Origin of the sequence: Myxococcus virescens (genome assembly GCF_900101905.1) — a bacterium.
GTDB lineage: Bacteria > Myxococcota > Myxococcia > Myxococcales > Myxococcaceae > Myxococcus > Myxococcus virescens.
This window is the reverse complement of sequence record NZ_FNAJ01000011.1, coordinates 1-57,671: the sequence shown is the minus strand read 5'-3', so window position 1 is coordinate 57,671 and position 57,671 is coordinate 1. Positions and strand designations below refer to the sequence as shown.

At 68.8% G+C, this 57,671-nt stretch carries 32 protein-coding genes and 1 riboswitch; of the genes, 17 read left to right on the top strand and 15 right to left on the bottom strand.

Annotated features, from left to right (window positions below):
• Positions 1-87 precede the first annotated feature (87 nt).
• Complete coding sequence (locus BLU09_RS26850; RefSeq protein ID WP_090492445.1) at positions 88-729, top strand: cysteine hydrolase family protein; 642 nt, start codon at positions 88-90, stop codon at positions 727-729.
• Positions 730-765: 36 nt separating this feature from the next.
• On the opposite strand, the gene BLU09_RS26845 is transcribed toward BLU09_RS26850, so the two are convergent.
• From BLU09_RS26845 to sugE, 4 genes are all read right to left on the bottom strand, one after another.
• Positions 766-2,298, bottom strand: a complete 1,533-nt coding sequence (locus tag BLU09_RS26845) for a methyl-accepting chemotaxis protein (RefSeq protein WP_090492443.1) — start codon at positions 2,296-2,298, stop codon at positions 766-768.
• A 200-nt stretch (positions 2,299-2,498) separates the two neighbouring features.
• A complete protein-coding gene (locus tag BLU09_RS26840) occupies positions 2,499-3,200 on the bottom strand; it encodes a hypothetical protein (protein WP_244172060.1) in 702 nt (233 codons plus the stop codon).
• A 174-nt stretch (positions 3,201-3,374) separates the two neighbouring features.
• The gene (locus tag BLU09_RS26835) at positions 3,375-4,574 is read right to left on the bottom strand and encodes an MBL fold metallo-hydrolase (protein ID WP_090492441.1); all 1,200 of its coding nucleotides are present in this window, start codon (positions 4,572-4,574) and stop codon (positions 3,375-3,377) included.
• Between the two features lie 60 nt (positions 4,575-4,634).
• Entirely contained in the window at positions 4,635-4,955 is a 321-nt protein-coding gene (gene sugE / locus BLU09_RS26830) for a quaternary ammonium compound efflux SMR transporter SugE (RefSeq protein ID WP_011553683.1), read from the bottom strand.
• A 17-nt stretch (positions 4,956-4,972) separates the two neighbouring features.
• A riboswitch (guanidine-III (ykkC-III) riboswitch) is annotated at positions 4,973-5,036 on the bottom strand.
• 207 nt (positions 5,037-5,243) lie between these two features.
• Here sugE and BLU09_RS26825 point away from each other — a divergent pair.
• Complete coding sequence (locus BLU09_RS26825) at positions 5,244-5,861, top strand: hypothetical protein (protein WP_244172059.1); 618 nt, start codon at positions 5,244-5,246, stop codon at positions 5,859-5,861.
• Between the two features lie 41 nt (positions 5,862-5,902).
• Here BLU09_RS26825 and BLU09_RS26820 read toward each other — a convergent pair whose 3' ends face one another.
• A complete protein-coding gene (locus BLU09_RS26820) occupies positions 5,903-7,045 on the bottom strand; it encodes a hypothetical protein (RefSeq protein WP_244172058.1) in 1,143 nt (380 codons plus the stop codon).
• A 194-nt stretch (positions 7,046-7,239) separates the two neighbouring features.
• Here BLU09_RS26820 and BLU09_RS26815 point away from each other — a divergent pair, with 194 nt between their 5' ends.
• Both BLU09_RS26815 and BLU09_RS26810 read left to right on the top strand, forming a co-directional pair.
• Entirely contained in the window at positions 7,240-8,244 is a 1,005-nt protein-coding gene (locus BLU09_RS26815; protein WP_090492436.1) for a formylglycine-generating enzyme family protein, read from the top strand.
• Between the two features lie 133 nt (positions 8,245-8,377).
• The gene (locus BLU09_RS26810) at positions 8,378-9,268 is read left to right on the top strand and encodes a GNAT family N-acetyltransferase (RefSeq protein ID WP_090492434.1); all 891 of its coding nucleotides are present in this window, start codon (positions 8,378-8,380) and stop codon (positions 9,266-9,268) included.
• Positions 9,269-9,319: 51 nt separating this feature from the next.
• Here BLU09_RS26810 and BLU09_RS26805 read toward each other — a convergent pair whose 3' ends face one another.
• Positions 9,320-9,919, bottom strand: a complete 600-nt coding sequence (locus BLU09_RS26805) for a YdeI/OmpD-associated family protein (RefSeq protein ID WP_244172056.1) — start codon at positions 9,917-9,919, stop codon at positions 9,320-9,322.
• Positions 9,906-10,334: a VOC family protein gene (locus BLU09_RS26800; protein ID WP_090492431.1), complete on the bottom strand. Its 429-nt coding sequence runs from the start codon at positions 10,332-10,334 to the stop codon at positions 9,906-9,908. The genes BLU09_RS26805 and BLU09_RS26800 overlap by 14 nt, the downstream gene beginning before the upstream one ends.
• 78 nt (positions 10,335-10,412) lie before the next feature.
• On the opposite strand from BLU09_RS26800, the gene BLU09_RS26795 reads away from it, so the two are divergent.
• Entirely contained in the window at positions 10,413-11,132 is a 720-nt protein-coding gene (locus BLU09_RS26795) for a helix-turn-helix transcriptional regulator (RefSeq protein WP_090492429.1), read from the top strand.
• Positions 11,133-11,205: 73 nt separating this feature from the next.
• On the opposite strand, the gene BLU09_RS38375 is transcribed toward BLU09_RS26795, so the two are convergent.
• Positions 11,206-11,820, bottom strand: a complete 615-nt coding sequence (locus tag BLU09_RS38375) for a DUF1036 domain-containing protein (protein WP_167371166.1) — start codon at positions 11,818-11,820, stop codon at positions 11,206-11,208.
• A 640-nt stretch (positions 11,821-12,460) separates the two neighbouring features.
• On the opposite strand from BLU09_RS38375, the gene BLU09_RS26790 reads away from it, so the two are divergent.
• A complete protein-coding gene (locus BLU09_RS26790; protein WP_090492427.1) occupies positions 12,461-15,847 on the top strand; it encodes a DUF4082 domain-containing protein in 3,387 nt (1,128 codons plus the stop codon).
• Positions 15,848-15,981: 134 nt separating this feature from the next.
• Here BLU09_RS26790 and BLU09_RS26785 read toward each other — a convergent pair whose 3' ends face one another.
• Complete coding sequence (locus tag BLU09_RS26785) at positions 15,982-17,766, bottom strand: thiamine pyrophosphate-requiring protein (RefSeq protein ID WP_090492425.1); 1,785 nt, start codon at positions 17,764-17,766, stop codon at positions 15,982-15,984.
• A gap of 232 nt (positions 17,767-17,998) precedes the next feature.
• Between BLU09_RS26785 and BLU09_RS26780 the strand changes: the two genes are divergently transcribed.
• A complete protein-coding gene (locus BLU09_RS26780; protein WP_090492423.1) occupies positions 17,999-21,202 on the top strand; it encodes an FAD-binding and (Fe-S)-binding domain-containing protein in 3,204 nt (1,067 codons plus the stop codon).
• A 34-nt stretch (positions 21,203-21,236) separates the two neighbouring features.
• On the opposite strand, the gene BLU09_RS26775 is transcribed toward BLU09_RS26780, so the two are convergent.
• On the bottom strand, positions 21,237-22,355 hold the full coding sequence (locus BLU09_RS26775; protein ID WP_090492421.1) for an enolase C-terminal domain-like protein: 1,119 nt from the start codon (positions 22,353-22,355) through the stop codon (positions 21,237-21,239).
• A gap of 267 nt (positions 22,356-22,622) precedes the next feature.
• On the opposite strand from BLU09_RS26775, the gene BLU09_RS26765 reads away from it, so the two are divergent.
• Positions 22,623-25,103, top strand: coding sequence for an ABC transporter permease (locus BLU09_RS26765; RefSeq protein ID WP_090492417.1), 2,481 nt, complete (start codon positions 22,623-22,625; stop codon positions 25,101-25,103).
• Between the two features lie 21 nt (positions 25,104-25,124).
• Here the strand turns inward: BLU09_RS26765 and BLU09_RS26760 are convergent, their stop codons facing one another.
• Both BLU09_RS26760 and BLU09_RS26755 read right to left on the bottom strand, forming a co-directional pair.
• Positions 25,125-25,652, bottom strand: coding sequence for a hypothetical protein (locus BLU09_RS26760; protein WP_244172055.1), 528 nt, complete (start codon positions 25,650-25,652; stop codon positions 25,125-25,127).
• Positions 25,653-25,793: 141 nt separating this feature from the next.
• Entirely contained in the window at positions 25,794-28,181 is a 2,388-nt protein-coding gene (locus BLU09_RS26755; RefSeq protein ID WP_244172054.1) for an ABC transporter permease, read from the bottom strand.
• Between the two features lie 363 nt (positions 28,182-28,544).
• Here BLU09_RS26755 and BLU09_RS26750 point away from each other — a divergent pair, with 363 nt between their 5' ends.
• The 8 genes from BLU09_RS26750 (at position 28,545) to mxcL (ending at position 41,534) form a co-directional block, all read left to right on the top strand.
• Positions 28,545-29,318 (top strand): 2,3-dihydro-2,3-dihydroxybenzoate dehydrogenase, encoded by a 774-nt coding sequence (locus tag BLU09_RS26750; protein ID WP_011553665.1) that lies wholly within the window; start codon positions 28,545-28,547, stop codon positions 29,316-29,318.
• Positions 29,319-29,428: 110 nt separating this feature from the next.
• Entirely contained in the window at positions 29,429-30,673 is a 1,245-nt protein-coding gene (dhbC, locus tag BLU09_RS26745) for an isochorismate synthase DhbC (protein ID WP_090492413.1), read from the top strand.
• Positions 30,670-32,316, top strand: a complete 1,647-nt coding sequence (locus BLU09_RS26740) for a (2,3-dihydroxybenzoyl)adenylate synthase (protein ID WP_090492411.1) — start codon at positions 30,670-30,672, stop codon at positions 32,314-32,316. Before dhbC ends, BLU09_RS26740 begins: the two co-directional genes overlap by 4 nt.
• A 12-nt stretch (positions 32,317-32,328) precedes the next feature.
• Positions 32,329-33,228 (top strand): isochorismatase family protein, encoded by a 900-nt coding sequence (locus tag BLU09_RS26735; protein WP_090492409.1) that lies wholly within the window; start codon positions 32,329-32,331, stop codon positions 33,226-33,228.
• Between the two features lie 60 nt (positions 33,229-33,288).
• The gene (mxcG, locus tag BLU09_RS26730) at positions 33,289-37,629 is read left to right on the top strand and encodes a myxochelin non-ribosomal peptide synthetase MxcG (protein WP_090492407.1); all 4,341 of its coding nucleotides are present in this window, start codon (positions 33,289-33,291) and stop codon (positions 37,627-37,629) included.
• Entirely contained in the window at positions 37,626-38,978 is a 1,353-nt protein-coding gene (locus BLU09_RS26725; protein WP_090492405.1) for a class II 3-deoxy-7-phosphoheptulonate synthase, read from the top strand. The genes mxcG and BLU09_RS26725 overlap by 4 nt, the downstream gene beginning before the upstream one ends.
• Positions 38,979-38,994: 16 nt before the next feature.
• On the top strand, positions 38,995-40,221 hold the full coding sequence (gene mxcK, locus BLU09_RS26720) for a myxochelin export MFS transporter MxcK (protein WP_167371165.1): 1,227 nt from the start codon (positions 38,995-38,997) through the stop codon (positions 40,219-40,221).
• Between the two features lie 38 nt (positions 40,222-40,259).
• The gene (mxcL, locus tag BLU09_RS26715; RefSeq protein ID WP_090492401.1) at positions 40,260-41,534 is read left to right on the top strand and encodes a myxochelin B biosynthesis transaminase MxcL; all 1,275 of its coding nucleotides are present in this window, start codon (positions 40,260-40,262) and stop codon (positions 41,532-41,534) included.
• Here mxcL and BLU09_RS26710 read toward each other — a convergent pair.
• Together BLU09_RS26710 and BLU09_RS26705 are read right to left on the bottom strand one after the other, a co-directional pair.
• Positions 41,531-42,346: a siderophore-interacting protein gene (locus tag BLU09_RS26710; RefSeq protein ID WP_011553657.1), complete on the bottom strand. Its 816-nt coding sequence runs from the start codon at positions 42,344-42,346 to the stop codon at positions 41,531-41,533. The two genes, mxcL and BLU09_RS26710, sit on opposite strands and share 4 nt — an antisense overlap.
• A gap of 165 nt (positions 42,347-42,511) precedes the next feature.
• A complete protein-coding gene (locus BLU09_RS26705; RefSeq protein ID WP_090492399.1) occupies positions 42,512-44,434 on the bottom strand; it encodes a membrane dipeptidase in 1,923 nt (640 codons plus the stop codon).
• 298 nt (positions 44,435-44,732) lie between these two features.
• Between BLU09_RS26705 and BLU09_RS26700 the strand changes: the two genes are divergently transcribed.
• A complete protein-coding gene (locus BLU09_RS26700; protein WP_244172053.1) occupies positions 44,733-46,109 on the top strand; it encodes an ELWxxDGT repeat protein in 1,377 nt (458 codons plus the stop codon).
• Here BLU09_RS26700 and BLU09_RS26695 read toward each other — a convergent pair.
• A partial coding sequence (locus tag BLU09_RS26695) for a non-ribosomal peptide synthetase (RefSeq protein ID WP_167371164.1) occupies positions 46,094-57,671 on the bottom strand: 11,578 nt, incomplete at its 5' end. The two genes, BLU09_RS26700 and BLU09_RS26695, sit on opposite strands and share 16 nt — an antisense overlap.

Genomic DNA, 57,671 nt, shown 5'->3' with positions numbered 1-57,671 from the left:
GGCCGTGCTTACCCTTCCGCGCAGCAGCCTCCTGAAGACGGGGTGGATGTGACGCGGAAGGCCAGAACCACGAAGCCACGGCAGCGGATGTCAGCGGGGAGACGCTCCGACACGGCCCTGCTCATCATCGACGTCATCAACGACCTGGACTTCCCCGGCGGCGAGAAGGTCCTCCCGTGGGCCCTGCGCATGGTGGAACGCCTGGGCCCCTTCGCGGCCAGGATGCGGCGGGCCGGCGTCCCCGTCATCTACGTCAACGACAACTTCGGGTACTGGCGCAGCAACTTCCGCGACACCTATGCCCATTGCACCCGCAAGGGGAGCCGGGGCCGGAACGTCGCCCGGGCCCTCAAGCCGGAGCCGGATGACTACTTCATCCTCAAGCCCAAGCACTCGGCCTTCTTCGCCACCTCCCTGGTGCCCTTGCTGGAGCATCTGGGAACGCGGAAGCTCATCCTCGCGGGGTTGGCCACCAACCTGTGCATCTTCTTCAGCGCCCATGACGCGCACATGCACGAATACCAGCTCACAGTGCTGAGCGACTGCTGCGCGGCGGAGAGCGACGACGACCATGACCTGGCGCTCTCCCAGCTCCAGCGCTTCCTCCATGTGCGCGTCTGCCGGAGCGACGAGGTGCATCTGAGCGCGAAGCGCCGCCGCGTCTCAGCGAAGCGCCCCCACGCCACGAAACAGGCGCCACGAAAGAAGGCCGCTCCGTCCACGTCGTAGCGGTCGAAGAAGCTCACCGCTTCTCCAGCGGCGCCGTCAGACGTCGTAGGCGCGGACGACCTGGGAGACGCGCTCGGAGAGCATCTTCAAGGACATGGCGGAGTCACTGGTCGTGGAGATGCGGGACACGGTGTCCGTCATCAGGGTGTTCAGCTCGTTGACCGCGGTGAAGATCTGCTCGATTCCCGTGGCCTGCTGGCTGACCGTCCGCGCGATCTGCCGCGCCGCCGCGGTGCTGTCCTCGACGATGGCGGTGAGCTCCTTCAGCGTCTCGCCGGACGTGCGGACCTGCGCCAGCCCCGCCTCCATGCGCTCGGTGCCTTCGACGGTGATCTCCACCGTGCCGATGATGGCCTGATTGATGTCCTGGAGGATGCGCCGCACCTGGTTGGTGGCGCGGATGGACTGGTCCGCCAGCGCGCGAATCTCCTTCGCCACCACGACGAAGCCCTTGCCGTGCTCCCCGGACCGCGCCGCCTCGATGGCGGCGTTGACGGCCAGCAGGTGGGACTGGTCCGCCAGGTCCTTCACCGTCTCGGTGATGCCGCTGATCTGCCTGGTCCGCTCGCCCAGGGAGGTGATGCGCGCGGCGATCTCCGCCACCTGGTTGCGCACCTCCTCCATGCCGTCGATGCTCGCCGAGACGGCCTCTTCGCCGGTGCGGCTCAGCTGCTCGGCGCGCTCGGCCACCTGAATGACGGACTCCGCGGAGCCCGACGCCAGCATCGCCGTCTGGCGAATCTCCTGCGCCGTCACCTGCGTCTCCTGCAACGCGGCCGCGTGACGCGTCACCATCTCATTCTGCTGATCCGCCGACTCCGTCAGCCCCGACACCGAGTCACTCAGCAGCTCCGTGGAGGACTGGAGCTGATGCAGCAGTTCCTTCAGCTTGCCCACCAGCATGCCCACGGCCCGCGCGAGCTGCCCCACCTCGTCATCCGAGTCGATGCGAATCGTCTGCCGCAGGTCGCCGCGCTCGGCGATATGGCGGACCGCAGAGGAGAGCTGGTTCAGGGGCGACACGATGGCGCGGCTGACCAGGAAGGCCGCCGCGGCGAAGACGAGCAGCGCGACCAGCACGGTGATGCCCACGTTCGCCAGCGCCCCCTCCACGAGCCCCCGCGCATGGGTGCGGTCGAAGCCCACGTGGACCCAGCCGGCGTCATCTGGCACCGGCGCCACCAGGTCCTGCAGCTCCGTGTCCCCATCCCGCAGGACGAGCCCTCCCTCGGAGGACCTCAACTGCTCGCGGGCATCCCGTAGCATCTGGGCCTTCTCACCGGCCACGCCCACCAGCGTCCCACCCGCGTCGAACGCGGCGACGTAGGCCGCCCCACCATGCCGAGCCACGGCCTCCAGCGTCTGCTGGACCTCGTCGTGCGCGCTCCGCTTCATTCCGTCCGCCACCGCGGCGGCGAGCACCGTCGGCAGCGCGCCGCTCAGCTCCCGCCCCTGCGCCTCGAAGGCCTCCTGGAGCCGAGGCACCGTGTAGCCCTGGGTGAGAAGGACGAACAGGAGCGCCACGACGATGGGCGCCAGGGTGATTTTATGGGTGAGTGAGAGTCGCATCCGGCCGTGCCCGATTCGGGCTCAAAACGGGAAATGATGCTCCATCTGACAATCCAGACGCGTCGCATTGTGGGCGTCAGCGTGCGGGGGTGCAATCCCTCGGGAACCCCTTACGCCGCGGGCACAGGCGACTGCTTTCCCAGCGCAAATTCACGCCGGGCATGGACTTCACCCACCACAGCTCGGCATTGAAACCCGAGTCAGAACGTGGCCCCGAACCGCAAGAGGTCCAGGTTCAGGTCCACGATGAACTTGTCTTTCCAGCCACGTGCCGGCTGCCGAGCAAAGAGCCACCCCGGGTCGACCCGCCTGCGCTGCTGGTTCCAGCTATAGCCCACGCCAACGCCGATCACCGGAGCCAGGAAAGAACGCGAGCGGCGGGACGTCTTCCGGTACCCTACGTCGAACCCGAGAGAGACCTGTCCGCCCGTCTCCATCCTCGTGCCCTCCGCCGTGACTGGGATTTCCGTCCCACGCACGGTCTGATGCGTCACCATGCCACTCAGCTTGGGCTGGATGAAGAAGCCATCGCCTCGCTCGCCCGGCCAGGGCGTCCACGCCAGGCCCACCGTGGCCCGAAGGGCTTGCAGGGTGCCGCAACGGGGCACGGCGTCTCCGTGGATGTTGGTGCAGTTCGTGCGAGCCAGCATGGGCCGGAGTTCGAAGACGCCATCCGTTGTCTCCGTCAAGGGCACGTTCACGCCCACCGGCAGCGCGACATTGAGGCCCACGCCCAGGATGGGCCCCACCAGAAGCAGGCCCCAATCCATGAAGGAGGCCGTCCAGATGGCCAGCCCGGCACGCTCCGCGCGAGGGGCCTGCGGCACCGACGCTGCCTCCACGCCTTCAGCCTTCCCGGCGCCTGCGAACAGGAGCACCGCTACGAGGACCGTTCGAATCATGCCCGGCCGCACTGCATGTCTCATACCCAACGACAGACATCTCAATGCATCGTCGGGAGACCTTGAAAACGGGCCGAAGCATGACAAAGCAGTCATACGCGACCGCCGAAGGACCGGGACGTGGTTGTCAGGGTCCCGACTGACGCCGGGTGACGTCAGGGCCTCGGCGATACATCAAGGCGCGTCGCCAGCGACAGCAGCGGCCTGCACCGTGCTCCACCACGCCATGTCCGCGCGCTCCCGCGTCGGCTCCACGGGGCGGCCCAGGACGGGCGTGAGCAGACTTACGCCCCGCTCACGCGCCCCGGCCACCAGTTCGTTCGCGGGCGCATCCCAGGCGTGCAGCGCCAGGTTGAACGTCCCCCAGTGAATGGGCAGCAAGGTGCGTCCCCGCACCATCTCATGCGCCTTCAGCGCCTGCTGCGGCCCCAGGTGGATGCTTCCCCAAGATGGATGAAAGGCGCCCACCTCGAACATGGTGACGTCGAACGGACCGAAGCGGCGCCCCACCTCCGCGAACTCCTCCGTCAGCCCCGTGTCCCCGCTGAAGAAGACCCGATGCTGCGAGCCCAGCAGCGTCCACGACGTCCAGGACGTGCTGTTGCGGTCCGTCAGGCCCCGGCCGGAGAAGTGCTGAGCGGGCGTGGCCACCATGCGCAGGCGGCCCTCCCCCTCTCCCAGTGACACCTCCTGCCACCAGTCCAGCTCCACCACGCGCTCCGCCGGAACGCCCCACTTCTCCAGGTGCGCCCCCACGCCCAGCGGCGCGTAGAACGTCACCTGGCGCGGCACCAGCGCCCGGATGGTGGGCATGTCCAGGTGGTCGTAGTGGTCATGCGAGAGCAGCACCGCGTCCACATCCGGCAGCGCGTCCAGCGGAAGCGGAGGCGGATGGAACCGCTTGGGCCCAGCAATGGTGGACGGCGACGCGCGCTCGCCCCAGATGGGGTCTGTGAGGATGCGGAAGCCGTCAATCTCCACCAGCAGCGTGGAGTGGCCCAGCCACGTCACGCGCAGGCCGCTCTCCGGCGGCTTCGCCAGCGCCGCGGCCACATCCCGTTCCATGGGCAGCGCGGACGGCGGCGTACGCTGCTGGGTGCCGAAGAGCATCTCCTTCAACGTGCCCCAGTCCGGCCCATTCTGCGGCAGCCTGGCACCAGCGGTGTTGATGAAGATGCCGGCCTGGTAGCGCGACGATGCCTTCATCCGCTCCAGGCGCGCCCCATCTGCCCGCGCCCCGAAAGACTGGAGGCCGTCCGTCGTCGTCCACGTGAGGAGGGCACCCACGCCCACGCCCAGCCCCATCACGCCCAGGGCATACCGCCACAGGCCCCGCCGCTTCGGACGACCTCCACCCAGGAACGCATCGCGCATGACCCCACGTGTAGCGCTGCCTTCAAGGCAGCGCCTGGGAAATCAGCACCGAAGGGCCACCTACCGGCCGCTGGTGACCTTCAAGCCCACGATGGAGGTGAGGAGCAACACCAGGAAGAAGACGCGCGCGGGCGTGGCCGGCTCATTGAAGAGCACGATGCCCATGATGGCCGCGCCCACGGCGCCAATGCCGACCCAAACACCATAGGCCGTGCCAATGGGCAGGTTCTTCGTGGCGATCCCCAGGAGCACCATGCTGGCGACGATGGCACCGCCCGTGAGGACGCTTGGTACCAGCCGGGTGAAGCCCTCGGTGTACTTGAGGCCGATGGCCCAACCGACCTCGAGCAACCCCGCGATGACGAGTAGAATCCAGGACATGACGTACGACTCCCGTTGTCGCGTCGTCTTGTCCTGACCGGGTACGGCGCGCCTCGTCCGGGCCAGACACCCTCACGATGAGGCCGCTGGCGCCCCCCTCTATAAAGCCACGCGATTCCCGTTTCAACCCGGCCGGACAATGCCACCGCCCCAAGTGGGGTGCCCGGCGGTGGGACACAGGCACGCTTGGGAGGGCTCGCGGAGATGCCTTGCCGTCTCGCCTTGAACCAGTCTGTCCGCGGCCCCAGCTTCCTGGCGGAACAACCCCGTCTGTTGGAGGCGCTCGACATGAAACGAATCCAGGCACTGGTCGTCGCGGGCGCGTTGTGCGGAGGCACGGCGCTGGCCAAGGACAAGCCCGACATGCGCGGGCTCACCGTCACCGTGGGCGGCGGCGTGGAGGGCTACAGCGGTGGGCTGGCCCCCCGAATCGATCCGGGCGCGGCGTACGGCGCCACGGCCACGCTCAAACCGTCCACCGTGCTGGGCATCGAGCTGGGCTACACCGGCGCCATCAACAAGCTCGACCGGCGCGGCCTGGAGGACCTGGCGCGAAACCCGGACATCGTCCGCAACGGAGGTCAGGCCGTGGCCACCATCGGCCTGACGGCGAGCCCCGTGCAGCCGTACCTCCTCGGCGGCCTCGGCATGAACTGGTACAACGTCCGCCGCGGCGCGGAAGCGCTGGGCTACCGGGACGACACCGCCGGCGCCGTGCCGCTGGGCGCGGGGCTGCGCTTCTACACCGGCTCCTTCACCGCGGACCTGCGGGCCAACTACAACCTCCTCTTCAACCAGGAGCTGGTCCCCACGCTGCCGCCCGCGGAGAACCAGCCCCTGACAGAGGTCACGTTCGCGGGAGGCTCCAGCTACAACGCCACGCTGAACGTCGGCGCCACGTTCTGAGCGCATCGGCATGACCGGGCCCGGAGCCCTCCGGGCCCGCGTCACCTCAAGCCATCGTGGATGAACTTGAGGACGGAGATGAACTGCCGGTCCATCACCAGCAACAGGACCAGTGGCGCCAGCGCCGCCCCCACCACGGCCAGCAGGGCCATCTTGTCCCAGAGCAACAGGCGCATCCTCCGCGACAGCGTGAAGGCCGTGCCGATGTCCGCCAGCGAGGACATCTCCGGCGCCCCCAGCAGCTCCGGCTCCGGTCCGCCCCGAAACCACTTGTGTTCGAACTGCCGTGAGTGCTTGGCCGCGACCTTCGAGAAGTCCTCGTCACCGATCCGCTTCGCCCGCACGAGCTGGGGAACGAAGAAGCTCATCGGCGCGAACACCAGCACCACCGCGCCGGCCGCGATGACCACCAGCGGAATCACGTAGGCCGCGGGGTTGGCCGACAGGTCCTTGGGCTCCACCCGGGACGTGTATGCCGCCACCACCACGGCCAGGGAGAACACCACGGGCGAAAAGCTGGCCTGGCAGACAGGCAGGAACCCGAGCCCGCCCATCATGTCCGGATGTGTCGGAACCAGGGTCAGCGGCAGACGTGACACACGCAGCAGGAAGGCGCTCCACATGACGCCACGCCAGAGCCACCGAAGCGCCAGGAAACGGAACAGGGGTTGGCTCACGGCGAGGTTCCACCACCCCGCCATGGAGAACCCGTCGCCGCTGAGGGTCCACGACCGGGAGGCGTCGGCCGGGGTGATGAACGTGAGGGCATACGCCAGGATGAGCAGCAGCGCCTCCACGATATAGCTGTCCCGCCAGCGCATGGCGCGCCGGGCATCCGCTTCGAACGTCTGGAGGCCATCCGTCGCCACCAGGTTCGAATTGAGGAACTGGCGGACGGCGAAAGCCAGGCGGCCGTCGATGTAGGGCTCCGCGGCGAGGAGCACGGGCAACGCCACCAGCAACTGCGCATGGACCTGGAGTTCCTTGAACAGGGAGCCCACGGTCGGCCCGCCCGAAGGCAGCGTGAAGAGCAGCAGGGGCAACCAGCCGATCGCCGAGAAGGCCAGCGCCCGCAACACGGGGTCATGACGCTTGCGCGGACCCCGCCGGAGCCGGCGTTCGGTCTCGAAGAGCGGCCCGCCCTTCACCAGGGAGAATTCAGCAATCGTCGAGTGCGGGTCCATGAGGGCGCCGTCTCCACGGTGGGGCTGCGTCCAGGACCCCACAAGCGCCCCCAGGCCGGGCGACGACCGGCGGGCGCAGGCGCGGACACGAGGCCTACCCTTGAGGGCCGGATTGTTCCGTGCCGCGTGGCCCCCCACGTTTGCTGCCGGGGCACGGCGCGCCCCTCCGTTCTCGTAGGGAAGGAGGCACGCACATGAGCATCGACGTCATCGACGAAGTCCCGGCCCAGGGCGGCCGGCCCCTCGAGGACGGCGTGGGGCAGGAAGCCCGCTCGCTGCCGGGCATGGTCTACATCCCCGGTGGGACGTTCTGGATGGGCTCGGACCATCACTATCCGGAGGAACGGCCAACGCACCAGGTGACGGTGACGGACTTCTGGATGGACAGCCAGCTGGTGACGAACGCGGACTTCGCGCGCTTCGTGGAGGCCACCGGCTACGTCACCGTGGCCGAGCGCCCCTTGAACCCCGACGACTTTCCCGGCGCGAATCCAGCGCTGCTCGTCCCGGGCTCGCTCGTCTTCAAGAAGACGCTCGCTCGCGTGGACCTGCGCGACCTGACGCAGTGGTGGTTCTATACGGCGGGCGCCTGCTGGAAGCACCCCGAAGGCGCGGGCAGCACCTGGCAGGGGCGCGAACAATACCCGGTGGTACACGCCTGCTTCGAGGACGCGCTCGCCTATGCGCACTGGGCGGGCAAGACGCTGCCCACCGAGGCGGAATGGGAGTACGCCGCGCGCGGAGGCCTGGACCGGAAGGTCTACGTCTGGGGCGACGAGTTCGCGCCGGGTGGCAAGCTGATGGCCAACACCTGGCAGGGGGAGTTCCCCTGGCAGAACCTGAACACGGATGGCTTCGAGGGCACGTCCCCCGTGGGCAGCTTCCCACCGAACGCCTACGGCCTCTTCGACATGGCCGGCAACGTGTGGGAGTGGACCTCGGACTGGTACCAGGAGCGGCACGAGGCGAACGGCGGAAAGCCCTGCTGCATCCCCGTCAATCCTCGGGGCCCTGCCACGTCGGATCGCAGCCTGGACCCGTGCCTGCCGAAGGTGAAGATTCCCCGGCGCGTCCTCAAGGGCGGCAGCCACCTGTGCGCGCCGAACTACTGCCTGCGCTACCGCCCGGCGGCGCGCTCACCGCAGGCCGTGGACAGCGGCACGTCGCACATCGGGTTCCGCTGCGTCGTCCGCGCCTGAGCCGCCTGGAGCTCCAGGACACGCTTCCCGAAGCTGGCATTTCCAGAGAAGGTCTTGCGACGTTGTCGCGGCGCTTCCGCTCGCCGCGATTCCATCCCTATCGTGTCCCCCGCCTCCAACGCCACAGGGACCGATGAAACAGAAAATCACAGGCTTCCACCTCGACCGGGAAGACCACTGGGTGGCTGACCTCGAGTGTGGCCACCGGCAGCACATGCGCCATGACCCTCCCTGGACGGTGCGCCCCTGGGTCCTCGCCGAGGACGGGAGGCGCAGCCGCCTCGGTGTCGAGCTCGATTGCAAGCGTTGTGACGAAGCAGGGCACGCGGTCGCCGAGGCGGTTCGCGAAGCGCTGCGGACGGTGGCCCTGCGGGCCTATGAGGACGGTGGCCTGAGCGGGCTCTGCGCCGAAGGCCGATGGGAGCTTGCCCTGGACGCGCTCGGCGCGGCCGACCTGCGCCCTGTCATCCGGCGCGCGCTCGCCCCTGAGCGCGGGGAGAAAGCCCTCGTGAGCGCCCGGATGATTCTCCGCCCCCTCCTCCCTGACGACGCCAGCGCCATTCAGCGCCTGGCGGGTGACCGCGAGGTGGCGGCGAACGCGGCGGGAATCCCACATCCGTTCGAGGACGGCATGGCGGAAGCCTGGATTGCCTCGCTGGATGCACGTTCCCATGTCTTCGCGCTCAGCCATTCCGAGTCTGGCGAGTTCATGGGCCTGGCCGGGCTGGTGGAGGCCGAAGAGGAGCGCCCTCGCACGGCCGAGCTCTCATACTGGCTCGGCCGCGCGTACTGGGGACAGGGCTTTGGCACGGAGGCAGCCCAGACCCTGGTCCGCTACGGCTTCGAAACGCTCGGGCTGGAATCCCTCCATGCCAGTTGTTTCTCCCGCAACCCCGGCTCCCGGCGTGTGCTGGAGAAGGCCGGCTTTCGCCACGCTGGCCACCAGGCGCGCGCGCTCCGCCATCTGGGGCAGGACGAGGACCTCGATCGCTTCATCCAGGAGCGGAGCCGCTCGCACCCGTGAGCGGATTGCTCCTGGTGGGCAGCATGTGCCCTCGGTGTGCCCCACCCGCGCTCAATCCGCCGCCGCGTCCTGCTCTGCGACGACACGGCGGACCTGACTCGCGCGCCCCTTCTCGGTACGCGCTGTCATTACCTTGAGGATGAGTCCGTACCGTCGCGTCTTGCCAAGCGCCTCGAACACCCGCGCGGCACGCGGGCTCGCAGCCAGCGCTACTGCCAGGTCCTCCGGCACCGTGGCGTTCTTCTGGGACGCGTAGGCCGCGTCCCAGCGCCCATCGGCCTTGGCGGCCTCGACCTCGGCGAGCCCCGAGGGCCGCATCCTGCCCGCGCGTAGCAGCGCCTCGACCTTCCTCACATTCACACAGGACCAGCGGCTGCGCGGCCGGCGCGGGACGTACTTCTGCAGATAGAAGCGCGCATCGAGCGACCTCCGTTGCCCCGAAATCCATCCAAAGCAGAGCCCGACGTCGACCGCCTCGTCATCGGTGAGTGACGGGATGTCCGTCCCCTTCTTCGCGAGCTTCAACCAGACGCCAGCAGGAGCATCGGCATGCGTCTGGAGCCACGCCTCGAACTCCGCCGCATTCCGGAACGCAATCACCGGCGCATCCATCGCCGCGCCCCCACGCACCTCCCGCCTAACGCTGGCCACGGGCACCTCCCAGGACGTCCAGGTAGTGACGGTTGAACATGATGCCCAGTACGTTCCCGAAGGGGTCGATGACCGACGCCGTGACGAAGCCGAGGCCACGCTCGGTGATGCCTTCGAGGAGCTGGGCCCCCAGCGAGAGCAACCGTTCGAGCGTGGCGGCGAGGTCGTCGACATGCCAGTAGACGACCGTACCGCCCCGCGTCGTGGAGAGCCCCGGCGGAGCAAATCGCCGGTCGATGATGCCCAGCTCATACTGGTAATCGCCGATGCGGAACTCGACATATCCGGGACCGCGTCCGGCGGCCTCGCTGCTGAAGTAAGGCTCCACGCCGAGCAGCTCCGCGTACCAGCGCGTCGCCGCTCGAAGGTCATCCGCCCAAAGGTTGAAGGTGCTCAATCCGCGCAAGGTGTTCATGGGGCTCTCTCGTGTCCTGGCCGCGCCCGTTCGCGACCCAGTGACCATGGCCTCAGAACGTGACAGAATGAGTCACGTTTGAAGCGCGAGCCCGTCACCGACCGCCTGGACCGTGTCCTGGGTCTCCTCGCCTCCCGGCCGTCCTGGACGGCCCCGGAGCTGGCGGAGGAGCTCGGCGTCTGCGTGCGCACCGTTCGACGGGATTTGTCCCGGCTTTCCGCCCGCGGGGTCCCCATCGAGTCAGACGCAGGCCGAGGCGGCGGCATTCGGGTACCGCCCCGGACGGGGCTCGGGCGCGTGCAGCTCAGCGCCCAGGAGCTGCTCGACCTCCTGCTCGCCCTGGCGCTCGCTGAGCGACTCGAGTCCCCGCTCCTGCTCTCGACACTCAAAAGCCTGCGTCAAAAGCTCGCCGCCTCGTTCCCACCGGAGGAGCGCGCACGCGTCGGCAAGCTGCGCCGTCGCATCCTCGTCGGCCCCACTTCACGGAACGTCACCGCGACCTGGAAGCCTCCCCGAGCGGCGGTGCTACGTCCCCTCCAGGAGTCCTTCTTCGAGCAGCGCGCCCTGGAGTTGACGTACCGCTCGAACGACGTGCGCACGGTGCGCACGGTGGAGCCACACTACCTGCTGCTGAGCTGGCCCGCGTGGTACCTGCTCGTCTGGGACCACCTGCGCGGAGCAGTGCGCATGCTCCGCGTCGACCGCATCGAATCCGCGAGCGTCCAGGCAGCGACGTTCCAGGTGCGGGACTCAGAGTCGATGCTCGCCACCCTCGGCGACATCTTCGCTGCGCTCTGACGGTTCCGTGTCGCTGAAGCCTTCGAGGTGAGCGGGCTGCCCCAGAAGGAGTTCTCCCAGCAGTATTAGCCGCTCATCTGACTAAATTCACTATCAGCGTGTCGGAATAGAAAGTCTTCCCCCTCATCCCAACTCTTCGATCACCGAACAAGCAGTGTTCTTTGCAGTTATCAAAAGGACTGGTTCTCAGCACACAAGCAGAAAGATCCTCTCCAGCCCAGACAGCACCATCCTCGGCCTCAGCGAAGTAGTAGACCCATCGGGACTGCGTCTTGAGAACGTACACTTCCTGGTTGAGACCGATGGCCCACCAACCACGTGTAGCATGTTCCCCCAAATGCCCCCCACAGTTGACCGAGTCGGGGAATGCTATACATATCCATATTATCGAGCCGTAGCTATTACGAAATCGCAGATGTCGATCGATCGCCTTCGTCGAACCATCAAGATTCGCAATCGGCGAATGGGCCATCGAACCGGGCACAGTGGAGTGGATACGCTGAATGAGCCCCGGTGATTCGTTCACGCTGTTGAACTCGGTAAGCTCAACCAGTTGGCGGTTGCCATGTACGATTCCGGCCGAGGGCTGAGCGCCGAACTCTCCGACTGGGTCGATCTCCAGAATACCATTGCTCTCGAATGCGCCTGCATTGGAGGCCCGCGTAGCGAGGATGCCGCCACCGCCCATGCTCAGCAGCGCTCCTGCTCGAAGAAAACCCCGCCTGTTCATCGAAATCCTGCCTGATTGACTCACAAATGTTCCTTTCTCAGTTCAATGGGGATTTGCAGGAGAATCTCGCCGCCGACATCTTCCATACAGTCAACCCACACCATACTGGACGCCATATACAGGACAAACTCTCGAGGCCGCCTTTGTGCACAACCAAACAGGCAACCCAGTCAGACCATTTACCCGTCCAGAAATGCCCCACAACGAAACGAACACTCAATTGCGCCTACAGCGATTCGCGAAGACAGCCATCCCGGACTCGGTTCACTGCTCTGCTCTCGCCGAGCACCGCGATACCGAATGACGAGCAGAGCGCGCAGCTCAGCCATCACACGCGCGAGCATCCGGTCGATGCGTTTCTTCGGCGATTCGGAACCTGTCAACGCGAGTAAGGCATCGAGTCGAGCCCAATTTCGAGGTCCCTATCACGGCCGAGGACAACGGACGCCGGAGCGGTCCGACCGCCTGGGAGCCAAAAATCGCGTCATGCGGCAATGACTCGCGAACCTACGTCTCGCGTCATTGTCCACGCCAGGGACAGACAGCAAGATGCCGCCGCTGCTCTGTCTCGTCGTGCCATCCCCAAGGAAAAGTCCGAATGACACCCTCGAAGCCACGGCCCAACTGGGTCGCGAGGCAGCCACGCGCCCACGCGCTGGCGCTGCTCGCGGCCGTCTTGCTCGCGCTGCCCACCGCCGCGCGCGCCCAGCCGACATACACGCTGTTCGCCCCCTCCTCCACCCCCGCTGTCCCCTCTGTCACCAATGACTTCGCCCCGGTGGAGTTGGGCGTGAAGTTCCAGTCCGACATCGAGGGAGACATCCTCGGCATCCGCTTCTACAAGGGCCCCGCCAACACCGGCACCCACGTGGGAAGTCTCTGGAGCGCCGCTGGCGCGCGCCTCGCCTTCGCCACCTTCACTTCCGAGACGGCCACCGGCTGGCAGGAGGTGATGTTCGCCACGCCCGTGCGCATCAGCGCCAACACCACGTACATCGCCTCGTACCACGCGCCCGGCGGAGCCTACGGCTTCACCAGCGCGGGACTGGCCTCGGCCGTGGACGCCCCTCCACTCCACGCACTCGCGGGCGCCACCAGCGGCGGCAACGGCGTCTTCACCTACGGCGCCGCGGGCTCCTTCCCCACCACCAGCTTCGGCGACTCCAACTACTGGGTGGACGTCGTCTTCCGCCCAGCTGAGCCCGTCACCCTGTGGCCTGCCACCGCCACGCCCGCCGTCGCCTCCGTCACCAATGACTCCGATCCCGTGGAGTTGGGCGTGAAGTTCAAGACGAACGTGAGCGGCAACGTGCTGGGCGTGCGCTTCTACAAGGGCGCCGCCAACACCGGCACCCACGTGGGAAGCCTCTGGAGCGCCAACGGGCAGCGCCTGGCCTTCGCCACCTTCACGTCCGAAACGGCTACCGGCTGGCAGGAGGTGACGTTCTCCACCCCTGTCGCCATCGCCGCCAACACCACCTACGTCGCCTCGTACCACGCCCCCGCCGGCGCCTACGCCTTCGACAACGGTGGCCTCGCCAGCGGTCAGGACACCCCGCCCCTCTTCGCGCTGCCCGGCAGCACCAGCGGCGGCAACGGCGTCTTCACCTACGGCGCCGCGGGCTCCTTCCCCATCAACAGCTTCGGCAACTCCAATTACTGGGTGGACGTCGTCTTCCAGGCCACCGGCGCACCGCCCCCGACGCAGCCCCCGGACAACACCTTCCGCATCTTCGCCCCCACCACCACGCCCGGCACCGCCACCACCCCTGACACCGCCGCCATCGAAGTGGGCGTGAAGTTCCGCTCGGACGTAGACGGACAGGTGACGGGCGTGCGCTTCTACAAGGGCAGCGGCAACAACGGCACCCACGTAGGCAATCTGTGGAGCGCCACGGGCCAGCCGCTCGCCTCCGCCACCTTCACCAACGAGACGGCTATCGGCTGGCAGGAGGTGACGTTCTCCTCTCCCGTCGCCATCACCGCCGGCACCACCTACGTGGCGTCGTACTTCGCGCCGCTCGGCGGCTACTCGTTCGACAGCAACGGCCTGGCCACCGGAGTGGACGCCCCTCCGCTGCACGCCCTGCCCGGCGCCACCACCTCGGGCGGCAACGGCGTCTTCGCCTACGCCTCATCGTCCACGTTCCCCAACGGCAGCCACCAGAACTCCAACTACTGGGTGGACGTCGTCTTCGAGCCCTACGGACCGCCGCCCCGTCCGGGCGTCCACGGCGCGGGCCCCGTGCTGGTGGCCACCGCTCCCGGCAACCCCTTCACCGATTACCTGCGCGAAATCCTGGAGGCCGAGGGCATCGCCGCCTTCGCCACCACGGATGCCGGCAACCTGGGCGTCTCCGTCTCCCTCGATGACTACAAGGTGCTGGTGCTCGGCGAGCAGACGCTGAGCGCGGCCCAGGTGACGCTCATCACCGACTGGGTCACCGCCGGCGGCAGCCTCATCGCCCTGCGGCCCGCGGCGAACCTCCAGTCGTTGCTCGGACTCAATGCCTCTCAGGGCACGCAGGCCAATGGCTACATCCTGGTCAACGACACCCAGGCCCCGGGCACGGGCATCACCGCGGAGTCGATGCAGTACCACGGGCTCGCGGACAAGCGCACCGTCGCCACTGGCACGCGCACCGTCGCCACGCTCTACTCGGATGCCACCACCGCGACGACGTTCACCGCCGTCAGCCAGCGCACCGTGGGCAGCGGCACCGCCACCGCCTTCATGTATGACCTGGCGAAGTCCGTCATCTACACACGACAGGGCAACCCGGCCTGGCAGGGACAGAACCGGGACGGCTCCTCCATTGGCCCCGGAGCGCGCGCCAGCGACATGTTCTACGGCAACGCGTCCTTCGACCCGCAGCCGGATTGGGTGAACCTGGCCAAGGTCCAGATTCCCCAGGCGGACGAGCAGCAGCGCCTGCTCGCCAACGTGCTGCACCAGACGAGCACCACGCCGCTGCCGCGCCTCTGGTACTTCCCCAACGCCAAGAAGGCTGTCGTGGTGATGACGGGCGACGGACACCCGGGTGGCGCCACCACCCAGCGCTGGAACCAGTACCTCGCGGACAGCCCCACCGGATGCAGCGTGGACGACTGGGAGTGCATCCGAGGCACCGTCTACGACTACGTGGGCGGACTGAGCGCCACCCAGGCCAACACCTACGTGGCCCAGGGCTTCGAGTACGCCCTGCACATCAACACCGGCTGCGCGGACTACACGGCCAACACGCTGGACCCGAACTTCTTCACCCCGCAGCTCGCCAGCTTCGCGTCCGCCTTCCCCGCCGTCCCCGCGCCCGTCACCAACCGCACGCACTGCATCGCGTTCAGCGATTGGTCCACCCAGCCCAAGGTGTCGCGCCTGCACGGCATCCGCCTGGACACCAACTACTATTACTGGCCCGACTACTGGGTGCAGGACCGCCCGGGCATGTTCACCGGCTCCGGCCTGGCCATGCGCTTCGCGGACCTGGATGGCACTCCGCTGGACGTCTACCAGCTCGCCACGCAGATGACGGACGAGTCCGGCCAGTCCTACCCGCTGCACATCGACACGCTGCTGGGCAACGCGCTGGGCTCCAAGGGCTACTACGGCGCCTTCAACGCCAACATGCACGTCGACTCGCAGCCGTCGGCCGGCTCCTCCGGCTCGGCCGCCATCATCGCGTCCGCCAAGCGTGACGGCGTGCCGGTCATCACCGCGAAGCAACTGCTGGAGTGGCTCGATGCCCGCGAGGCCACCCAGGTGTCCACCGTGGCCTTCACCGGCACGGTGCTCACCTTCAACCTCACGAGCCCCGCGCGCAACCTGTCCCTCATGGTGCCCACCCGCACCACGACGGGCCGCACGCTGCTGTCCGTCACCCGCGCGGGCTCCGCCGTAACCACGGTGACGCGCACCATCAAGGGCGTGGACTTCGCCTTCATCGACGGCGCGCTGGCCGGCACCTACACCGCCACCTACAACTGAATCACTCGCGCCTCCCAAGGCGCGTCATCCTCGGGGGCCCGACGCGGAGCATTCGCGTCGGGCCCGTTTCATTTCACCACCGATGAAACCTGAGAGGTCCTGCCTGTGACGTGTTGCAACGCCACTTCCGACCGCTACCCCTTGTGCGGGAGGAGCTTGTCCACCATGCCCTTGAGGGATTGCTTGATGACGCCCGCCGTGTCCTCGTCCCCCTCCAGGAGCGCCGCGGCGAAGTGCCGGGCCTGCTCGAAGGTGATGTGCGGCGGCAGCGGCGGTACGTCGGGGTCCGTGTAGGCCTCCAGCAGCACGGGCCTGTTCGCGGAGAGCGCCTCGTCCCAGGCGCGGGCAATCTGCTCGGGGCGGTCCACGCGCACGCCGCGCAGGCCCAGCGACTCCGCGTAGCGCGCGTAGGGGAAGTCCGGCAGCGTCTGCGTGGCCGGCGTCTTCGGGTCACCGGCCATGACACGCTGCTCCCACGTCACCTGGTTGAGGTCGCGGTTGTTGAGCACCAGGACGATGAAGCGCGGGTCCTTCCACTCCTTCCAGTACTTCGCCACGGTGACGAGCTCCGCGTTGCCGTTCATCTGCATCGCGCCGTCACCCACCATGGCGAGCACCGGCCGGTGTGGGAATGCGAACTTCGCCCCAATCGCGTACGGCATGCTGCAGCCCATGGTGGCGAGGTTGCCCGACAGCGACGCCAGCATCCCCTTGCGCATCTTCAAGTCGCGAGCGAACCAGTTCGTCCCCGAGCCCGAGTCCGCGGTCAGGATGACGCCGTCGGGCAGCTTGGGGCTCAGCTCCCAGAAGACGCGCTGGGGGTTGATGGGGTCGGCCGAATTCATCGCCTGCGACTCCAGCATCTTCCACCACTGGCGGATGCCCTTCTCGAGCTGCTCGCGCCAGCTCCGGTCCTGCTTGCGCTGAAGCATGGGAATCAGCGCGCGCAGCGTCTCCTTGCTGTCCCCCGCGAGCGCCACCTCCATGGGGTAGCGGATGGCGAGCATGCGACCGTCGATGTCGATCTGCACGCCGCGCGCCTGCCCCTCGGGTGGGAGGAACTCCGAGTACGGGAAGCTCGTGCCCACCATCAGCAGCGTGTCGCAGTCCATCATCATGTCCCACGAGGGCTTCGTCCCCAGCAGGCCGATGGCGCCCGTCACGAACGGCAGCGCGTCCGGCAGCACCGCCTTGCCCAGCAGCGCCTTGGCCACCCCAGCGCCCAACAGGTCGGCCACCTCCACCACCTCGTTGGCGGCGTTCATCGCACCTGCGCCGATGAGGATGGACACCTTCTTGCCGGCGTTGAGCACGGCGGCGGCGCGGCGCAGGTCCTTCTCCTGGGGAATGACGCACGGCGGGCTGAAGTCCACGCTGGAGTGGACGGTGCCGTGTTTCCGCGGAGGTTTCTGGTACTCCAGCTCCTGCACGTCGTTCGGGATGATGACGCACGTCACGGAGCGTTCGTGCAGCGCGATTCGCACTGCCCGGTCGATGGCGTGGCGGACGGCGGAGGTCTTCGTCACCATGGTGACGTACTCGCTGGCCACGTCCTTGAAGAGCGTGGTGAGGTCCACCTCCTGCTGGTAATGCCCCCCCAGGGCCGAGCGTGCCTGCTGGCCGACAATGGCCACCACGGGCTGGTGGTCCAGCTTGGCGTCGTAGAGCCCATTGAGCAGGTGGATGGCACCAGGGCCGGAGGTGGCCAGGCAGACGCCCACCTCCCCCGTGAACTTCGCGTGCGCGCACGCCATGAAGGCGGCCATCTCCTCGTGGCGCGCCTGGATGAACCGGAGCTCGGTGGTACGCCCCAGCGCGCCGATGATGCCGTTGATGCCATCGCCCGGATAGCCATAGAGCCGGCGGACGCCCCACTGGGTCAGGCGGTAGAGCAGATAATCGGCGACGGTAGCGCTCATTGAAACTCCTAGGGCTGGGAGCGAAGGGGTGCCTTCCGAAGCTGGGCATCCCCTGGAGATGCGGGGAACCGGCACCGGGCAGTCCCGCCCGGGGGCCCTCGTCCCAGCCGTACCCGACGAGGCGGGAAGACGTGCGCCGCGCCGCCACGGCATGTCCGTGCCGCGCGCGCGGTGCGCAGGTTCTCTGCGTGCCCCCGCCTCGGGCACGCACCTGAACGGGAGAGGAACCACCATGCGCTCGACGGACGCCATCCAACGCACCCTCTCGCGGCTCTCGCGCAAGCGGCCCGCCGCCCATCCGCTCCCAGGTCCGCAGGGCGGTGATGTCGCCGTGGACGTCCAAGGGTTGGAGGCAGCGCTGCGCCGCTCCGTGGAGGGCGAGGTCCGCTTCGACAATGGGAGCCGTGCGCTCTACGCCACGGACGCCTCCAACTACCGGCAGGTCCCCCTAGGGGTCGTCGTCCCCCGCAGCCTCGACGACGTCCTCGCCACCGTGCGCGCCTGCCGCGAATACGACGCCCCCTTGCTGTCGCGCGGCGGAGGCACGAGCCTCGCCGGCCAGTGCTGCAACGTGGCCGTCGTCATCGACTGGACGAAGTACCTGGGCCGGGTGCTGGAGGTGGATCCCGGCGCGAAGACGGCCCGCGTTCAGCCCGGCACCATCCTGGACCACCTGCGCGACACGGCCGAGCAGTACCACCTCACCTTCGGCCCGGATCCCGCCACGCACAACCACTGCACCCTCGGCGGCATGCTGGGCAACAACTCGTGCGGCTCTCATGCCCAGATGGCCGGCCCCGTCTCGCACAACGTGCGGGCGCTGGACGTGCTCACCCACGACGGCCTGCGCATGAAGGTGGGTCCCACCAGCGACGCGGAGCTGGAAGCCCTCATCCGGGCCGGCGGCCGGCGCGGAGACATCTACCGCAAGCTGCGCGAGCTGAGAGACAGGTACGCGGGGGAGATTCGCCGCCGCTACCCGCCGATTCCGAGGCGCATCTCTGGCTACAACCTCGACGCGCTGCTGCCCGAACACGGCTTCGACGTGGCGCGCGCCCTGGTGGGCACCGAGGGCACGTGCGTCACCATCCTGGAGGCGACGTTGAAGCTCGTGCACAGCCCGCCGCACCGGGTGGTGGTGATGCTCGGCTATCCGGACATCTACATCGCTGGAGACCACGCCCATGAGCTCGCCGAGCGCTTCCACCCGCTCGCGCTGGAGGGGCTGGATGACGAACTCATCCACAACGTCGTCCTGAAGGGCCGAACCAGCCAGATGGAGTCACTCCATCCCATGAGCTCGCACGCCGAGTTCCTCGACATCCTCCCACAGGGCCAGGGCTACCTCATGCTGGAGCTCGGCGGCGACACGCGGGAGGAGGCACTCGAGCGGGCGCGCGAGATGATGGAGGCGCTGCGCAAGGGCCGCGGCGCTCCCGTGGACATGCGGCTGTATTCGGACAGGGAACACATCGAGCACGCGTGGAAGGTTCGCGAGGCGGGCCTGGGCGCCACCGCGCGTGTGCCCGGCAAGCCAGACACCTGTCCCGGATGGGAGGACTCAGCGGTGCCTCCCGCGAAGCTGGGGGCCTACCTGCGCGCCCTGCGCAAGCTGTACGACAAGTATGGATATGACGCTTCGCTCTATGGCCACTTCGGCCAGGCGTGCGTCCATACGCGCATCGACTTCGACCTCACCTCATCCAGAGGCATCCAGCAGTATCGCGCCTTCATCGAGGAAGCGGTGGACCTCTGCGTGTCCATGGGGGGCTCGATGTCCGGCGAGCACGGCGATGGCCAGTCACGCGCCGAGTTCCTCCCGCGCATGTTTGGCCCGGAGCTGGTGCAGGCCTTCCGCGAGTTCAAGAGCATCTGGGATCCGCAGGGGAAGATGAACCCGGGCAAGGTGGTGGACCCGAACCCCATCGACCAGGAGTTGCGCCTGGGCCGGGACTTCCGGGCGCGCACCTGGAAGCCGCGGACGCACTTCAAGTACCCGGACGACGACGGCCTGCTGTACCGAGCCACCGAGCGCTGCGTGGGCGTGGGCAAGTGCCGGCGGGACGACGGCGGCACCATGTGCCCCAGCTACATGGTGACGAAGGAGGAGAAGCACACCACGCGCGGCCGCGCTCACCTGCTCTTCGAGATGCTCCAGGGCGAGGTCGTCAAGAACGGCTGGCGCGACGACAAGGTGAAGGAGTCATTGGAGCTGTGCCTGGCGTGCAAGGGCTGCAAGGGCGACTGCCCGGTGCAGGTGGATCTGGCGACGTACAAGGCGGAGTTCCTGTCGCACTACTACCAGGGGCACCTGCGCCCGCGGCCCGCCTACGCCATGGGCCTCATCATGCTCTGGGCCCGCGCAGCCATGCGGGCCCCTCGACTGGTGAATGTCCTCACCGGTTTCCCACCGACCCGAATGCTGCTCCAGAGGCTGGCCGGCATGTCGACGCAGCGGAAGCTGCCGCGCTTCGCGCCCGAGTCCTTCCAGCGATGGGTGGCGCGCCGGCCGGTGTCGAACCAGCAGGGCCACCAGCGGGTGATGCTGTGGCCGGACACCTTCAACAACCACTTCTTTCCGGAGACGGCGGCCGCGGCGCTGGACGTGCTGGAGGACGCGGGCTTCGAGGTGGCGGTTCCCCAGGGGTTCCTGTGCTGCGGCCGGCCGCTCTACGACTTCGGCATGCTGACGACGGCGAAGTGGATGCTGCGGCGCACGCTGGAGAGCCTCCGCCGGGAGATTGAAGCGGGCGTGCCGCTGGTGGGTCTGGAGCCGAGCTGCGTGTCCGTCTTTCGAGATGAGCTGCGCAACCTCTTCCCGGATTGGGAGCTCGCCACACAGCTCCGCCGTCAGACGTTCCTCTTCAGCGAGTTCCTCGCCCGGTACGCGAAGGACGTGCCCCTGCCCCACATGGCGAAGAAGGCGGTGGTGCACGGCCACTGCCATCACAAGTCGCTCTTCCAGATGACAGACGAGAAGGCCGTGCTCGACAAGCTGGGGCTGGATTACGAAATCCCGGAGACGGGCTGCTGCGGCATGGCGGGCTCGTTCGGCTTTGAGGCCGGAGAGAAATTCACGGTCTCCCAGCAGGTGGGCGAGCGCGTGCTGCTGCCCAAGGTTCGCGCCACGCCTCGGGACGCGCTCGTCATCGCCGACGGCTTCAGTTGCCGGGAGCAGATTGCGCAGAACACGAACCGCCGGGCCCTGCACATCGCGCAGGTGGTGCAGATGGCCAAGGCGTACGGGAGCACGGGCCCCTCGGGCGATTTCCCCGAGCGTGGCTGGGTGACGAAGGGGCTGGGGCGGCCGCCGCTTCGGCGCCCGCGCGCCGCGGCGGTGCTGGGGGGCCTGCTGCTCCTGGGCCTGCGGCGACTGCGTACCTCGCGCGCCCGTCCGGCACCACGGCGCCGTCTGAGCCGTGTCTACAGCGGGTAGAGGGCGTCGAGCAGCACGCCAGGCATGACGTGCCTCAGGACGGGGCGCCCACCTCGTAGCGGGCCGCATCCGCCCGCTTCAACTCCAGCCCCAGGCCCGGACGCGACAGGTCCGGCGCGAGCGTCCCATGCCTGACCGAAGCCACGCCGTCGAAGAGCATCCGCTCCAAACGTGCGTGGTCGTGAAAATACTCGATGTGCACCAGTCGCCGCGCCGCGCACGCCACATGGGCATGGAGCGCGGGGGCGCAGTGGGCAGAGAGAGGCACGTCGAACGCGTCGCACAGCGCGTCTGCCTGAAGGAACCCGCTGATGCCCAGGCAGCGCGTGGCGTCCGCCTGGAGAACATCCACCGCGTCCGCCTCCAGCATGCGCCGGAAGTAGAGACCGCTGTCCCCATACTCGCCCGCCGCCACGGCCATGCCGGCGGGGACGCGAGCGCGCAGGCGGTGGAGCCCCTCCAGGTCATCACTGGAGACGGGCTCTTCGAACCAGGAGACGCCGTGCGCCAAGAAGCGCTCCGCGAGCGAGAGGGCCTGCGGCACCGTGTATGCACCGTTGGCATCCACGAAGAGCGCCGCGCGTGGCCCAATGGCGCGCCGCGCGGCCTCCACCCGGCCTGGGTCCTCCTCGGGGTGGCTGCCCACCTTCATCTTCACCCGTGGAATCCCCTGCTCCACCCAGCCGGCGAGCTGCGCCTGGAGCCGCTCGATGGAGTACGAGGTAAAGCCCCCGCTGCCGTAGACAGGTGCCGCATCCCTCGCGGCGCCCAGCAGCCGCACCAGCGGCAGGTCCAGCAAGCGCGCCTTCGTGTCCCACAACGCCACGTCCACCGCGGAGAGCGCCATGGACACCAGTCCCGGCCTCCCCCTGTTGCGGACCTCCCTCAGCAATGAGCGCATCCGCGCCGGCACGTCCATCACGTCGTGTCCCTCGAGCGCCCGGGTGAGCGAGCGGCGGATGAGGCTCGCCGCCGACGCGTCCGCGTACGTGTAGCCGAGCCCGCGCGTGCCTCCCGCCGTCAGCTCCACCACCACGAGCGTCGTGCTGTCCCACTCGATGGTGCCGTCCGCCTCTTGCGCGTCCGTTGGGACCTCGTAAGCAAGAACCTCGCAGCGCTCGATGGGCACCGCCTCGCTGAGCCTCTGGACCATGGCCACTCCCTGCGCATCAGCCCCTCACCCCCATCACCTCGAGAGAGTCCTTGCCCGCTCCGGCTGCCCTGGGGATGTCTGGGTGAGCGCTCCCACGCCAACCGGAGGGGGCGCGCGTGGGCAGCTTTCCAACATGAAGCCTAGTGACTGGCATGGCCTCTGGGTGCCGGACCTGCGTAAGTTGCTGGTCCTCCGCCTGTCCAGCAGCCAGTGCAATGGCCCTCATCGTGCGCCGTAGGGCGAACACACGCCCCCCGAGGTCCCCCCGTGTCCGCCCTTATCGAGGATGTCCGCTTCTCTCTCCGGCTCTTGCTGAAGAACCGTGGGTTCACGCTGGTCTGTCTCCTGACGCTGGCCCTGGCCATCGGGGCGAACACGGCCATCTTCAGCGTGGTGAACGGGGTGCTGCTGCGGCCGCTGCCGTACCCGGAGCCAGACCGGCTGATGCAGGTGGTGCGAGTCACCAAGGACCACGGGCGGTCGGCGTCGCAGTCCATCGCGGGATACGTGTGGATGTCCGCGGAGGGGTCGCCCTTCTCGCGCGTCACGGCCTATGAGGTGCTGCCTTCGGGCTTCAGCGCCGTGGGCGACGGCATGCCGGAGCGATTGCCGGGCATGCGCGTGACGGCGGGCTTCTTCGAGACCTTCGGCGTGAGGCCGAGGCTGGGACGCGGCTTCCTGCCGGAGGAGGACGTGGTGGGCGGGCCTCGCGTGGTCGTCCTCAGCGAGAGGCTGTGGCGGCGGCGCTTCGGTGGCGCGCCGGACGTGGTGGGCCGCTCCGTCGTCCTCAATGACGAGTCCTATACGGTGGTGGGCGTGGCGCCCGCGTCGTTCGCGTACCCCACGGGCGTGCACCTGTGGACGCCGCTCCAGCTCGACCTCACGGACCGGACCAACTCCCACTTCCTCTTCGTCACCGGCAGGCTGCGCCCGGGCGTCTCGACCGACGGCGCGGCGGCGGCGCTGGAGACATTGGGGGGACGCGTGCGCGCGGAGAACCCGGCCCTGCTTGATGAGGGCCAGGAGTTCGCCCCGGTGGACCTGCGGGCGTTCCTCGCGGGCGACACGCGGTTGGCGCTCTGGGTGCTGATGGGCGCGGTGAGCCTGGTGCTGCTCATCGCATGTGTCAACCTGGCCAACCTCCAGCTCGCGCGGGCGGCGGCGCGCAACCGCGAACTGGTGGTGCGTGCGGCGTTGGGCGCGGCGCCGGGGCGGCTCGCGCGGCAGATGCTCACGGAGAGCCTCTTGCTCTCCGTGGCCGGCGGAGGGCTCGGGGTGCTGTTGGCGATGGCGGTGTTGCCCGGGTTGTTATCGCTGGCGCCGGACACCTCGGCGCTGCTGCCCGGGGACGGAGGGCTCGCGGGCGCGCAGGTGGGCATTGATGGCACGGTGTTGGGCTTCACGCTGGCCGCGTCGCTCCTCACGGGCCTGTTGTTCGGGCTGTTGCCCGCGTGGCAAGCGTCGCGCACGGACCTCCAGATGGCGCTCCGCGAGGGCAGCCAGCGGGCGACCCTGGGCCCGGGGGGCGGGCGCACGCGCGCGTTCCTGGTGGTAGGTCAGGTGGCGTTGGCGGTGATGTTGCTGGTGGGCGCGGCGCTGCTCATCCGCGGGTTCTCCGCGCTGCAGAGCGTGCAGCCGGGCTTCGACCCGCACGGCGTCCACGTGCTGCGGCTGTCGCTCCCGGAGGGACGCTACGGCACGTTGCAGGCCCTGGAGCGCTTCGAGGCGCAGGTGGTGGAGCGCGTGAGGGCGTTGCCTGGCGTGGAGGCGGTCGGGTTCGCCACGTCGCTGCCCATGGACAGGGGCCCCAGCATGTCGTTCGCCATCGAGGGCAAGTACACGGGGGATGACAACGGCCCCGGCGCGGGCTGGGGGCAGTACCGCCCGGTGACGCCGGACTACTTCGGTGTAATGCGCATCGGCCTCGTCCGCGGGCGGCTGCTGGCGGAGAACGACGTGGCGGGCTCGGAGCCGGTGGTGGTCATCAACGAGACGGCGGCGCGCAGGTTCTGGCCGGGCGAGGACCCCCTCGGCCAGCGCATCCGGGTGGCGCATTCGGTGCCGTCCCTTCGGGACGTGGTGCCCCGCGTCGTGGTGGGCGTGGTGCGGGACGTGCGCGAGGACGGCCTGAATGACGCCCCTCCCCCGCTGCTGTACCTGCCGCCGGGACAGATGTCGCAGGGCGTCGCGTCGATGGTCGTGCGGATGATTCCGCAGAACCTGCTGGTGCGCGCCAGGGGCGGCCACGCGGACGTCGTAACGGCCGTCCAGCGCGAGGTGTGGGCGGTGGACGCGCAGCAACCGGTGATGGAGACGCTGAAGCTGGAGGACCACGTCGCGCGCTCGCTCGGCTCCGAGCGCTTCAACATGATGTTGCTGGGGATGATGGCGGCGCTGGCGCTCGCGCTGGCCGCAGTGGGCATCTACGGCGTGTTGTCCTATCTGGTGAGCCAGCGGACACGGGAGATGGGCGTGCGACTGGCGCTCGGCGCTACGCAGGGCGATGTGGTGAGGCTGGTGCTCCGACAGGGCCTGGGCTCGGTGGCGGGCGGGGTGGTGCTGGGGTGCGCGGGCGCGCTGGCGCTGACGCGGGTGGTGTCCGGCTTCGTCCACGGCGTCAGCGCCCTGGACCCGCTGTCCTTCGTCGCCGCGCCGCTGGTGCTGCTGGGCGTGGGACTGGTGGCCACCTGGGTGCCCGCGCTGCGTGCCTCGCGCGTGGACCCCATCATCGCGCTCAAGTACGACTGAGGCAGGCGGGCCCGTGGGCCGCTAGAACCAGGGATAGGTCCGGTTGGAGGGAAGCAGGAATCCCCAGCCCGCATCGATGACCACCGGCCCTTCGCCGGGCCTTCCATAGACATCCACCGGCACCTTGGAGACCCCTTCGTCGTAGGGATACGCCAGGCATTTGTTCCCGTGCCGCAGGCGCACGTCCCTCAACACCAACTGATGGGCGCTCAGGCTGTACAGCGTGGCCACGAAGTGGACGACTTCGTCGCTTCCACTCCCGAATACCTTGCGCTCCACCGACATCAGCATCGGGGTCCGCTCGTCCGATTCCACGCTTCGCACGAGCCTGCGCGTTTTGCGGGGCGCGAGCCACCAACACAGCAGCCCACCCATGATGCCGGGCACCCCCAAGAAGACGAGCAACACGCGATACGCCAACTCACGACGCCCAGCGTCAATCAGTTGCTCCATGGACGTCCAGCCAGCCACGACCGCCACCAGCCCGAGGACACCGAAGACGGTCCCCATCCGGAGGGTGCCCGACAAGTCCCGTTGCAAGACTGCCACCAGGGCACCACGGTTTCCCGGCAGGGGCTTTCCGGTGGGACTCACCTTCCTCATCGCGCGGCACCTCCAGCCAGGTTGTCCCCAGTCCTAAGCCAGCTCGCGAATCGCCGATAGCGTGCATCGAACGCCCCGGGGACTTCCTCAGTCGTCCGAGCGCAGCGCCTCGTGCAGCGGCACGCGGGTGACGCGGCGCGCGGGCAGCCAACTGGCCAGCAACGCCACTGCGGCGAGCAGCGCGGGCACGGCCGCGAAGGTGACGACGTCGAACGCGCTCACGCCATACAGGACACTGGACAGGCTGCGCGCGAACACGGCGGCGCCGACGAGCCCCAGGAGGACGCCGGCCACGGCCATCCGAAGCCCCTGCCCCACCACGCGCCACACCAGATAGTGCCCGGTCGCGCCCAACGCCATGCGGATGCCCAGCTCGCGCGTCCGCTGACTGACCGAATAGGACAACACGCCGTAGAGCCCCACGCCCGCGAGCACCAGCCCCAGCACCGCCAGGGCCACCAGCAGCGAACCCAGCACCTTCGTGTGGCCCACGCTGGCGTCCACGACCGATTCCAGGGAGCTCACGGGGACGCTCGGGAGCTCGGGGGCCACGGCGCGAAGCTGCTCGCGCAGCACCGGGGCCAGCGCGACAGCGTCCTGCGAGGCACGCACGGTGAGCAGCATGTGCAGTCCCCAGAGCTGTCCCATGGGGACAAAGGCCTCGCTGACCGGGGGCGCATCCAGGCTGTTGTGCTGGACATCCCCCACCACGCCCACGACTTCGCGGAAGGCCTCACCGTCGAGCACCAGTTGCACGCGCTGCCCCACCGCGCTCCGCCCGGGGAAGTAGCGCCGGGCGAACGTCTCGTTCACCACGACCACCGGCGCGGTGCCCGGCCCATCCCAGGCTTCGATGGTGCGCCCTTCCTTCAGCGGGATGCCCAGGGTGTTGAAGTAGCCGTCGCTGGTGGTGCGGAAGTGGACCAACTCCCGGGAGTCCGCCTGTGATGCCGCCTCGCCCGGAAGCAGCACCGGCGCCAGGCCATTGCGTCCCCACAGGGGCACCGTGCTGGACATGCCCGCGGACGTCACGCCTGGAAGCGCGCGCACCCGCTCCAACACGCTGGAGAAGAGGGCCCGTTGGACGGCCTCGTCCCGGTACTTCGCCGACGGAAGGGAGAGGTCCACCACGGTGACGCCCTGGGGATTGAAGCCCAGCGGCACCACGCTCAAGGCATGGACGGTGCGAAGCATCAGGCCCGCGCCCACCAGCGGAATCAGTGCCAGGGCCACCTGCGCGACCACCAGCACCACGCGCCCGCCTTCGCCCCGCGTGGCCCCTGCGCCGCCTCGCAGCCCGCCCAGCGCGCCCCGCGCATCCGCGCGCGACACCCGCAGCGCGGGGATCAGGCCAAACAGCAGGCTGGTCACCACCGAGAGAACCAGCGCGATGCCCAGGACATGCGGCTGCAGGCGGAGCGCCTCGGCATCCACGAACTGAGGCGGCATGAGCGCGCGCAGCAGGTCCATGCCCCACATCGCCAGGACCAGTCCGGCGGCGCCACCCACGAGCGCCAACATCCCGCTCTCCACCAGGAACTGCCGCACCAGCCGCCCTCGGCCCGCGCCCAGGGCGGCGCGCACTGACACCTCGCGCTCCCGCGCGGAAGCCCGCGCCAGCAACAGGTTGGCCACGTTGGCGCAGGCCACCAGCAGCACCAACGCCACGACGCCGGCCAGGAGCCACAGCCGCTCCTGGGAGCCCTCCACCACCTGCGTGTGCAAGGGCACCAGCCGCACCCCGGCGGGCTCCTCCGCGAAGCCCGGCTCGCGCACCAGCGCCGCGCCCAGGGCCGTCATCTCCGTGCGTGCCTGCTCCGCGGACACGCCTTCGCGCAGGCGTCCCACCACCCGCAGCCACACCCCTCCGGCCGGCTCGTCCACGGCCAGGACCAACGGCTTCCACGCCTCCACGTCCGGTGCGAAGCGGAAACCCGCGGGCAACACCCCCACCACCGTGTGGAGCTGGTCATCCACCATCAACGTCTGTCCCACCACGTCCGGGCGGCCACCGAAGCGCCGCTGCCACAGCGCATGCGACAGGAGCAGGCCATGGGCGTCCCTGTCCGCGCGGAAGTCCTGTCCGAGCAACGGCCGCACGCCCAGGAGCGAGAACAAGCCCGCTGTTGCCCGCCCCGCGCGCACCCGCTCCAGTTCGCCGTCACCCGCCAAGGTGATGTCGCGGATCGACAGCCCCTCCAGTCCCTGGAACGCAAACGCACGCTCGCGCCAGGCCTGGAGCGACTGCAACGACACGCCCATCCGCTCGCGCTGGGGCGTCGACTGGTACAGCGTCACCAGTTGCTCCGGCGCTCGGTACGGCAACGGCCGGAGCAACACCTGGTACACCGCGCTGAAGACGGCGGTGGTGGCGCCAATGGCCAGCGCCAGCGTGGTGATGATGACCAGCGTGAATGCGGCCTCGCGCCGCATGCGACGCAGGGACAAGCGAACGTCCTGAAGAAGCTGGGACATGAAGGCCAGACTCCACTGCAACTCCAACGCCATCAAACGTCGCGCCCGACAGGGCCCTTCGCACACCCGGCCGGGACGGGATTCGCGTTCGCCTGTGGCACGCGAAATCCCATCATCGGACACGAGCCCGGTCCGCTCCCAACGCGGCCAAAAGAAGCGTGGCGCCGCGGTGGAACCCGATGCGTGACAGCCCGACCGGGCGGCCATTGCAATATGCGTTACCCGCAATCCCTTACTTCCCTTCTTGACACCCCTGACGCTGCGTGGCACATATCTGCGCCGCCTCGATAATGAAAATCATTCTCATTATCCACTTATGAGCCCAACGAGCGGGCGCAGGCATCCAGAAGGAGGAACAGGGACATGGGAACGCCCACCCGGGTGGCACTCGTCACAGGTGCCGCACAAGGTATTGGCGCGGCAGTGGCACGTGCGCTGGCGGGCGAAGCCCTCATCGCCGCGGTCGACACCAACGCGGACGGCCTGAGCGCCCTGGTGGCCGAGCTCCGGCAGAAGCATCAACACGCGGTGGCCTACCCGGCCAGCGTGAGTGATGTCGCCGCCGTCGACGCCGTGGTGGAGCGCATTGAGCGGGAGCTGGGCCCCATCGAAGTGCTGGCCAACGTGGCGGGCGTCCTGCGCACGGGCCCCATCCTGTCCTACAGCGACGAGGACTGGGCATTCACCTTCTCCGTCAACACGCTGGGCGTGTTCCAGGTGTCCCGCGCCGTGGCCCGGCGCATGGTGCCCCGGCGAAGCGGTGTCATCGTCACCGTGGGCTCCAACGCCGCCGCCGTGCCCCGCACGCAGATGGCCGCGTACGCCGCCTCCAAGGCCGCCTCCAGCATGTTCACCAAGTGCCTGGGCCTGGAGCTGGCCCCACACGGCATCCGCTGCAACGTCGTGTCCCCTGGCTCCACGGACACCGCCATGCAGCGCGCGCTCTGGGCGGATGACTCCGGCGCGCAGGCGGTGATTGCCGGCTCGCCCGAGGCCTATCGCCTGGGCATCCCCCTGCAACGCATCGCCACCCCCGAGGACATCGCCAACGCGGTGCGGTTCCTCGTCTCGGACGCGGCACGCCACATCACCCTGCACGACCTCCGCGTCGACGGGGGCGCGACGCTCGATGCCTGACCCCGCCCTCGCGCGGCCGCCCAGGCCCACGCCCCTCGAGAAGTTGAGAATGATTACTAGGATCTACTTCATAACCTGCCACCGAGGCGCCGCCATGTGGCGCCCTGTGCATGACGCCCGCTGAGCCGAAGGAACAGGAACACCCCATGGGACCGCAGACACTCGCCGCGCAGTTGCTCGAGAGCTACGAGGCTGGCTCTTCGTTCTTCTTCGCCACGCCGCGCCGCACGCTGCTGGCGCGCGGCACCTTCGCCACCGTGCCGCACCAGGGCGGCGCGGATGCCCTGGCGCGGCTCCCCGAGCGCGTGACGGCGGTGCTGAATGACGCGCGCCAGGCGGACCACGACATCCCCGTGGCGGTGGGCGCGGTGCCCTTCGACGGCTCGGTGCCCGCACAGCTCGTGGTGCCGCTGACGCTCCAACGCGCCGGACCGCTGGTGTTCGACAAAGACGTCCCGGTGCAGCGGCCGTTCAGCGCCAGCTACACCGTCCAGCCGGTGCCGGAGCCCGCCGCGTACCTGAACGGCGTCGCGCAGGCGCTGAAGCTGATGCAGAGCGGGCCGCTCCAGAAGGTGGTGCTGTCACGTTCGTTGCACCTCAACGCCGCCGCCCCCATCGACCTGCGGCAGCTGCTGCGCAACCTCGCGCAGCGCAACCCATCGGGCTACACCTTCGCCGCCGACCTCCCCCAGCAGGATGGGGCCAGCGGCGCGAAACTGCGCACGCTCATTGGCGCCAGCCCCGAGCTGCTCGTGTCCCGCTCCGGGTTCCAGGTGGTCGCCAATCCCCTGGCCGGCTCCGCGGCCCGCAGCGCGGATCCGCTGGAGGACCAGGAGCGCGCCGCCGCGCTGCTGAAGTCGCCCAAGGACCTGCACGAGCACGCGGTGGTCATCGACGCCGTCGCGGAGGCGCTGCGGCCGTACTGCAAGACGCTGAACGTGCCCGCCGGTCCGTCGCTCGTGAACACCGCCACCATGTGGCACCTGTCCAGCCGCATCACCGGTGAGCTGGCCGACCCCTCCATCTCCTCGCTGACGCTGGCGGCGGCCATGCACCCGACGCCCGCGGTGTGCGGCTACCCCACGCGGCTGGCGCACGAGGCGATTGGCTCCATCGAGCCCTTCGAGCGCGGCTACTACACCGGCACGGTGGGCTGGTGCGACGCCACGGGGGATGGCCAGTGGGCGGTGACCATCCGCTGCGCGGAGGCCAGTGAGCGCACCCTGCGCATCTTCGCGGGCGCGGGCATCGTGGTGGGCTCCACGCCCGAGTCCGAGCTGGCGGAGACCGAGGCCAAGTTCCGCACCATGCTCCACGCCATGGGCCTGGGCCACGGTGCCGGGGTGCAGTCATGACGCCCCCCGTCCTCCCTGGCTGCCCCACCTGGCCGGAGGCCTACGCCGCCCGCTACCGCGAGGCTGGCTACTGGCGCGGCGAGACGTTCGGCCAGCTCCTCCACGAGCGCGCCCAGCGTCACGGCGAGCGGACCGCGCTGGTGGCCGGAGAGCGCCGCCTCACCTACGCCGACCTGGACGCCCGCGTCAGCCAGCTGGCCGCCGGCTTCCATGCCCTGGGCATCCAGGCTCGGGACCGCGTGGTGGTGCAGCTGCCCAACGTGGCCGAGTTCTTCGAGGTCGTCTTCGCCCTCTTCCGCCTGGGCGCGCTGCCGGTGTTCGCGCTTCCCGCGCACCGCGCTTCGGAGATTGGCTACTTCTGCGCCTTCACGGAGGCGGTGGCCTACGTCATCGCGGACAAGCAGGCCGGGTTCGACTACCGCACCCTGGCTGAGCAGGTGCGCGGCACCTGCCCGACGCTGAAGCACGTCATCGTCGCCGGTGACGCAGGCCCCTTCACGGCGCTGAGCAGCCTGTACGCCGCGCCCACGGCGCTGCCGCCGGGGCCCGCGCCCAGCGACGTGGCCTTCTTCCAGCTCTCCGGCGGAAGCACGGGTGTGCCCAAGCTCATCCCGCGCACGCACGACGACTACATCTACAGCCTGCGCGGCAGCGTGGACATCTGCCGGCTCGACGAGACGAGCGTGTACCTGTGCGCGCTGCCCGCGGCGCACAACTTTCCGCTCAGCTCGCCGGGCGTGCTGGGCACCTTCTACGCGGGCGGCACGGCGGTGCTGGCGCCCAACCCCAGCCCGGACACGGTGTTCCCGCTCATCGAGCGCGAGCGCGTCACCATCACCGCGGTGGTGCCACCGCTGGCCATGGTCTGGATGGACGCGGCCAGGACGCGCCGGCATCAACTCGCCAGCCTGCGGGTGCTTCAGGTCGGTGGCGCGCGCCTCAGCACCGAGGCGGCCATGCGGGTGAAGCCCACGCTGGGCTGCACGCTCCAACAGGTGTTCGGCATGGCCGAGGGCCTGGTCAACTACACGCGCCTGGATGACCCCGAGGACGTCATCGTCAGCACCCAGGGCCGGCCCATCTCCCCGGACGACGAGCTCCGGGTGGTGGACGAGGACGGCGAAGACGTTGCGCTAGGTGAGACGGGCCAGCTGCTGACGCGCGGGCCGTACACCATCCGCGGCTACTACAAGGCGGAGGCCCACAACGCGAAGGCCTTCACCGACGACGGCTTCTATCACACCGGTGACGTGGTCCGCGTGACGCCCCAGGGCTACCTGGTGGTGGAGGGCCGCGCCAAGGATCAGATCAACCGGGGCGGCGACAAGGTCGCGGCCGAGGAGGTGGAGAACCACCTGCTGGCCCACCCCGACGTGCACGACGCCGCGGTGGTCGCCGTTCCGGACGCGTTCCTGGGCGAGCGCACCTGCGCCTTCGTCATCGCGCGCGGCACGCCGCCGGCGCCCCATGTCCTCACGGCCTTCCTGCGCCAGCGTGGTCTGGCCGCCTTCAAGATTCCCGACCGGGTCGAGTTCGTCGAGGCGTTCCCCAAGACGGGCGTCGGCAAGGTCAGCAAGAAGGCGCTGCGCGACGTGCTCGCCGGCGCTCCCTCCCCCACTCCGGTTTCGCGCGCGACGCGCTGAAAGGAACTCCCCATGGCGCTCCCCGCCATTTCTCCCTATCCCATGCCCGGCGCCACCGACCTGCCGAAGAACAAGGTCTCCTGGACGCCGGACCCGAGCCGCGCCGTGCTGCTCATCCACGACATGCAGCGCTACTTCGTGGAGGCCTTCACGCAGGGCCAGTCGCCCGTGACGGAGCTGGTCGCCAACATCCAGCGGCTGCGGCAGCACTGCACGGCGCTGGGCATCCCCGTCGTGTACTCGGCCCAACCGGGTGGTCAGACGCCCGAGCAGCGCGGCCTGCTGCTGGACTTCTGGGGCGGAGGCATCAACGGCGGACCGGATCAGAAGCGCATCATCGACGCACTGACGCCCGCCGAAGGCGACATCCAGCTCACCAAGTGGCGCTACAGCGCGTTCCGCAAGACGGACCTGATGGACCAGATGAAGAAGCTGGGCCGCGATCAAATCCTCATCTCCGGTATCTACGCGCACATCGGCTGCCTGCAGACGGCCAGCGACGCCTTCATGAGCGACGTGCGGCCCTTCCTCATCGCCGACGCGCTGGGTGACTTCTCCCTGGCGCACCACCAGCTCGCGTTGAGCTACGCGGCCCAGCTGTGCGCCGTCACCACCACCACGCAGCAGGTGCTCGACGCGCTGGGCCCCGTCTCCACGTCCAGCACACTCACCCGCGAGCAGGTGCGCGCGGAAGTGGCGGAGCTGCTCCAGGAGTCGCCGGAGGCGCTGGGGGACGACGACAACCTGCTCGAGCGCGGAATGGACTCCATCCGGTTGATGACGCTGGTGGAGAAGTGGCGGGCCGCTGGCGCGGAGACCACCTTCGTGGAGCTGGCCGAACGGCCGACGCTCGCCGACTGGTTCACGCTGCTCTCCCTGGGCAACACGCCCGCTTCCCGGAACGCCGCGTAGCTCCGCGGTGCGCGAGTCACCTCGCGCCCCTGACGCATGAACACACGGGAGTCCCTGGCAATGGGCGAAACACACGAAGCAGGTTGGCCGCTGTCCGCGGCCCAGCATGGAATCTGGCTCGGCCAGCAGTTCGACCTCACGAGCGCCGTCTACAACGCGGGTGAGTGCATCGAGATCCGCGGGCCGCTCGTCGTGGAGCACTTCGAGTCCGCCTTGCGTCAGGCCATTGACGAGGCGGAGGCGCTCCACGCGCGCTTCGTCCCCGGTGCCTCCGGCCCCGTGCAGTTCGTGCAGCCCCGCGCGTCGTGGCAGCTGCACGTCGCCGACATCAGCCACACGCCCGATCCCTGGGCCGCGGCCCAGTCCTGGATGCATGAGGACCTGACGCGCACGGTGGACCTGGGCCAGGGCCCGCTGTTCGCGGAGGCGTTGTTCAAGGCGGCGCCAGACCGTTATTTCTGGTTCCAGCGGGCCCACCACATCGCCCTGGACGGCTTCGGCTTCTCGTTGGTGGCTCGCCGCGTGGCGGACCTCTACACGGCCCGGGTGACGGGCAAGCCCGCCACGAACGGGTTCGGCTCCCTCCGCGCCGTCCTCGATGAGGACGCCGCCTACCAGGGGGGCGCGCAGCACGCCGCGGACCGCGCCTTTTGGGTGGAGCGCTTCACCCATGGCCCTACGCCCGTGACGCTCGCGGAGCCCGCGCCAATGACGCCGCGATTCGTGCGCCAGACGCGGCACCTGTCGCCCGCGGACCTGGAGCGGATGCAGGCCGCCGCGAAGCAGGCCGGGCTCACATGGCCGGACCTGGTGCTCGCGGCGACGGCGGCCTGGCTGCACCAGCACACCGGTGCGCCCGAAGTCGTGCTGGGTCTGCCGGTGATGACCCGCCTGGGCTCGGCCGCCATCCGCGTGCCGTGCATGGCCATGAACATCGTGCCGCTGCGCGTCCCGGTACGTCCGGACGCCGGCTTGTTCGCCATGGCCCGAGACGTGGCTGCGGAGCTGCGCGCCATGAGGCCGCACCTGCGCTACCGCTACGAGCAGCTTCGCCGCGACTTGAAGCGCGTGGGCGGCCAGCGGCGGCTGTTCGGCCCCGTGGTCAACATCATGCCGTTCGACTACGCCCTGCGCTTCGCGGGGATGCCGGCCTTCGCCCACAACCTCTCCGCGGGCCCCGTCGAGGACCTGTCCATCGGCGTGTACGCTCGCTCCGATGGCAGCGGACTGCGCGTGGACTTCGACGCGAACCCCGCCTGCTACAGCCCCGACGTCCTGGACACCCACCAACGTGGCTTCCTCCAGTTGTTGGAGTCACTGGTGGCCTCGCCCGAGCAGCCCGTGCGCGCGGCGCCTGCCCCCGCGCGGCCCTCCGTCGTGGATGGCGGGCCCCTGCCGATTCCGCAACGGCCCGTGCTGGAGCTCATCAAGGAGCAGGCCCGTGCGCGGCCGGAAGCCATCGCCGTGGAGCATGGCGAGCACCGCCTCACCTACGCGGCGCTGCTCCAGTCCGCACAGGCGCTCGCGAAGCGGCTGCGGGCCGACGGCGCGCGGCCCGACACGCTGGTGGCCGTCTCCCTGCCCCGGAGCATCGACGCCATCGTGGCCACGATGGGTGTCCTCTTCTCCGGCGCGGGATACCTCCCCGTGGACCCCTTCGGTCCCGAATCCCGGACGAAGGCCATCCTGGATGACGCCGCGCCGCGACTGACGGTGAGCAGCGCCGTGAAGGACCTCACGGCCGGCATGCCTCCGCAGGCGCCCGGGCAGCTCGCGGTGCACCGGCGCGCCGGCTCGGAGCTGCCGGCCACGGCGCCCCAGTCGGGCGCGCCGCTGGCGTACGTCATCTACACCTCCGGCTCCACCGGCCAGCCCAACGGCGTGCAGATTGACCACGACGCCCTGGCCCACTTCGTGGCGGGCGCGACGTTCCGCTACGAGGTGACGCCCGAAGACCGGGTGCTGCAGTTCGCGCCGCTGCACTTCGATGCCAGCGTGGAGGAGATCTTCGTCTCCCTGTGCGCCGGCGCCACGCTGGTGCTGCGCACGGACGAGATGCTCCAGTCGGTGCCCCGGCTGCTCGAGGCCTGCGCCACCCACGGCATCACCCTGCTGGACCTGCCCACGGCCTTCTGGCACGAGCTGGCCTACAGCGTGTCCACGGGCGCGGCCCGGCTGCCGCCCTCGCTGCGCACCGTCATCATCGGCGGTGAGGCCGCCTTGCCCGAACGCGTCGCCCGATGGCGCGCCTCCGCCGGTCCCCAGGTCCGGCTGCTCAACACCTACGGCCCCACCGAGGCCACCGTGGTGGCCACCGTCGCCACACTCAGCGGCGGTCCCGACGTGACGCCCGCCGGGGAAGACGTGCCCATCGGACGCCCCCTGCCCGGCGTGCGCGCGGTGATTGCCGACGCACAGGGCCGCATCCTCCCCACGGGTGAGGAAGGCGAGCTCCACCTGCTGGGCGGCGCGCTCGCCCGGGGCTACCTGGGCCGCGAGGCGCTGACGGCTACGCGCTTCATCACGCTCGACGCCCTGCCAGGAAGCCCCCGCGCCTACCGCACGGGGGACAAGGCCCGGCTGCGCGAGGACGGCCAGATTGTCTTCGTGGGCCGCGTCGACGACGAGTTCAAGATCAGCGGCCACCGCATCGACCCGTCCGAGGTCGAAACGGCGCTGCTCGGCCACCCGGGCGTGCGCGAGGCGGCCGTCGTCGGACAGGTGCTCCCCAGTGGCTCGCGCCGGCTGTGCGCGCACGTCGTCACCACGCAGCCTGCGCCCACCGTGGCGGAGCTGCGGCAGCACCTGCTGGGCGGCTTGCCCGCCCCCATGGTGCCCGGCACCTTCGTGTTCACGGAGCGGCTGCCACGCACCAGCACCGGCAAGCTGGACCGCGCCGAGCTGCGCCGCCTGCTGCCCACCGAAGAGGCCGCGACCACGACAGCGGGAACCACCGCCCTGGAGCGCGTGGTGCTGAAGGTCTGGGAAGAGGTGCTGGGCGTGACGACGACGTCCGCGCAGGATGACTTCTTCGACCTGGGCGGCCAGTCGCTCCAGAGCATCCAGGTCGCCAACCGGCTCGGCATCGAGCTGGGCCGCGAGATTCCCGTCGCCACCGTCTTCCGCTACCCGACGGCAGCCGGACTGGCCCAGGCGCTGGAACAAGGCACCGACGGCGCCTCCGCCGCCGGGGGCCTCACCGAGAGCATGCTCGCTGACGCCGTGCTGTCCGAGGACATCGTCCCCAAGCTCACGGTGGAGTCCGCCGAGTCCCCGCGGCTGCGTCAGGTCGTCCTCACCGGAGCCACCGGCTTCGTCGGGGCGCACCTGCTCCACCAGCTCCTGCGCCAGACGGACGCGCGCGTGGTGTGCCTGGTCCGCGCTCGCGACGAGGCGCACGCCCTGGAGCGCATCCAGGCCGCGCTGGCGTCCCAGCAGCTCTCCCTCGAATACCTGACGGAACGCGTGGTGGCGCTGCCCTCGGACCTCACCCAGCCCTGGCTGGGCCTGAGCCAGGCGCGCTTCCTCGGGCTGGCCTCGGAGTGTGACACCGTCATCCACAACGCCGCCGTGGTCAGCGTGGTGCGTGAATACGGCAGCCTCCAGGCCGTGAATGTGCGCGGCACCCGCGAGCTGCTGCGCCTGGCCGCCGCGGTCCGCGCCAAGCCCTTCCACTACGTCTCCACCCTGGCCGTGGCGCCGCAGACGGACCTCAGCCCCGACGTGCCAGAGTCCTTCGTGCCCGCGCACCCGGGCCTGCGCGACGGCTACCAGCAGAGCAAGTGGATCGCCGAGCGGCTCGTCGAACAGGCCGGAGCGCGTGGCCTCCCCGTCGCCGTGTACCGACTGGGCCGCGTGGTGGGTGCGCCCGACAGCGCCATCGTCAACCCACAGGACCTGGTGTGGCGCATCCTGCTGGCGGGAATCCCCGTGGGCGCGCTGCCCCAGCTCGACGTCGCCGAGGTGTGGACACCCGTGGACTACGTGGCGGGAGCCATCGTCCGCATGGCGCGCGACGCCCGCCCGCCCACGGTGTTCAACCTGTGTCCCACGCCCGAGGTGAAGCTCCGTGAGCTGTTCGCCTGGGTCCGTGACTACGGCTACCCCGTGGAGCACTGCCCCGTGGGTGAGTGGCGCAACCGCGTGGCCGCGCGCGCCGGGACCGGGGAGAACCAATCCACGCTCGCCTTCTTCGACCTGCGCTCGGGCACGGACGTGCCCGCGTTTGGCCTGGGCCCCATCCGCTGTGAGCGGGTCCATCAAGCGCTCGAGGGAACGGGCATCACCTGCCCGCCCACGGACCGTGCGCTGCTGTACCGATACCTCGACTACTGCATTGCGCGGGGCCTGCTGCCGCCCGTACCCGCAACCCGCCTTCCAACCGAAACGGCACTCCCGTGACGAACCCCACCTGGACGCCAGACTCCTGGCGGCACAAGCCCGTCAAGTACATGCCGGAGGACTATCCGGACGCGCAGGCCCTGGCCCAGACCGAGGCTGAGCTGTCCCGCCTGCCTCCGCTCGTCTTCGCGGACGAGACGCGCCGGCTCACCGCCCGGCTCGCCAAGGTCGCTGAAGGCAAGGCCATCCTGCTGCAAGGGGGCGACTGCGCGGAGAGCTTCAAGGAGTTCACCACCGACAACATCCGGGACACCTACCGGCTGCTGTTGCAGATGGCCATGGTGCTGACCTTCGCCGGCAACCGGCCGGTGGTGAAGGTGGGCCGCATCGCCGGGCAGTTCGCCAAGCCGCGCTCCAGCCCCATGGAGACGCTGGGCGGCGTCACCCTGCCCAGCTACCGCGGGGACATCATCAACGGCATGGAGTTCGACGCCCAGGCGCGAACGCCAGACCCGCGCCGGCTGCTCAAGGCCTATCACCAGTCCTCCGCCACGCTGAACCTGCTGCGAGCCTTCGCCCAGCGCGGCTACGAGGAGCTCGCCGAGCCCCAGCGCTGGCCCCAGGGCGGCATCAACCGCTTGCTGGCGGACCGCATCCTCGAATCCCTGTCGTTCATGCGGGCGCTGGGGGTCAGTCCGGAGCCTCGCAGCAGCTCCAATGCCATCGACTTCTTCACCAGCCACGAAGCCCTGCTCCTCAACGTGGAGGAGGCCATGACACGCGCCGAGCCCGACGGCAGCGGCTGGTACGACGCATCCGCGCACATGCTGTGGATTGGCGAGCGCACCCGCCAACTCGACGGTGGCCACGTGGAGTTCATGCGCGGCATCCAGAACCCCATTGGCATCAAGTGTGGCCCCACCATGGAGCCCGACGAACTGCTCCGGCTGATGGACCTCCTCAATCCCCAGGGCATCCCGGGCCGCATCACCCTCATCGGGCGGTTTGGCGCGGACCGGGTCGCGGAACGGCTGCCCCGGCTCATGGCCGCCACCCGCCGGGACGGGCGCCCGGTCATCTGGTCCATCGACCCGATGCACGGCAACACCCACAAGGCCGGCAATGGCTACAAGACGCGCTCCTTCGACCGCATCCTCACGGAGGTGTGTGGCTTCATGGACGCCGCCGCCGCGGAAGGCGTCCACCCGGGGGGCCTGCACCTGGAGATGACCGGGCAGAACGTCACCGAATGCCTGGGCGGCCCCCAGCCCGTGACGGAAGACGACCTCTCCAGCCGCTACCACACCCACTGCGATCCGCGCCTCAACGCGGACCAGGCCCTTCAGCTGGCCTTCCTCGTCGCCGAATCCATGCCGTCCCTTCGCACGCACGAAGCCCGTGCGGCCTGAATCGCTGGAGCCTTTCGTGACCGCCTCGTTCACACCGCGACAGGAGCGTCTGCTCATCCTGCTGCTGGCGGGCGTGCAGTTCACCCACTTGCTGGACTTCATGATCGTCCTGCCGCTGGGTCCGGAGTTCATGCGGCTGTTCAGTCTGTCAGCCGCGCAGTTCGGAACGTTGGTGTCCTCCTACACGTTGGCCTCCGCCGCCATGGGCGTGCTGGGGCTCGCGTGGGTCGACAGGTTTGGCCGCAGAAGCACGTTGCTGGTCATCCTGGGGGGGTTCATCACAGCCACGCTGGCCTGCGGCGCGGCGCAGAGCCACGCGTGGCTGCTGGTGGCCCGGAGCATCGCGGGAGGATGCGCGGGCCTCATGGGCGCGGTCATCATGTCCATCATCGCGGACACCATCCCCGGTGAGCGCCGGGGACAGGCCATTGGCACGGTGATGTCATCGCTCGGGTTGTCCGCGGTGGCGGGCGTCCCCCTGAGCCTGGGCATGGCCAACATGCTCGGCTGGCGCGCACCCTTCTGGGCCATTGGCATCCTCGGGGCGCTCCTGTGGTTCGGGCTCCTCGCCGTGCTTCCGCGGCTGGATGCACATGTCACCCCGGACTCGGGGCGTCAGGCGCCTTCCGTCACGGCGCTCTTCACGCCGGGCTTCGCGCTGGGCTGGCTGCTGACGTTCAGCGTCGCCTTCTCCAGCTTCTTGCTGATTCCGTACCTGAGCGCGTTCATGGTCGGGAACCTCGGACTGAAGCAGACCGACCTGCCCTGGGTGTATCTGGCTGGCGGCGCCGCCACGCTGCTCGCGGCGCGTCAGGTGGGCCGCTGGGTGGACCGGTTTGGCCCCGCCCGGGTGCTCGGGCTGCTGCTGGTGGGCACCATGGTGCCGCACCTGGGCTTCACGCACCTTCCCGCCGCTCCGCTGCCGGTGGTGATGGGCGCCTTCGTCCTCTTCATGTCCCTGACGTCCACGCGGCCCATCCCCACCATCGCGTTGATCTCCGCGAAGGTGCCGCCGCCGCTGCGCGGGCGGTACATGGCCATGAACATGGCAGCCAGTGACGGTGCCTCCGGGCTCGCGGCGTGGGCCAGCGGCCTGATGCTGGCCACCACGCCTGCCGGTGAGCTGGTGGGCTTCGGGCTGGCCGGATGGCTCGCCGTGGGCGTCACCACCATCTCGCTCTTCATCCTCTGGACCTTTGGCCGTGGCGCCGTCCCGCTCAACGCGGCGCCCACGCCTCGGTGAATCGCAGTCTCCGTCTCGACACACAGAAGGAAACGTCCATGGACACTCCCGTCAAGAAGCACCCTTCCCTGCCGCGTCCCATCCAGGGCGAGCTGAAGCTCGACCGCTCCAACCAGCTCCTCGCCGAGGCGCGGCGGCTGGTCCCCGGCGTCACGCAGTCCATGATGAAGCGCCCGGAGATGTTCGCGCTCGGCGCCTTCCCCGTGTTCCTGGCCAAGGGCAAGGGGGCGCTGGTGGAGGACGTGGACGGCCAGGAGTACATCGACTTCATCGGCGGCCTGGGCGCCAACATGCTGGGCCACAATGACCCGGCCGTGGTGAACGCCATCCGGGAGCACCTGGAGGAAGGTGTCCTCCACTCGCTGCCCACGCCGGTGGAGGTCTCCGCCGCCCAGACGCTGGTGGACCTCATCCCCGGCGCGGAGATGGCGCGCTTCTTCAAGACGGGCGCGGATGCCACGTCCGCCGCCGTGCGCCTGGCGCGCCACATCACCGGCAAGCAGAAGATCATCACCGTCGGCTACAACGGCTGGCACGACCACTTCATGTTCGACACGCCGGGCGTCCCGGCCGCGCTGGCGGCGCTGACCCTCCGGATGCCGCTCTTCACGCCCCCGGACGAGCCGGCCCTGCTGGCCACCATCGAGAAGAACGCCAGCGAGCTCGCCCTGGTGCTGCTGTCGGTGCCCTACAACCGGCCCCTCACCCCGGCCTTCCTGCAGCAGGTGCGCGCCACGTGCACCGCGAACAACGTCCTGTTCGCCCTGGACGAGGTCGTCACCGGCTTCCGGCTTGCCGTGGGCGGCGCCCAGGAGTTCTTCGACGTCCGCGCGGACTTCGTCACGCTGTCCAAGAGCATCGCTGGCGGCATGCCGCTGTCGGCCATCGCCGGTCCGGCGAAGCACCTCAGCCGCCTGAGCGAGCTCCAGGTGTCCACCACCTTCGGCGGTGAGCTGCTGTCGCTGTACGTGTGCGAGGCGGTGCTGAAGGGCTACCGGGATGGCGCCTACATCCAGCACCTGGCCCGCCTGGGCCGCAAGCTGCGCGAGGGCGTCAACGCCCAGGCGGAGGCCGCGGGCTCGTCGTTGCGCGTGATTGGCTACGACGCGATTCCCTTCTTCCTGTTCGCCAAGGACCCGGCGGAGCACGCGAAGCAGATGCAGCCCTTCCAGGCGGGCATGGCCCGCCGGGGCATCCTGCTGCGCCGCGACGTCACCTTCCTCAGCACGGCGCACACGGAGGAGCAGATTGACTACGCCATCGAAATGACGGGCGAAGTCATCCGCTCCCTCGCGAAGCCGGCGGCGGCCTAGCCCTTCGCGTCGTGGTGGTCCGAGGTGCCGCGCTTCCAATAGCCCGTCACCCGGACCCAGCTCTTGTTGGCGCCACGCTCGTTGATGAGGTGGTCCTTGATGGGGCGCACGGTGTGCGCCTCACCCGCCACCCAGGCGAAGTAGTCTCCCGCGGGGAACTCCAGCCCGCGGATGGCCTGCTGCAGCACGTCCGAGTGCCCCGCCTCCACGCCGTTGCGGTGCAGCCACGTCACCGTCGCGTTGGCGCGGGTGGTGAAGTGCTGCTCCTCGGATGCGTCCGGGACTTCGCAGAACACGATGGCGCGCGTCCCCTCCGGCAGCTCCTCCAGGATGCGGCCAATGGCCGGCAGCGCTGACTGATCGCCCGCGAGCAGGTACCAACTGAAGTCCTGCGCCACGAACGTGGAGCCGCGCGGCCCACCCACGGCCAGCAGGTCACCCACCTGCGCCTTGCTCGCCCACGTCGTCGCGGGCCCCGTGCCGTGCACCACGAAGTCGATGTCCAGCTCGCCTGCCGCGGCGTCATAGCGGCGCGGCGTGTAGTCACGTGCGTCCGGCTTGCGCTCGCCTTCCTTCAGCACCAACCCCGTGGGCGTCACCGTGGGGATGACAGGCATGCGCTTGCCCTCCTCCGGGAACAGCAGCTTCACGTGGTCGTCCGCGCCGGGGCTGTAGAAGCCCTCCAGGTCCTCGCCCGCAAGGGTGATGCGGACCATCTGCGGCGTCACCCGCGTCACCCGCTTCACCTCCAAGAGGCGGAACTTCACGGGGAACGGTCCCCGCCGATAGACACGCTCAGTCGTCGTCGTCACGAATGCTCCAGTTATCGATATTGACTATCATTTTCGATACCATGAAGCCCCCAGGCGGGCAACGAATGAAGGAGCCCCGCGGTGGCCGCCGCTCAGCGAACGGCCAGCCGCGGGGACGTCTGGCATGTGGGTTGACAAAGCTTGCTCACATGCCAGCAAGCAACCTCAACCGCAGGTCAGGGTCCACCGGCAGTTGTTGGACAGACACTCCCGGGCGCTGCCGCAGATGGCGCCCTTGGCCTTCTTGTTCTGACACTTGCCGGCGTTGAGCCCCCAGCCGCAGTACTGGGTGCTGGCGCAGTCGCTGTCGGTGGAGCAGGTGGAGCTGGTCGGATACTGGGCCGCGCGGGTCTCCTTCGGCACGTAGGCCGCCACACCGCTGGTGTCGATGTTCGCCGCGCTGTCCGCCATGCCGGTGCGCGTACCGGTGGCCCGCTCCCACATCCGGATGAACGTCTCGGACGAGCCCTCCAGGCCCGTGGTGTTGACGCCGAGCTGCTTCAGGTCACGCACCACGTCCGGCAGCAGGCCCACGTGGGCCAGGCCATAGTTGTCGAAGTCCGTGCCCAGCGGCGGCGGGCCCGCGGTGAGCTGCTGCTGGGCCTGGAACGCCGCCTCCGCGGCGAAGCCAGCCGAGCAGGCGCCGTGGGGGCCGAACCGCGGGCGGGTCTGCTGGATGAAGCCGTTGAGGTCCGCGCCGAAGCCCATGTTCACCTTGAGGCCCAGACGGCCGAACTCGTAGGCCTGCGCCAGCGAGCGCGTGGAGCCCTGGCAGTTGTTGGCGACCGGCGTGCGGGTGTAGTCGCGCGTCTCGTCGTGCGCGGTGCGCAGGCCGAACATGCCGCCTGTCTGGCGCAGGTAGCGGATGACGGACGCGGGCGTCGTCTTCTCGTTGGCGGCGAGCCCCGGGTGCATCACCTCGCGGAAATGACCGTGGGAGATGTACATGGGGTAGTAGTTGCGGCTCTGGGCGATGGCGAACGTGTCGTCCACGGAGCGCTCGGACATGTGCGCCACGTCGACGAGCATGCCCTTGTTCATCATCTCCGCGACCAGCGCCCGGCCCTCGGACGTCAGGCCCTTGGTGTTCTTGCAGTTGGCGTCCACGTCGAAGCCCAGCGTGAAGCCGTTGCCCGTGAGGCCACAGTCCGTGTCCACGTGGCAGTTCTCCAGGAACTGCGAGACCTGGAAGATGGCGTTGTGGGGCGCCGCGCCGCCGAAGCGGTTGTCCAGCTGGTGCACCGGCTGGATGGAGCGCACGCCCAGCGAGTAGACGCGGTTGAGCTCGGACTGCCAGTTCTTGGTGCCGAACAGCTTGCTCGACTCGATGGAGAGCACCATGGCCAGCTTGCCGGAGGCGATGATCTGCCGCGCGTGCGCCGGCGATAGCGCGATCTCCGCCCACGGCGTGCGAGCGTCGAAGTCACGCGCCATCTGCAACTGCACGTCCACGTCCACCATCTCGTCACAGGGACGCTTGATGTTCTGGTACGGCAGCGCCCTGCAGAGGAACTCGTTGCTCACCAGGGAGATGGTGACCAGGGACATGCCGCCCTGATGCGCCTGCTGCAGCCAGCCCTCCCAGGCCTGCTGATGCGCGATGGTGTCCCAGCGCGGCCACTGCGTGGGCACGCTCATCCGGCCCAGGTGGAGACCGGTGTCGCCCTCCGTCCCTTCGATCTCGCCGATGATCTCCGACGCCACCGCGCCGCCCACCCCGAACATCTGCGACAGCACCGGCACGCCGCTCAGGTTGATTCCGCCCGCGTTGGGGCACACGTTGAGCATGGAGCCCAGGTCCATGCGAACGCGCGCGTGGTCGCTCTCCGGAAAGCCACCGTCACAGCTCACCAGGGAGCCGGTGTGCTTGCCGTGGAACCAACCACCGCCGAACGCCTCCTCGGCGAACATGTGGTGGTGCATCTCCGCGAAGCCAGGAACCGAGACGGGCTGTACGACTTCGCCCGTCGTGGACTCCTCGACAGGCAAATCTTCATCCGTGGGTTGGCACCCCTGGCTCAGCGCCATGACGGACATGAGGGAGAGGGACAGGAAACGCCGTGGGGCTGCTCCGATACATCGCTGCATACAGTGCACCTTTCCGGTACCGCGGGGAGGTGCACTCGAAGTACCAGGAGCGTGTCCTGTTTTTCAATTATTTCAACTTTTTCTTGGGAAGTGAAACAGGCAGGCGTCACACGGTGAGTCGGTGTGAAGCGTCACGTTACAAACGGCGTTCAGGACCCATGGGCAGGTGGGGCAAGCCCCCACCATCCACAGATTGACGCTCCAAGAGGGTCTCGACCTCACGGAGCTGCTGATGACGATGTCCTGGCGTGCAACCCCAGTGCTGCTGACCCTTCTGGCTGCCTGTGAGCCGCCACCTGTGGACGACACGCTCCTGTCATCGAATGAAGCGCCCGCGCGGCGGCCCACGGACCACCGACTGTGGGAGCCCTGTGGGACCAGCGTGCGCAGGCTCGAGGACATCCACCCCGGCCCCCAGGAGGCAGCCATCCAGGAACGCCTCCATGGTGATGGCTTGCTCTTCTTCACCGCGGATGACGGTCAACACGGCGCCGAGCTGTGGACGAGCAGCGGCACACAGGGCGAAGGAACCCGGCTGCTCCGGGACATCGCGCCGGGCCCGGAGGGCTCCAACCCCACCGACCTCACACGCGTGGGAGACCGGCTCTTCTTCATCGCGGATGATGGGGTGAATGGCCGCGCCCTGTGGACCAGCGACGGCACGTCCGAAGGTACGTCCCTGGTGAAGCGCGTGCTTCCCATTGGCACCGGACTGGGAGAGGGGCAAACGCTGGTCGCGTACCGGGGCCGGCTCTACTTCTCCGCCGCCGCGCCGGGTGGCGCGCACGGCAACGAGTTGTGGAGCAGCGATGGCACGGACGCGGGCACCCATGAGGTCGCGGACCTCGTCCCAGGCGAGGACAGTTCCTTCCCTCGCCGCTTCGCCGTTCACGACGGATCGCTCTACTTCGTCATCAGCGTGGGCGAAGAGAACTGGCTCGTGCGAAGCGAAGGCGGCGCGGCCTTCACACCCCTCCTCGAGGTCTTCGAGGACACGGTCATCTTCCGCATGAAGTCCGCGGGCGGAAGGCTCTTCTTCCTGGTGGACCCCGACGAAGGCGAGGCCACGCTCTACGTCACGGACGGCACGGCGGAGGGCACACGCCGCCTGCGCTTCTTTCCGGGCCGATACCCACACGACCTGGTGGCGTTCCAGGGCCGGCTCTATTTCAGCGCGGGCTCGGACGCGCCGGAGGGCGAGGAACTGTGGGTCAGCGACGGCACGGTGTCCGGCACGCGGCGGGTGAAGGACATCCGGCCCGGAGCAGAGGGCTCGGCGCCGGCGTTCCTGGCCGTGCTTGGAGATCACCTCTACTTCGCGGCGGATGACGGCCGGCACGGCCGCGAGCTGTGGGTGAGCGATGGCACGTCGAAAGGAACGAAGCTCTTCGCGGACCTGGTGCCCGGGACGGAGGGCGCCTCCCCCACCGAGGTGACTGCCATCCAGGGCTGGATCTTCTTCGGCGCGAATACGGGGCACGGCGTGGAGCCCTGGGTGAGCAACGGCACTGTGTCCAGCACCCGGAAGCTCGACGCGGGGACGGCGCGAGACCCTCGCGCCTTCATCCGCTCCGGCTGGGACGTGTTCTTCACCGCCGAGGACGGAGCCAGCGGGCGCGAGCTCTACGCCCTGCCCTTCCGCCCTGCCAGCGAGTGCCATCAGACGAAACCCTGAGCCCGCACGGAGATGGCGTTCGCCCCCGTCTGGCTCAGCGTCATCGTCTCCGCGATCACGTCAACCGCTGGCGCCCTGAGGATGGAGTGGTGGTCACCGGAGAGTTCGTGCACCTCCACCCCTCCCGCCGCCAGCGCTCCCCAGCCGCCGTCCGTGCCCGTGGGTACGTGCGTCTCGCTCGCGCGCAGCAGCGTGACGCGGCCACCGTAGCGTCCTGGTTGAAAATCCCAGAGGGCGCGGAGGTTGCTCTCGTAGACACGGTACAGCGCGTGGAGTTGTTCGGATCCAACGCCCTGAGCCAGAACGCCGGTGCGCCGCCCCAGCTCCAACAGGCGGCCCAGCAGCGAAGCCTCGTCCGCGGGATGCGCATCCGCCATCAACTCCGAGACGGGCAGGCCCAGGAGCTGGCCCGTGAACTCCACGAACCGGGCGGCAATCCACTCCGCGCCCACGGGTTCTGCTGGGCGCTGATCAAAGGCATAGGCGTCGATGAGCGTCAGTTGCTCCACCTGCTCCCCCTGCTGCTCCAACTGCCGCGCCATTTCGAAGGCCACCACACCGCCCAAGGACCACCCCGCCAGCCGGTATGGCCCGCTGGCCTGGACACCGCGCATGGCCTCCACATAGGTGGAGGCCATCGCCTCCACGGTCCCCAGCGGAGCCCGCTCGCCATCGAGGCCCAGGGCCTGGAACGCGTAGAACGGTTGGTCCGGCCCCAGGCGCCGCGACAGCTCCAGGTACGGTAGGACGTTGCCGCTGACTGGGTGAACGCAGAAGACAGGCCGCTGTGAACCGCCACTCTGAATGGGCACCAGCGGGGACGCGTGCCCGGGTGACTGCCGGAGCCGAGAAGCCAGCTCCGCCAGCGTCCCCGCCTGGAACAGTGAAACCACGGGCAGGCTGCGTCCCAGGCGCTCGCGGATGAGCGACACCATCCGCATGGCCAGGAGCGAGTGCCCTCCCAGCTCGAAGAAGTCGGAATGGATGCCAATGGGGCCGGTGCCCAGCAACTCCTCCCAGATGCGCATGAGCAGGAGCTCCAGCGCATCCCGAGGCGCCACATAGGCCCGCGTCGACTCCGGACGGAGTGCGTCCGGCGCCGGGAGCGCCTTGCGGTCCACCTTGCCGTTGGGCGTCAGCGGCAGCGAGGCCAGCACCATCACCGCCGAGGGCACCATGAAGTCCGGTAGCCCTTCCTTCACGAAGCGCCGGAGCGCCGTGGCATCGGGCACCCTGTCCGGCTGCGGCACGATGTACGCCACCAGGCGCCGTCCTTCGCTCCCGTCGTCGTGCACGAGCGCCACGGCCTCGCGCACGTCTGGATGCCTGCGCAACACGGCCTCGATTTCGCCCAGCTCGATTCGGAAGCCACGCACCTTCACCTGCTGGTCGATTCGGCCCAGGTACTGCAGCACGCCATCCGGCAACCACCGCACGCGATCTCCGGTGCGGTACAGCCGCGCTCCGGGCCGCGGACTGAACGCGTCGGGAACGAAGCGCTCTGCGGTCAACTCGGGCCGGTCGACATACCCTCGGGCAAGCCCAGCCCCGCCCAGGTACAGCTCGCCCGCCACGCCCTGAGGCACGGGTTGACCGAGCGCATCCAGCACGTACGCACGAGTCCCCTCAATCGGCCGCCCCACGGTGGGCTCCCGCGTGGCGCCGCGAGGGGCCATGGTCCAGGTCGAGTACGTCGTGTCCTCGGTGGGGCCGTAGAGGTTGAGCACGCGCTGCACACCGGGTGCGGACTGGTGGATGGCTTCCACCAGGGATTGGGCCAGCGGTTCTCCCGCCAGGTTCACCGTGCGCACCGAGTCCGGCACGGCATGGGCGCGCACCAACTCCGCCATCGCGGAGGGCACCGTGTTGACGAGCGACACCCGCCGGGCCCCCGGGAGCGACGGCAACTCCAAGGCATTGCGAGCGATGACCACGGCCCCGCCACGGATGAGCGGCGCGAACATCTCGAACACGGACAGGTCGAAGTTGAGCGACGTGGAGGCGAGGACCCCCACAAGCTCGTCCGATGAGAAGGCCCGCGTCGTCCAGCGCAGGAAGGCCACGGCGCTGCGATGCGCCAGGGCCACGCCCTTCGGCCGGCCCGTGCTGCCCGATGTGAACAGCACGTAGGCCAGATGGTCCGGAGTAGACCCGGGCACCGGCGCAGCCTCGGCTTCCGCCACGACCCCATTCGCATCATCGAGCGCCAACCGGGCCACGTCCCCGTGGGGCAGCGCGTCGAGCAGCGCGCGCTGGCCCACCAGGACGCGAGGCTGGGAGTCCTCGATCATGAAGGCCAGCCGCTGACTCGGGTATGCCGGGTCCAACGGGACGTACGCGCCACCCGCCTTGAGGATGCCGAGCACCGCGATCAGCAGGTCCGCATTGCGCTCCGCACAGAGGCCCACGCGGACCTCCGGCCCGACGCCCAGAGTGCGGAGCTTCCGCGCCAGCCGGTCCGACCGCTGCATGAGCTCGCGGTACGTGAGCACTTCGTCACCAGCTACCACCGCCACGGCGTCGGGAGTGGCCGCCGCCTGCCGTTCGACCAGGGCGTGGATGCTCGCCTCCTCGACGTCGCCGGAGCCGGTGTCATTCCACTCCACCAGCAACCGCCGCTGTTCATCCGCGCCCAGCAAGGGCAGCGCGTACACGGACCGGTCCGGCTCCGTCACGGCACCTTCAAGCAGCGTCTTCAGGTGGGCCAGAAGTCGCGCTGCAGTCGCGGGCTCGAAGAGGACGGTGCTGTACTCCAGTCCACCGGAGAAGCCGTCCTTGCCTTCCACGAAGCCGAGCGAGAGGTCGAACCGCGACACCCGGTGCTCCACTGCGACGTGCTTCATCCCCATGCCGGCCTGCGCGCCTCCTCCAGCATCTGGCGTGCTGTCGAAGGTGAGCATGACCTGGAACAGCGGCGAATGACTGAGGCTGCGCTCCGGACGCAGCGCCTCGACGAGCTTCTCGAAAGGCACGTCCTGGTGCGCGTAGGCGCCAAGCGTGACCTCCCGGACCCGAGCCAGCAGCTCACGGAAGGACGGGCTCCCCTCCAGCCGGGTCCTGAGCACCAGCGTGTTCACGAAGAAGCCGATGAGCCCCTCCGTCTCCGCGCGAGTTCGTCCAGCGATGGGCGAACCGACACTCACGTCGTCCTGCCCTGAGTAACGCGCCAGCACGGCCTGGAACGCCGCCAGCAGCACCATGAACGGCGTGACGCCTTCACGGCGGGCGAGTGCATGCACCGCCTCGGACAGCTCACGGCCCAACGTAAAGGGCACGTACGCCCCTTCCAGGGACTGAACTGCCGGACGCGGCCTGTCCGTGGGCAGCTCCAGCAACCGGGGCGCGCCATCCAGGCGCTGCTTCCAGTAGCCGAGCTGCGCGTCCAGGACGTCCCCCTGGAGCCACTCGCGCTGCCAGACCGCGTAGTCCGCGTACTGAAGCGGCAGCTCCGGCAGGTGCGACGGTTGCCCCTGGGAGAAGGATGCATAGAGCTCGGTCAGCTCGCGAACCAGGAGCCCCATGGACCAACCGTCCGAGACGATGTGGTGCATCACCAGCACCAACACATGGTCCTGCTCCGACAGCGCGAGCAAGGCGATCCGCAGCAGCGGACCGCTTTCCAGGTCGAACGGGCGCTGTGACGCCTCTTGCGCGATCCGCTGCGCCTCCTCTTCCCTCCGCGCCGCTGGCAGCGAGCGCAGGTCCACGATGTCGAGCCGCGCGCCGCCCCGTGGGTCGATGACCTGTACCGGCGAACCGCCCTCGGTCCGGAACGTGGTGCGCAGCGCCTCGTGACGATGGACCAGTGCGTCGAAGCTCTGCTTCAGCGCGGGAACGTTCAAGGCGCCCGTCAACCGCACCGACGCCGGGACGTTGTAGACGGTGCTGTCAGGCTCCAGCTGCGCGAGGAACCACAAGCGCTGCTGGGCGAAGGATAGGGGAAGCGCCCTGTCGCGAGGAACCCGTACCAACGGTGGTGGCTGCGCGCCACCATCTGTTTTCGAAGTGTGGTCCAGCCGCTGGGCGAGCTTCTCCACTGTGGGACACTCGAAGATGTCTCGAAGGGGGAGCTCTACTTGGAGTTCCTCTCGCACACGCGACACCAACTGCGTTGCCAGCAAAGAGTGTCCGCCCAGTTCAAAGAAGTCTCCGTCGAGCCCGACCCGCTCGACCTTCAGGACATCGACGAAGATTGCGGCCAACGTCTTTTCGGTCGCAGTTCGAGGCGCCACATATTTCTCGCTCGCCGTGCCCTCTGTGTCCGGCGCGGGCAGTGCCTTGCGGTCCACCTTGCCGTTCGGCGTCAGCGGCAGCGACTCCAGCACCACGTACGCTGACGGCACCATGTACTCCGGTAGCCGCTGCTTCATGTGACTTCTTAGCGCGCTGGACTCCAGTTCCGCGCCCTCTTGCGCCGTCACGTAGGCCACCAACCGCTTGCCTTCGCCCCCATCCTCCCGCGCCACCACCACGGCTTCGTTGACGCCACCGTGCTGGGCCAGCACCGCCTCCACTTCGCCCAGCTCGATGCGGTACCCACGCACCTTCACCTGCGTGTCCGCTCGGCCCAGGAACTCCAACGTCCCGTTCCCCAGCCACCGCACCACGTCCCCCGTGCGGTACAGCCGCTCTCCTTCGCCGTACGGATTCGGTACGAAGCGCTCCGCCGTCAGCTCCGGGCGGCCCACGTACCCCACTGCCAGCCCGTCTCCGCCCACGTACAGCTCACCTGGCACGCCCACCGGCACTGGACGCATCGCCCCGTCCAGCACGTAAGCCACCGTGTTCTTCACCGGCCGGCCAATGGACACCGAGGCACCTACCTCCTCCGGCCTCTCCATTCGGTACGTGCTGGAGAACGTCGTGTTCTCAGTCGGGCCGTACCCGTTGATGAGCACACCACCCGCTGCCAGCCGCTCCTTCACACGCAACACCGGCAGCGCGTCGCCGCCCGCCAGCAACTGGCGGACGCCGGCCAGGGCCTTCGGCTGCCTCGCCTGCATCTGCTCGAAGAGCGCCGCTGTCAGCCACAGCGACGTCACGCCTGACGACTCCAGCTTCCGGCCCAGTTCTTCCAGCGACGGCGTCCCAGCCGGGTACACCACCAACTTCGCGCCGTGAAGCAGCGCGCCCCATACCTCCAGCGTCGATGCATCGAAGGAGATGGGCGCCAGTTGCAGCCACACCTCTTCGGGCCCGAAGTGCGCGAAGTCCGTCCCCAGCACCAGGCGTGACACCGCTCGGTGGGGCACGCCTACGCCCTTCGGCTTCCCCGTGCTCCCTGACGTGAACATCACGTACGCCAGGTTGCCCCCACCCACATGCGTGCTCGGTGCGACCTCCGGTTGCAGGGCAATTTGCGTGTCCCACTCCGTGTCCACGCACACCACCAGCTCGCCACCCGCGGCCACCTCATCCGCCAGCTTTTCCTGCGCCACCAGCACTACGACGCCGGCCTCCGCCTTCATCCACGCCAGACGCTCCAGCGGGTAGCTGGCATCCAAAGGCACGTACACGCCTCCCGCCTTCAGGATGCCCAGCACGCTCACCACCAGCTCCAGCGAGCGCTCTACGCACAACCCCACCCGGACTTCCGGCCCTACACCCATGGCCCTCAGGTGGTGCGCCAACTGGTTGGCACGGCGATTCAACTCCCCGTACGTCAGTCGCCGGTCCTCGTACTCCACCGCCACTGCGTCCGGCGTCCGCTGAACCTGCGCCTCGAAGAGGGCACTCAGGCTGGCTTCGCGCGGGTACTCCGACGCCGTCCCGCTCCATTCCTTCACCAGTCTATGCAGCTCCTCACTGCCCATCAGCGGCAGCTCGGCCAGCCGCGTTGCCGGCCCTGCGATGGCCGCCTCCAGCAGGGTTCGCAGATGGTGGAGCAGCCGGCGCACCGTCTCTGCTTCGAACAGCCCGGTGTTGTAGTTCGCCGCCACCACCACGCCGCCCGGCACTTCCTCCACCACCAGGGAGAGGTCGAACTTCGACGTCCGCCCCTCCGATTCCACGCCAGACAGCGTGAGGCCGTCCCCGAGCTTCACCTCCGTCACGGGCGTGTTCTGCAGCGTCAGCGTCACCTGGAACAGCGGACTGCGGCTCAGGTCACGCTCGGGCTGAAGCTCCTCCACCAGCTTCTCGAACGGCACGTCCTGGTGCGCATACGCACCGAGCGTCACCTCCCGCACCTGAGCGAGCAGCTCACGGAAGCTCGATTCCGGAGACGCCTTCGTCCGCAGCACCAGCATGTTCGCGAAGAAGCCGATCAGCCCTTCCGTCTCACCTTGCGCGCGCCCCGCGATGGGAGCCCCCACGCACACGTCTTCCTGCCCTGCGTACCTGGACAGCACTACCTGGTACGCAGCCAGCAACACCATGAACGGCGTCGCCCCTTCACGACGCCCGAGCGCCTCCAAGTCGCGCCAAAGCGCCTTCGGCCACACCTCGTGCCGCAAAGCTCCGCCATACGTCTGAACGGCGGGCCTCGCCTTGTCGGTCGGCAGCTCCAGTGCCGCGGGCGCCCCTTCCAGACGTTGCTTCCAGTACCCGAGCTGTGCCTCCAGCACCTCGCCCTTCAGCCACTCCCGCTGCCACACCGCGTAGTCCGGGTACTGCACCGCCAGTTCCGGCAGGGGAGATGGACGGCCCTGGGAGAACGCCTCGTACAGCGCCGCGACCTCTCGCACGAGGACACCCATGGACCAGCCGTCGGACACGATGTGGTGCATCATCAGCACCAACACGTGCTCCCGCTCTCCGAGCCGAAGCAGCAGGGTCCGCAGCAAGGGTCCCTTGGCCAGGTCGAACGGTCGAAGCGCCTCGACGTCCGCTCGGCGCTGTGCCTCCTGCTCCGCGTCAGGGAGGCCGCTCAGGTCCTCGACCGTGAACACCACCTGTCCTACAGGCGCGATGACCTGCACGGGCGTCCCACCGTCGGCGCGGAAGGTCGTCCGCAAGGACTCATGGCGACGAACCAGCGCGTCGAAGCTGCGTTCCAGTGCGGCCACGTCGAGCGGCCCTGACACCTTCACCACCGCCGGCACGTTGTAGAAGGCACTCCCCGGCGCGAGCTGCTCCAGGAACCACAAGCGCTGCTGCGCGAACGACAGCGGCAGGACGCTCGTCATTCCCGCCCGAGGCTTCAACGGAGGCGCAGCGAAGCCCGCTCCGGCGCGGACCCAACGGTCCACCCGCTCGGCGAGCGCGGCCACCGTGGGTGCCTCGAAGAGGTCTCTCAGGGGCAGCTCGACACCGAAGGCGCCTCGGATGCGGGAGATGGCCTGCGTCGCCAGCAACGAGTGCCCTCCCAGCTCGAAGAATCCACTGTGGATCCCCACACGGTCGAGCCCCAGCACCTCGGAGAACAGCCCCGCCAGCCGTTCTTCCGTGGCCGTGCGCGGCGCGACGAAAGCCTCGGCATCCACGGGCTGGAAGCCAGGCACCGGTAGCGCCTTGCGGTCCACCTTGCCGTTGGGCGTCAGCGGCAGCGCCTCCAGCACCACGAGTGCCTGCGGAACCATGTAGTCAGGCAGCGTCCGGCCCACGAAGTCACGAAGTGCGTCGGCCTCCAGTGTGTGGCCCGGCTTCGGCACGGCGTAGCCCACCAGACGCTTGCCATCTGTCCCGCTCTCGTGGGCCACCACGACCGACTCACGCACCGAGGGGTGCCGCTCCAGAGCCGCGTCCACCTCGCCAAGCTCCACGCGGTAGCCGCGGACCTTGAGCTGGTCATCCATGCGGCCCAGGAACTCCACCCGGCCATCCTCGAGCAGCCGTGCCCGGTCTCCTGTCCGGTACATCCGCGCACCTGGCTCGTCCGCGTACGCGTCCGGCACGAAGCGCTCGGCCGTCAGGTCCACCCGGCCCAGGTAGCCGCGGCCCACGGTCCTTCCACCAATGCACAGCTCGCCCGGAATGCCCACGGGCACCGGGCGCAGGTACGCATCCAGCACGTAGACGCGCGCATTCGGAATGGGCCGCCCCAGCGGCACCGACGCCGACGCACGCCCCTGAGGCCCACGTTCCACCTGGAGCGTGAGCACACCCACGGTCGTCTCGGAGGGCCCGTAGTGGTTGAACACCACCAGGTCCGGCGACAGTTCGTGCACCCGGTCCACCAGCGCCCAGTCCGAGACATCACCGCCCAGCACCAGACGCTGACGCGGCAACACCCGCTCGGGCTTCCCGGAGGCCAGGAGCGCCTGCAAGTGAGCGGGGACGATCTTCAGGCAGTCCACGGCCTCGCGCTCGAAGAGCGCGGCCAGGGCGGACGGGTCCGACGCGCATTCACGAGACACGAGCTGCAACGCGCCGCCTTGGCAGAGCGTGGGGAAGACAGCGGTGTGGCCCAGGTCCGCCGCCAGTGTGGACACGGAAGCAAACGAAGCGCCTTCCGGCAGGTCCAGCCGGCGCGAGACGCCTTCTACGTAATGAACCAGTTGCCGGTGCTCGATGGCCACACCCTTCGGCCGCCCCGTGGAGCCAGAGGTGAAGATGACGTAGGCAAGGTTCTCCGGCGCCGCCGAGGGCTCCGGGTTGCGCTCGCTCCGTTCCAATAGAGAAGACGCGTCCGCATCCAGACGGACCACCCTGCCCGCGTCCCAGCGCAGGACCTCCGCCAGGGCCGCCTGCGTGACCAGCACCTGGGCACCCGCGTCCGCGAGCACACTTCGGATGCGCTCGACGGGGAATGTGACGTCCAGCGGCACATAGGCACCACCCGCCTTGAGAATGCCCCACAGGCCCACCACCGCACTGGCGGAGCGGTCCAGGTACAAGCCCACCGGAACATCCGGACCTACGCCCAGCGAACGCAGGTGGTGCGCCAGTTGATTGGCCCGCCGGTTCAGCGCCTCGTAGGTCAGCCGCGAGTCTTCGGCGACGACCGCGAGCGCTTCAGGCGTCTTCGCGGCCTGAGCCTCGAAGAGGGCCTGGATGGTGCTGGGGACGAATTCGCTGCGGGTGTCGTTCCACTCCACGAGCAACCGGCGCTGCTCCACTGCGCCCAGTAACGGCAGCTCGCCCAACCGAGCATCCGGCGTCTGGACCGCGGCCTCCAGCAACACGCGCAGATGGCCCGTCAGCCGGTCCATCGTCACGGGCTCGAAGAGGTCGCTGTTGTAGACGGCGCTGACCGACAACCCCTGCGGCGTCTCGGTCAGCTCCAGGGTGAGGTCGAACTTCGACGTGCGCGAGTCACCATCCATCCCCGCCAGCGTCAGGCCCGGCAGGTGTAGCTCCACGGTCGGCGTATTCTGCAGGATGAACATCACCTGGAAGAGCGGACTGCGGCTCAAGTCGCGATCCGGCTTGAGTTCCTCCACCAGTCGCTCGAAGGGGATGTCCTGATGCGCATACGCGCCGAGCGTCCGTTCGCGCACCTGAGCCAACAGCTCCCGGAACGTGGGGTTTCCGGCGAGTCGAGCACGAAGGACGAGCGTATTGACGAAGAAGCCAATCAGCCCTTCCGTCTCGGCCCGGGTGCGGTTGGCGATGGGCGAGCCCACGCAGAGGTCATCCTGGCCCGAGTAGCGCGACAGCAGCATCTGGAACGCCGCGAGCAGCACCATGAACGGCGTGGCGCCTTCACGATGCGCGAGCATCTTGACCGACTCCCACAGGTCACGCGGCCACTGCACATCCCGGCTGGCGCCACGGAAGGTCTGCACCGCGGGGCGCGGCTTGTCCGTGGGCAGTTCCAGTGCCTGCGAGGCCCCCTGGAGCTGCTCCTTCCACCAGGCGAGCTGTGACTCCAGGACCTCTCCCTGGAGCCACTCGCGCTGCCATACCGCGTAGTCCGCGTACTGGAGCGGAAGCTCCGGCAGCGGTGACGACAGGCCCTGCGAGCACGCCTCATACAACGCGGCGACCTCGCGGACGAGCACGCCCATGGACCAGCCGTCCGACACGATGTGGTGCATCACCAGCACCAGCACGTGCTCCTGCTCGGACAGCTTCAGCAATACCGTCCGCAGCAGCGGGCCGCGCGTCAGGTTGAACGGATGCGCTGCCTCTTGGGCGATCAGGCGTTGGACTTCCGAGGCCCGTTCCGCCTCGGACAGGTCGCTCAGGTCCACCACTCGCAGCTGGATCTCTGATTCCTCGGCGATGACCTGAGCCGGCTCACCACCGCGGCTCTGGAAGGTCGTGCGCAGCGACTCATGCCGAAGCACCAGCGCCTTGAAGGATTGCTCCAGCGCGTCCACCTGCACCGTCCCCGTCAGCTTCACTGCGATAGGGATGTTGTAGGACGAGCTGCCCGGCTCCAACTGGTCGAGGAACCACAGTCGCTGCTGCGCGAACGACAGGGGCAGCGACCCGGTTCGCTCAATTCGCCTCGGCGGCGGCACATGAAGCACCTGCGTGCCGTTCGGTTCCGTCTCGATCCGCTGGGCGAGCTTCTCTACCGTGGGCGCCTCAAAGACGTCCCGTAGAGGCAACTCGACGTGGAAGGCTTCTCGGACTCGCGAGACCAGCTGCGTGGCCAACAGCGAGTGGCCACCCAGCTCGAAGAAGTCTTCGTCGATGCTGACTCGCTCGACGTTCAGCACCTCGGCGAAGATGGACGCCAGCTTCTCCTCAGTCGCCGTGCGAGGCGCCTCGAAGCGCGCAGCCTTCGAGCCTTGTGTCTCTGGAACGGGCAGCGCCTTGCGGTCCACCTTGCCGTTCGGCGTCAGCGGCAGCGCCTCCAGCACCACGTACGCTGACGGCACCATGTACTCGGGCAGTCGCTGCTTCACGTGGCTTCGCAGTGCCCCCGTGTCCAGCGAGGCACCTTCCTGCACCGTCACATAGGCCACCAACCGCTTGCCTTCGCCTCCATCCTCCCGCGCCACCACCACGGCTTCGTTGACGCCACCGTGCTGGGCCAGCACCGCTTCCACTTCACCCAACTCGATGCGGTAACCCCGCACCTTCACCTGCGTGTCCGCTCGGCCCAGGAACTCCAACGTCCCGTTCCCCAGCCACCGCACCACGTCCCCCGTGCGGTACAGCCGCTCTCCTTCGCCGTACGGGCTCGGTACGAAGCGCTCCGCCGTCAGCTCCAGGCGTCCCACGTACCCCACTGCCAACCCGTCTCCGCCCACGTACAGCTCACCCGGCACCCCCACCGGCACTGGACGCATTGCCCCGTCCAGCACGTAGGCCACCGTGTTCTTCACCGGCCGGCCGATGGACACCGAGGCACCTACCTCCTCCGGCCTCTCCATTCGGTACGTGCTGGAGAATGTCGTGTTCTCCGTCGGGCCGTACCCGTTGATGAGCACACCGCCCGCTGCCAACCGCTCCTTCACACGGGACACCGGCAAGGCGTCACCACCTGCCAGCAGCTGACGGACGCTGGCCAGCGCCTTCGGCTGCCTCGCCTGCATCTGCTCGAAGAGCGCCGCCGTCAGCCACAGTGACGTCACACCTGACGACTCCAGCTTGCGGCCCAACTCCTCCAGCGACGGCGTCCCCGCCGGGTACACCACCAACCGCGAGCCGTGCAGCAGCGCGCCCCATACCTCCAGCGTCGATGCATCGAAGGAGATGGGCGCCAGTTGCAGCCACACCTCCTCA

Coding starts and splice junctions, on each gene's coding strand:
- BLU09_RS26735 (WP_090492409.1), top strand. CDS start 32,329: ATGGCGCTCCCCGCCATTTCTCCCTATCCCATGCCCGGCGCCACCGAC.
- BLU09_RS26840 (WP_244172060.1), bottom strand. CDS start 3,200: ATGATTCGAACGGTCCTCGTAGCGGTGCTCCTGTTCGCAGGCGCCGGG.
- BLU09_RS26850 (WP_090492445.1), top strand. CDS start 88: ATGTCAGCGGGGAGACGCTCCGACACGGCCCTGCTCATCATCGACGTC.
- BLU09_RS26820 (WP_244172058.1), bottom strand. CDS start 7,045: ATGGACCCGCACTCGACGATTGCTGAATTCTCCCTGGTGAAGGGCGGG.
- BLU09_RS26800 (WP_090492431.1), bottom strand. CDS start 10,334: ATGAACACCTTGCGCGGATTGAGCACCTTCAACCTTTGGGCGGATGAC.
- sugE (WP_011553683.1), bottom strand. CDS start 4,955: ATGTCCTGGATTCTACTCGTCATCGCGGGGTTGCTCGAGGTCGGTTGG.
- BLU09_RS26815 (WP_090492436.1), top strand. CDS start 7,240: ATGAGCATCGACGTCATCGACGAAGTCCCGGCCCAGGGCGGCCGGCCC.
- mxcG (WP_090492407.1), top strand. CDS start 33,289: ATGGGCGAAACACACGAAGCAGGTTGGCCGCTGTCCGCGGCCCAGCAT.
- BLU09_RS26785 (WP_090492425.1), bottom strand. CDS start 17,766: ATGAGCGCTACCGTCGCCGATTATCTGCTCTACCGCCTGACCCAGTGG.
- BLU09_RS26775 (WP_090492421.1), bottom strand. CDS start 22,355: ATGGTCCAGAGGCTCAGCGAGGCGGTGCCCATCGAGCGCTGCGAGGTT.
- BLU09_RS26750 (WP_011553665.1), top strand. CDS start 28,545: ATGGGAACGCCCACCCGGGTGGCACTCGTCACAGGTGCCGCACAAGGT.
- BLU09_RS26740 (WP_090492411.1), top strand. CDS start 30,670: ATGACGCCCCCCGTCCTCCCTGGCTGCCCCACCTGGCCGGAGGCCTAC.
- BLU09_RS26780 (WP_090492423.1), top strand. CDS start 17,999: ATGCGCTCGACGGACGCCATCCAACGCACCCTCTCGCGGCTCTCGCGC.
- dhbC (WP_090492413.1), top strand. CDS start 29,429: ATGACGCCCGCTGAGCCGAAGGAACAGGAACACCCCATGGGACCGCAG.
- BLU09_RS26810 (WP_090492434.1), top strand. CDS start 8,378: ATGAAACAGAAAATCACAGGCTTCCACCTCGACCGGGAAGACCACTGG.
- BLU09_RS26705 (WP_090492399.1), bottom strand. CDS start 44,434: ATGCAGCGATGTATCGGAGCAGCCCCACGGCGTTTCCTGTCCCTCTCC.
- mxcL (WP_090492401.1), top strand. CDS start 40,260: ATGGACACTCCCGTCAAGAAGCACCCTTCCCTGCCGCGTCCCATCCAG.
- BLU09_RS26845 (WP_090492443.1), bottom strand. CDS start 2,298: ATGCGACTCTCACTCACCCATAAAATCACCCTGGCGCCCATCGTCGTG.
- BLU09_RS26790 (WP_090492427.1), top strand. CDS start 12,461: ATGACACCCTCGAAGCCACGGCCCAACTGGGTCGCGAGGCAGCCACGC.
- BLU09_RS26835 (WP_090492441.1), bottom strand. CDS start 4,574: ATGCGCGATGCGTTCCTGGGTGGAGGTCGTCCGAAGCGGCGGGGCCTG.
- BLU09_RS26825 (WP_244172059.1), top strand. CDS start 5,244: ATGAAACGAATCCAGGCACTGGTCGTCGCGGGCGCGTTGTGCGGAGGC.
- BLU09_RS26755 (WP_244172054.1), bottom strand. CDS start 28,181: ATGTCCCAGCTTCTTCAGGACGTTCGCTTGTCCCTGCGTCGCATGCGG.
- BLU09_RS38375 (WP_167371166.1), bottom strand. CDS start 11,820: ATGGGCGGTGGCGGCATCCTCGCTACGCGGGCCTCCAATGCAGGCGCA.